The organism is Microlunatus speluncae (genome assembly GCF_009299835.1).
Lineage (GTDB): Bacteria > Actinomycetota > Actinomycetes > Propionibacteriales > Propionibacteriaceae > Microlunatus > Microlunatus speluncae.
On the sequence record NZ_VKCZ01000001.1, the window covers coordinates 283,334 to 341,004 of the forward strand.

At 67.8% G+C, this 57,671-nt stretch carries 52 protein-coding genes (2 of these 52 running past the window's edge); 36 read left to right on the forward strand and 16 right to left on the reverse strand.

The window, feature by feature from the left end; genetic code table 11:
* Positions 1-408, reverse strand: partial view of a DNA recombination protein RmuC gene (locus FNH24_RS01310; RefSeq protein ID WP_170304464.1) — the start only. It extends 1,134 nt beyond the left edge of the window; only the first 408 of its 1,542 coding nucleotides appear in the window; the start codon lies at positions 406-408; its stop codon lies beyond the left edge, outside the window.
* 67 nt (positions 409-475) lie between these two features.
* Positions 476-1,081: a TetR/AcrR family transcriptional regulator gene (locus tag FNH24_RS01315; protein WP_152360319.1), complete on the reverse strand. Its 606-nt coding sequence runs from the start codon at positions 1,079-1,081 to the stop codon at positions 476-478.
* A gap of 70 nt (positions 1,082-1,151) precedes the next feature.
* Here FNH24_RS01315 and FNH24_RS01320 point away from each other — a divergent pair, with 70 nt between their 5' ends.
* Positions 1,152-1,718 carry a GNAT family N-acetyltransferase gene (locus FNH24_RS01320; protein ID WP_152360320.1) on the forward strand — a complete coding sequence of 189 codons (567 nt, stop codon included), beginning with the start codon at positions 1,152-1,154 and terminating at the stop codon, positions 1,716-1,718.
* A 65-nt stretch (positions 1,719-1,783) separates the two neighbouring features.
* Positions 1,784-3,208 (forward strand): amidohydrolase family protein, encoded by a 1,425-nt coding sequence (locus FNH24_RS01325; RefSeq protein ID WP_152360321.1) that lies wholly within the window; start codon positions 1,784-1,786, stop codon positions 3,206-3,208.
* Between the two features lie 60 nt (positions 3,209-3,268).
* On the opposite strand, the gene FNH24_RS01330 is transcribed toward FNH24_RS01325, so the two are convergent.
* On the reverse strand, positions 3,269-4,603 hold the full coding sequence (locus FNH24_RS01330; RefSeq protein WP_152360322.1) for a hypothetical protein: 1,335 nt from the start codon (positions 4,601-4,603) through the stop codon (positions 3,269-3,271).
* A gap of 242 nt (positions 4,604-4,845) precedes the next feature.
* On the opposite strand from FNH24_RS01330, the gene FNH24_RS01335 reads away from it, so the two are divergent.
* The 10 genes from FNH24_RS01335 (at position 4,846) to FNH24_RS01380 (ending at position 16,478) form a co-directional block, all read left to right on the forward strand.
* The gene (locus FNH24_RS01335) at positions 4,846-6,111 is read left to right on the forward strand and encodes a M18 family aminopeptidase (protein WP_152360323.1); all 1,266 of its coding nucleotides are present in this window, start codon (positions 4,846-4,848) and stop codon (positions 6,109-6,111) included.
* 19 nt (positions 6,112-6,130) lie between these two features.
* Entirely contained in the window at positions 6,131-6,847 is a 717-nt protein-coding gene (locus tag FNH24_RS01340; protein WP_161605948.1) for a tetratricopeptide repeat protein, read from the forward strand.
* Positions 6,848-6,932: 85 nt separating this feature from the next.
* Positions 6,933-7,391 carry a DoxX family protein gene (locus tag FNH24_RS01345; protein ID WP_152360325.1) on the forward strand — a complete coding sequence of 153 codons (459 nt, stop codon included), beginning with the start codon at positions 6,933-6,935 and terminating at the stop codon, positions 7,389-7,391.
* A gap of 150 nt (positions 7,392-7,541) precedes the next feature.
* Entirely contained in the window at positions 7,542-8,357 is an 816-nt protein-coding gene (locus FNH24_RS01350; RefSeq protein WP_152360326.1) for a phosphotransferase, read from the forward strand.
* Positions 8,358-8,420: 63 nt separating this feature from the next.
* The gene (gene ychF / locus FNH24_RS01355) at positions 8,421-9,512 is read left to right on the forward strand and encodes a redox-regulated ATPase YchF (RefSeq protein ID WP_152360327.1); all 1,092 of its coding nucleotides are present in this window, start codon (positions 8,421-8,423) and stop codon (positions 9,510-9,512) included.
* 222 nt (positions 9,513-9,734) lie between these two features.
* Entirely contained in the window at positions 9,735-10,925 is a 1,191-nt protein-coding gene (locus FNH24_RS01360) for a hypothetical protein (protein ID WP_152360328.1), read from the forward strand.
* Positions 10,926-11,828: 903 nt separating this feature from the next.
* Positions 11,829-13,565 (forward strand): ATP-dependent nuclease, encoded by a 1,737-nt coding sequence (locus tag FNH24_RS01365; RefSeq protein ID WP_152360329.1) that lies wholly within the window; start codon positions 11,829-11,831, stop codon positions 13,563-13,565.
* 281 nt (positions 13,566-13,846) lie between these two features.
* Positions 13,847-14,674: a helix-turn-helix domain-containing protein gene (locus tag FNH24_RS01370; RefSeq protein ID WP_217427988.1), complete on the forward strand. Its 828-nt coding sequence runs from the start codon at positions 13,847-13,849 to the stop codon at positions 14,672-14,674.
* Between the two features lie 266 nt (positions 14,675-14,940).
* Entirely contained in the window at positions 14,941-15,243 is a 303-nt protein-coding gene (locus tag FNH24_RS01375) for a helix-turn-helix domain-containing protein (protein WP_170304465.1), read from the forward strand.
* Positions 15,240-16,478, forward strand: a complete 1,239-nt coding sequence (locus FNH24_RS01380) for a type II toxin-antitoxin system HipA family toxin (protein ID WP_152360330.1) — start codon at positions 15,240-15,242, stop codon at positions 16,476-16,478. Before FNH24_RS01375 ends, FNH24_RS01380 begins: the two co-directional genes overlap by 4 nt.
* A gap of 292 nt (positions 16,479-16,770) precedes the next feature.
* Here the strand turns inward: FNH24_RS01380 and FNH24_RS01385 are convergent, their stop codons facing one another.
* The 4 genes from FNH24_RS01385 to FNH24_RS01400 form a co-directional block, all read right to left on the reverse strand.
* Positions 16,771-17,871, reverse strand: coding sequence for a Fic family protein (locus FNH24_RS01385; protein ID WP_246186694.1), 1,101 nt, complete (start codon positions 17,869-17,871; stop codon positions 16,771-16,773).
* 302 nt (positions 17,872-18,173) lie between these two features.
* Positions 18,174-18,815, reverse strand: a complete 642-nt coding sequence (locus tag FNH24_RS01390) for a VOC family protein (protein WP_152360331.1) — start codon at positions 18,813-18,815, stop codon at positions 18,174-18,176.
* Positions 18,816-19,065: 250 nt separating this feature from the next.
* Complete coding sequence (locus FNH24_RS01395) at positions 19,066-19,707, reverse strand: GNAT family N-acetyltransferase (RefSeq protein ID WP_152360332.1); 642 nt, start codon at positions 19,705-19,707, stop codon at positions 19,066-19,068.
* A gap of 488 nt (positions 19,708-20,195) precedes the next feature.
* Positions 20,196-20,732: a MarR family winged helix-turn-helix transcriptional regulator gene (locus tag FNH24_RS01400; protein ID WP_161605949.1), complete on the reverse strand. Its 537-nt coding sequence runs from the start codon at positions 20,730-20,732 to the stop codon at positions 20,196-20,198.
* 57 nt (positions 20,733-20,789) lie between these two features.
* Between FNH24_RS01400 and FNH24_RS01405 the strand changes: the two genes are divergently transcribed.
* A complete protein-coding gene (locus FNH24_RS01405) occupies positions 20,790-21,506 on the forward strand; it encodes an SDR family NAD(P)-dependent oxidoreductase (RefSeq protein ID WP_152360334.1) in 717 nt (238 codons plus the stop codon).
* A gap of 24 nt (positions 21,507-21,530) precedes the next feature.
* Here the strand turns inward: FNH24_RS01405 and FNH24_RS01410 are convergent, their stop codons facing one another.
* Positions 21,531-22,295, reverse strand: a complete 765-nt coding sequence (locus tag FNH24_RS01410) for a hypothetical protein (protein ID WP_152360335.1) — start codon at positions 22,293-22,295, stop codon at positions 21,531-21,533.
* Positions 22,296-22,528: 233 nt separating this feature from the next.
* Here FNH24_RS01410 and FNH24_RS01415 point away from each other — a divergent pair, with 233 nt between their 5' ends.
* The 4 genes from FNH24_RS01415 (at position 22,529) to FNH24_RS01430 (ending at position 24,941) form a co-directional block, all read left to right on the forward strand.
* Positions 22,529-22,963 (forward strand): MerR family transcriptional regulator, encoded by a 435-nt coding sequence (locus FNH24_RS01415; RefSeq protein WP_152360336.1) that lies wholly within the window; start codon positions 22,529-22,531, stop codon positions 22,961-22,963.
* Between the two features lie 89 nt (positions 22,964-23,052).
* Entirely contained in the window at positions 23,053-24,030 is a 978-nt protein-coding gene (locus FNH24_RS01420; RefSeq protein WP_152360337.1) for an aldo/keto reductase, read from the forward strand.
* A 24-nt stretch (positions 24,031-24,054) separates the two neighbouring features.
* The gene (locus FNH24_RS01425; RefSeq protein WP_152360338.1) at positions 24,055-24,483 is read left to right on the forward strand and encodes a protein-tyrosine phosphatase family protein; all 429 of its coding nucleotides are present in this window, start codon (positions 24,055-24,057) and stop codon (positions 24,481-24,483) included.
* Positions 24,484-24,506: 23 nt separating this feature from the next.
* The gene (locus FNH24_RS01430) at positions 24,507-24,941 is read left to right on the forward strand and encodes a cytidine deaminase (RefSeq protein WP_152360339.1); all 435 of its coding nucleotides are present in this window, start codon (positions 24,507-24,509) and stop codon (positions 24,939-24,941) included.
* A 57-nt stretch (positions 24,942-24,998) separates the two neighbouring features.
* On the opposite strand, the gene FNH24_RS01435 is transcribed toward FNH24_RS01430, so the two are convergent.
* The 3 genes from FNH24_RS01435 to FNH24_RS01445 are packed head-to-tail and all read right to left on the reverse strand — an operon-like array spanning position 24,999 to position 29,004.
* A complete protein-coding gene (locus FNH24_RS01435) occupies positions 24,999-25,928 on the reverse strand; it encodes a phosphotransferase family protein (protein ID WP_152360340.1) in 930 nt (309 codons plus the stop codon).
* Between the two features lie 34 nt (positions 25,929-25,962).
* Positions 25,963-27,183: an MFS transporter gene (locus FNH24_RS01440; protein ID WP_152360341.1), complete on the reverse strand. Its 1,221-nt coding sequence runs from the start codon at positions 27,181-27,183 to the stop codon at positions 25,963-25,965.
* Between the two features lie 9 nt (positions 27,184-27,192).
* Positions 27,193-29,004 carry a S9 family peptidase gene (locus FNH24_RS01445; RefSeq protein WP_246186695.1) on the reverse strand — a complete coding sequence of 604 codons (1,812 nt, stop codon included), beginning with the start codon at positions 29,002-29,004 and terminating at the stop codon, positions 27,193-27,195.
* 57 nt (positions 29,005-29,061) lie between these two features.
* On the opposite strand from FNH24_RS01445, the gene FNH24_RS01450 reads away from it, so the two are divergent.
* The gene (locus FNH24_RS01450; protein ID WP_152360342.1) at positions 29,062-29,460 is read left to right on the forward strand and encodes a PPOX class F420-dependent oxidoreductase; all 399 of its coding nucleotides are present in this window, start codon (positions 29,062-29,064) and stop codon (positions 29,458-29,460) included.
* Here FNH24_RS01450 and FNH24_RS01455 read toward each other — a convergent pair whose 3' ends face one another.
* The gene (locus FNH24_RS01455) at positions 29,461-30,474 is read right to left on the reverse strand and encodes an ABC transporter substrate-binding protein (protein ID WP_152360343.1); all 1,014 of its coding nucleotides are present in this window, start codon (positions 30,472-30,474) and stop codon (positions 29,461-29,463) included.
* A gap of 82 nt (positions 30,475-30,556) precedes the next feature.
* Here FNH24_RS01455 and FNH24_RS01460 point away from each other — a divergent pair, with 82 nt between their 5' ends.
* The 3 genes from FNH24_RS01460 to FNH24_RS01470 all read left to right on the forward strand — a co-directional run bounded on the left by FNH24_RS01460 (position 30,557) and on the right by FNH24_RS01470 (position 33,247).
* Positions 30,557-30,775 (forward strand): hypothetical protein, encoded by a 219-nt coding sequence (locus FNH24_RS01460; protein WP_152360344.1) that lies wholly within the window; start codon positions 30,557-30,559, stop codon positions 30,773-30,775.
* Positions 30,776-30,836: 61 nt separating this feature from the next.
* On the forward strand, positions 30,837-32,234 hold the full coding sequence (locus tag FNH24_RS01465) for a hemolysin family protein (RefSeq protein ID WP_246186696.1): 1,398 nt from the start codon (positions 30,837-30,839) through the stop codon (positions 32,232-32,234).
* A complete protein-coding gene (locus tag FNH24_RS01470) occupies positions 32,231-33,247 on the forward strand; it encodes a hemolysin family protein (RefSeq protein WP_152360345.1) in 1,017 nt (338 codons plus the stop codon). The genes FNH24_RS01465 and FNH24_RS01470 overlap by 4 nt, the downstream gene beginning before the upstream one ends.
* Positions 33,248-33,355: 108 nt before the next feature.
* Here FNH24_RS01470 and FNH24_RS01475 read toward each other — a convergent pair whose 3' ends face one another.
* Positions 33,356-34,567, reverse strand: a complete 1,212-nt coding sequence (locus tag FNH24_RS01475; RefSeq protein WP_152360346.1) for a GNAT family N-acetyltransferase — start codon at positions 34,565-34,567, stop codon at positions 33,356-33,358.
* A 139-nt stretch (positions 34,568-34,706) separates the two neighbouring features.
* Positions 34,707-35,786: a hypothetical protein gene (locus FNH24_RS01480; RefSeq protein ID WP_152360347.1), complete on the reverse strand. Its 1,080-nt coding sequence runs from the start codon at positions 35,784-35,786 to the stop codon at positions 34,707-34,709.
* 67 nt (positions 35,787-35,853) lie between these two features.
* On the opposite strand from FNH24_RS01480, the gene pepN reads away from it, so the two are divergent.
* The 13 genes from pepN (at position 35,854) to FNH24_RS01545 (ending at position 52,173) form a co-directional block, all read left to right on the forward strand.
* On the forward strand, positions 35,854-38,370 hold the full coding sequence (pepN, locus tag FNH24_RS01485) for an aminopeptidase N (protein ID WP_246186697.1): 2,517 nt from the start codon (positions 35,854-35,856) through the stop codon (positions 38,368-38,370).
* Between the two features lie 168 nt (positions 38,371-38,538).
* Complete coding sequence (locus tag FNH24_RS01490) at positions 38,539-40,176, forward strand: peptide ABC transporter substrate-binding protein (RefSeq protein ID WP_152360348.1); 1,638 nt, start codon at positions 38,539-38,541, stop codon at positions 40,174-40,176.
* An 85-nt stretch (positions 40,177-40,261) separates the two neighbouring features.
* Positions 40,262-41,218 (forward strand): ABC transporter permease, encoded by a 957-nt coding sequence (locus tag FNH24_RS01495; protein ID WP_152360349.1) that lies wholly within the window; start codon positions 40,262-40,264, stop codon positions 41,216-41,218.
* Positions 41,211-42,158, forward strand: coding sequence for an ABC transporter permease (locus tag FNH24_RS01500; RefSeq protein ID WP_152360350.1), 948 nt, complete (start codon positions 41,211-41,213; stop codon positions 42,156-42,158). Before FNH24_RS01495 ends, FNH24_RS01500 begins: the two co-directional genes overlap by 8 nt.
* 47 nt (positions 42,159-42,205) lie before the next feature.
* Positions 42,206-43,363 (forward strand): ABC transporter ATP-binding protein, encoded by a 1,158-nt coding sequence (locus tag FNH24_RS01505; RefSeq protein WP_152360351.1) that lies wholly within the window; start codon positions 42,206-42,208, stop codon positions 43,361-43,363.
* Positions 43,360-44,388 (forward strand): ABC transporter ATP-binding protein, encoded by a 1,029-nt coding sequence (locus FNH24_RS01510; protein WP_152360352.1) that lies wholly within the window; start codon positions 43,360-43,362, stop codon positions 44,386-44,388. Before FNH24_RS01505 ends, FNH24_RS01510 begins: the two co-directional genes overlap by 4 nt.
* A 144-nt stretch (positions 44,389-44,532) precedes the next feature.
* Positions 44,533-45,171, forward strand: a complete 639-nt coding sequence (locus FNH24_RS01515) for a TetR/AcrR family transcriptional regulator (protein WP_246186720.1) — start codon at positions 44,533-44,535, stop codon at positions 45,169-45,171.
* A gap of 55 nt (positions 45,172-45,226) precedes the next feature.
* Positions 45,227-46,201 carry a class A beta-lactamase gene (bla, locus tag FNH24_RS01520; protein ID WP_152360354.1) on the forward strand — a complete coding sequence of 325 codons (975 nt, stop codon included), beginning with the start codon at positions 45,227-45,229 and terminating at the stop codon, positions 46,199-46,201.
* Positions 46,202-46,210: 9 nt separating this feature from the next.
* The gene (locus FNH24_RS01525) at positions 46,211-48,589 is read left to right on the forward strand and encodes a transglycosylase domain-containing protein (protein WP_152360355.1); all 2,379 of its coding nucleotides are present in this window, start codon (positions 46,211-46,213) and stop codon (positions 48,587-48,589) included.
* 44 nt (positions 48,590-48,633) lie between these two features.
* The gene (locus FNH24_RS01530; RefSeq protein ID WP_152360356.1) at positions 48,634-48,948 is read left to right on the forward strand and encodes an AbrB/MazE/SpoVT family DNA-binding domain-containing protein; all 315 of its coding nucleotides are present in this window, start codon (positions 48,634-48,636) and stop codon (positions 48,946-48,948) included.
* Entirely contained in the window at positions 48,945-49,250 is a 306-nt protein-coding gene (locus FNH24_RS01535; RefSeq protein ID WP_152360357.1) for a hypothetical protein, read from the forward strand. Before FNH24_RS01530 ends, FNH24_RS01535 begins: the two co-directional genes overlap by 4 nt.
* A gap of 47 nt (positions 49,251-49,297) precedes the next feature.
* Positions 49,298-50,200: an N-acetyl-1-D-myo-inositol-2-amino-2-deoxy-alpha-D-glucopyranoside deacetylase gene (mshB, locus tag FNH24_RS01540; RefSeq protein WP_175047853.1), complete on the forward strand. Its 903-nt coding sequence runs from the start codon at positions 49,298-49,300 to the stop codon at positions 50,198-50,200.
* Positions 50,201-50,388: 188 nt separating this feature from the next.
* Entirely contained in the window at positions 50,389-52,173 is a 1,785-nt protein-coding gene (locus tag FNH24_RS01545) for a VanW family protein (RefSeq protein ID WP_152360358.1), read from the forward strand.
* 1,665 nt (positions 52,174-53,838) lie between these two features.
* On the opposite strand, the gene FNH24_RS01550 is transcribed toward FNH24_RS01545, so the two are convergent.
* Complete coding sequence (locus tag FNH24_RS01550) at positions 53,839-54,807, reverse strand: GNAT family N-acetyltransferase (RefSeq protein ID WP_152360359.1); 969 nt, start codon at positions 54,805-54,807, stop codon at positions 53,839-53,841.
* 102 nt (positions 54,808-54,909) lie between these two features.
* Here FNH24_RS01550 and fdxA point away from each other — a divergent pair, with 102 nt between their 5' ends.
* Complete coding sequence (gene fdxA, locus FNH24_RS01555) at positions 54,910-55,236, forward strand: ferredoxin (RefSeq protein WP_152360360.1); 327 nt, start codon at positions 54,910-54,912, stop codon at positions 55,234-55,236.
* A gap of 10 nt (positions 55,237-55,246) precedes the next feature.
* Positions 55,247-56,356 (forward strand): succinyldiaminopimelate transaminase, encoded by a 1,110-nt coding sequence (dapC, locus tag FNH24_RS01560; RefSeq protein WP_281350973.1) that lies wholly within the window; start codon positions 55,247-55,249, stop codon positions 56,354-56,356.
* 82 nt (positions 56,357-56,438) lie between these two features.
* On the opposite strand, the gene FNH24_RS01565 is transcribed toward dapC, so the two are convergent.
* Positions 56,439-57,671 carry the 3' portion of an ATP-binding protein gene (locus FNH24_RS01565; protein ID WP_152360361.1) on the reverse strand. Its footprint extends 1,644 nt past the window's final position, so 1,233 of the gene's 2,877 nt are visible here — the last part of the coding sequence; its start codon lies beyond the right edge, outside the window; it ends in the stop codon at positions 56,439-56,441.

Sequence of the window (57,671 nt, forward strand, 5' to 3'; positions counted from 1 at the left end):
GCTCTGCTTCTCGATCGTCTCGCCGGACAGCACCTTGAACTGGTTCAGCATCGCCTCCCGGTCGGCGGCCAGCTCCTTGGCCCGGCCGATCGCGGCATCCCGCTCGGCGACGGCCTTGGCCACCTGGGCGCCGACCTCGGCCGCTTCGGCCTGGGCCGCGGACGCCAGGGCCCGCGCCTCGGCGACGTCCGCCCGGGCCTGGGACAACTCCGAGCGGGACTGGGACGACTCGCTGCGCGCCTCGGCGGCCAGCGTCTGTGCCTGGGACAGCTCGGTCCGGGCCCGGCCGTCCTCCCGGGCCTCGGCCGTTTCCTGCCGGGACCGGATCACGATTCCGGCCACGGCGGCACCGATGCCGAGCCCGATCACCAGACCGGCCAGCATCGCCACGACCGCAGTCACATCCATACCTTCGATCCTGCCTGGCGCGGCAGACAATCCGTCGGAGGCACCGCCGCAGCAGCCGTGATTGGGCTCAGTCGATCGGTTCGAGCGCAGCGCCGGGGGCATCCGGACCCGGCGCGACGAGAGCACGGATCCCGGCGGCCAGGTCCTCGGCGGTCGGGGTCCGGGACGGATCGACCAGGAACTGCACCATCAGCCCTGGATACAACGCCATCAGCAGCGAGCCGACGGTCCGCACCTGGCGTTCGTCCAGGTCGTCCTCGGCCACGCCGAGCACCTCGGCCGCGAGGCCGCGCCGGGCCAACTCGTGGGCCTCGGCCAGCTGCTCCCGCAGCTCGGTGGAGTGGGCGGCGCCGATGTAGGCCTCGATGCTGCTGCTGAGCACCTCGCGGGCCTGCCCGAACGAGGCCAGCAGGCCGCCGAAGAACTCCTCGAACGCCTCGATCGGCGTCGCTCCCGCCGGCCGGGGATGCCGGACCAGCACCTGGTCGGTGAAGTCGCTGACCACGGCCACCATCGCGGCGTTGAGCAGGGCTTCCTTGGAACCGTAGTGATAGCCGATCGAAGCCAGGTTGGTGCCGGACGCCGCGACGATGTCGCGCGCCGTGGTCCGGGCATACCCCTTCTCGGCGAGGCAGCGCTTCGCGCCCTCCAACAGCTGCTCCTTGTGGCCCATCCGGGCAGCCTAACAACGATCTAGACGTCTGTTTTATACAAACGTATAAGACGTATGTATAGTTGCCAGCATGCGACCCGACGACGACCCGATCAACCGGCTGCTGACCGACGCGTTCCTCGACGACCCGCTGATGCGCTGGCTGTTTCCCGATCCGGCCACCCGACCGGCGGCGCTGACCACGGTGCTCCGCCTGTTCCTGCGCAGCGGTCAGGTCCGGACCACCGGCCCGGACGAAGAGCCGCTGGCGGCCGCCGTCTGGTCCACCCCCGCCGAGCACGATCTCCCCGCGCCGGCGGAGCCGGCCCCGGTCCTGGTCCCGCACCTGGCTCGGTTGGCCGACCTTGATCGACTTCTCGGCGAGCGGTATCCGGTGGAAGTCGATCACCGCTATCTGCGGGTGATCGGCGTCCAGCCGGCCGAGCGGGGTCGCGGACACGGCGGAACGTTGTTACGACAGGGGCTGGCCGAATGGGACAGCGCCGGCCTGCCGATCTATCTCGAGGCGTCGTCGTCGCGCAACGCCGCGCTCTACGCCCGGCACGGCTTCCTGGCGTACGGCGAGCCGGCCCGGCTGCCGGACGGGCCCGAGCTGCACCCGATGTGGCGCGACCCGCGGCCGCCGACCGATCACTGACCTTTGCCCTTCGAACTTGATCACCGATCCGCATTCATGATCATCGACCGAAACGGAGTCCAGCCATGACGAACAACCCCGAGCAGACCGCGATCACCCACGTCACCGTCGTCGACGTGATCGACGGGCGGTCCCGGCCCGACCAGACCGTGTTGATCACCGGCGACCGGATCGACCGGATCGGTCCGGCGGCCGAGATCGGAGTACCGGAAGGGTTCCGGGCCGTCGACGGAACCGGCCGGTTCCTGATCCCCGGCCTGGCCGACATGCACGTCCACGACAGCGGCAACGAAGACATCGATCCACTGCTGATGATCGCCAACGGCGTCACCACCGGCCGGGTGATGTGGGGCACGCCGCACCTGCACGAGTGGCGGCGCCGGATCGATTCCGGCGAGCGGCTCGGCCCGCGCTGGATCATCGCCAGCCCGCTGGTCGACGGCGGACCCTCGCTGTGGTCGGACGCCCCGGCCGATCAGGAGTACATCGTCGCCACTACCGAGGCGGAGGGGCGCGCTGCCGTACGCCGGGCGCAGGAGGAGGGCGCGGACTTCGTCAAGGTCTACTCCCGGCTGACGCCCAAAACCCTGCGCGCGATCGCCGACGAGGCGACCAAGCTCGAGCTGCCGTTCGCCGGCCACCTGCCGGACGCCGTGTCGTTCGAGGACGCGACCAACTGGGGCCAGCGCAGCTTCGAGCACCTGCACCGGTTCGGGCCGGAGACATCACGCCATGCCGAGCGGTTGCAGCAGGCGATGGCCGAGGTCGAGCCCGACTGGAACCCGCTCTACAGCTCCTGGTTCCAGCAGGTCGCCCGGATCGAGTGGGAGGCGGCCAACACCCACAGTGCCCATCGCGCGGCGCGGCTGTTCGACCGGGTCGCCGCCGCCGGCGCCGCGGTCTGTCCGACCCTGGTGCTGCACCGCGTGCTGGAGCGGCCCGACACGGTGGATCCGCGTGATCACCGGCTGCAGTACCTGCCGTCCGACATGGCGCAGTTCTACGAGTTCATCGTGGACGGCTTCTATGCCGGCCACCGGACTCCGGAGGAGGGTTTCCAGGCGCGGTTGCTGTTCCAGTGGCGGCTGGAGACCGTCGCTTCGCTGGAAGCGGCCGGGGTACGACTACTGGCCGGCACCGACACGATGACCGGCTACGTGTTCCCGGGCTTCTCGCTGCACGACGAGCTCGGGCTGCTGGTCGCCGCCGGGCTGAGCCCGCTCCGGGCCCTGCAGACCGCGACCATCGAGCCGGCCCGCTACCTCGGTCATGATCACCACCAGGGCAGCGTCACCGAGGGCAAGGTCGCCGATCTGGTGTTGTTGGATGCCGACCCACTGGTCGATGTCCTGCACACCAAGGCCATCCGGGCCGTCGTCGCCCGGGGCCGGCTGTTGGACCGGACCGCGCTGGACGGGCTGCTGGCCGCGGTGCGGGAGACTGCGTCCGCGGCGACGGACGAGACGGCGGCGGCCGCCGTCGCCGGCTGACCATCGGACCGGTTGATCATGGTGGCGACCCGGCGCGGTCGCGACCATGATCAACACCGGTCAGCTGAACTGGGCGGCGACCGCGGCGTGCACGGCGCCGGAGTAGTCGGCGTTGAACTGGTTCACGGCGCCGAAGACCCAGCCACCGGCCCGGCTGAACGTCCACCCGGCCGGGGTTTCGAAGGTGCTGTTGCTCAGGTGGCAGCCGGTCAGGGCGAGGTCGTCGAACGACACGTCGAGCGCGTAGTTGGAGACACCCTTCTTGTCATAGAGCCGCAGGGTCAGGGTGGTCGATCCGTTGACCAGGTAGGGCGTCAGGTTGGCCGGTGAGTTGGTGTACCAGCCGGTGCCGTCGGTCGCCACGTCGCGCTCCCAGACCAGGGTGCCCCCGGCCAGGGCCTGCTTGAAGTGGTAGCCGGCGGTGCCGCCGTTCGGCGCGGTGTCGGTGTTGAACGCGACCATCGAGCAGGTCGTCGATCCGGCGTTGAGCGTGACCGTGGTGCTCGCCGCCGCGTAGCTCCCGGCCGTGGTCGCCGTGTTCGGCTCGACCTCGAAGCGCAGCGCGCCGGTGCCGGTGCGGGCCCGGTTCGTGTCCCCGTTGCCCTGACCGGCCGTGAGCGGCAGGTTGTACTGGACGATGCCGGGGATCTTGCCCTGGCTCATGAACGTCAGCCCGACCTGGGTCACCGCCTTGACGTAGTTCACGTCCGGTGGCACCACCGCGGAGCTGAGCTTGGAGGCGTACGGCATCAGGAAGACCTTGTCGCCGGTGCGGGCGGCGTTGGCCACCACCGTGTTCAGCTGACCGGTGACCGTGGCCGTCCCCATCGTGTTGGTGTACGGCTCGTCCCGGAACGGGAAGATGAAGCCGTCCAGCTTGGGGCCGTAGGTGTCGGCGAAGCTGGTGTTCTTGAGCGCGGACCAATAGACCGTCGCGTAGAGATCAAGACCGGGGCTGATCGCGTTCGCCGCATCCCGCAGCCGCTGCAGGTAGGCGGGGGTGAACTTCCCGACGTTGGCGTTGAAGTCGTCGATCGCCCAGGCGGTCAGATTCGGATACGTCGCTCGTACCGTCGCGATCTCCTGGGCCCAGCGAATGTAGTCGGAGCCGTACGGCGGCGGAGAGCCCTCGGACGGCGGGGTGATGTAGACCCAGACCTTCAGCCCGGCCGCCTGCGCCTTCGGCATGAAGTCGGTCTTGAAGTCTTCCCACTCGTTCGCCCGCCAGACCAGATAGGCGTAGGTGTTGGCGTTCATCGCCTTGACCCGGCTGATCGTGGCGTCGCTGTCGATGCGGCCGGTGGCGGCGTTGGTGACCTCTCCGGCGTAGGTGGCTTTGGTGCCGGCGGCCGGGGCCGCGGTCGCCGGCGTTACCGCAGTGGTCGAGAGCCCCACGGTGACGAGAAGGGCCGCCAGGATCGCGGCAAACGTTGTGCCCAATGGGCGAATAGGGGACATGACCTAGATATAGATGAGTCCGACATTGACGGTCAATGATTAGTGATGAAGTGTAATCAAAGACGTCCATAACTTGGCTTTCGGACACTGTTTCTGGTGAAAACCGGGCGAGGGTGGTCCGGGGTGCGCTATCCCTGGCCCGCGGATCACGGCCGCGGGGCGACGGATAGATTTGTGCCATGTCCGCCGCTGTTGATCATGCTCTCGACCTGGCCGCGTTCGTCGCCGCCTCGCCCAGCTCTTTCCATGCCGCCGCCGAGGGCGCGCGCCGGCTGGAGGCGGCCGGGTTCGCCCGGCAGATCGAGTCCGAGCCGTGGCAGGGCGGGCCCGGTGGCCGCTACCTGATCCGGGACGGGGCGTTGCTGGCCTGGCGAGTGCCGGAGGGGGCCGGGCCGACGACGCCGTACCGGATCCTCGGCTCGCACACGGACTCGCCCAGCTTCAAGCTGAAGCCGAACCCGGACTTCGTCAGCGCCGGCTGGGGGCAGGTCGGGGTCGAGATCTACGGCGGGCCGCTGCTCAACTCCTGGCTGGATCGCGAGCTCGGCCTGGCCGGCCGGTTGGCGCTCACCGACGGTCGCGAGGTGCTGGTCCGGACCGGGCCGATCATGCGGATCCCGCAGTTGGCGATCCACCTCGACCGGGCCGTCAACGACCAGGGTCTGCAGCTGAGCAAGCAGCAGCACACGGCGCCGATCTGGCTGGTCGGCGACGACCATCGGTCGGTCCTTGATCATCTGGCCGGGCTGGCCGGGGTAGCCACGGCCGAGATCGGCGGCTTCGACGTCCTGGCCTACGACACGGCGGCACCGGCCGTCTTCGGCATCGATGATCAGTTCCTGGCCTCCAGCCGGCTGGACAACCTGAGCAGCGTGCACGCGTCGCTGGTCGCCTTGATCAACTCCGGCCCCGGTGACTCGATCAGCGTGCTCGCCGCCTTCGATCACGAGGAGGCGGGCAGCGGATCGCGCTCCGGAGCGGCCGGCCCGATCCTGGCCGACGTGCTGGACCGGATCGCGGGGTCGCTCGGCGCCGATGTCGACGAGCGACACCGGGCTCTGGCCGGTTCGTACTGCCTGTCGGCCGACGCCGGCCATGCCGTGCATCCCAACTACGCGGGCCGGCACGACCCGGTGAATCGGCCGCTGATGAACGGCGGGCCGCTGCTCAAGATCAACGCCAATCTGCGGTACGCCAGCGACGCCCGGGGTGCCGCGATCTGGCACGCCGCGTGCCGGGCCGCCGGCGTCACCGGCCAGGAGTTCGTCTCCAACAACGACCTGCCCTGCGGCACCACGATCGGGCCGCTGACGGCCACCCGGATCGGCATCACCACGGTCGATGTCGGGGTCCCGTTACTGTCCATGCACTCGGCCCGGGAGCTGGCCGGAGTCGAGGACCTGCGCGCTCTGGCCCAAGCGATGCAGGCATTCCTGGCGGGCTGATCGTTTCCATGATTGGCTGGTGACCCGGGGGAGCAGGGAGCGGTTCGGGGAGGCGATCATGAGTCGCGAAGATCAACTGATCGCCCGAGCATCGCGACTCGAGTCCCGGGGCAGCGACTGGTATGCCGACGGTCGCTTCGAGCAGGCGGCTGCCGACTTCGAGCAGGCCGCGGCGATCTATCGCGAGCTGATGGTCGACAGTCCGACCAGGTTCGCGTTGCGGCTGGCCGCGGAGATCAACAACCTCGCGCTGGCCCGGGCCAAGCTCGGCCGCTACGAGGAGGCCGTTTCCGCTTTGACGGAAGCGATCCAGCTGGCCGGACCGTACGACGATCAGCCCGAGGTGCTGCCCTTCCTGGGTGGCGTCACCTCCTCGCTCGCCGGTGCGTTGGCCGAGCTCGGCCAGCAGGCCGAGGCACTGGCGATCAGCGAACGGGCGGTCCTGTTCCGGCGCGCGGTGCTGCCGGCCGGCGAGTTGATCATCGATGCCGACCTGGCCAAGACCCTGCGGCTGTATGCCCAGTTGCGGGCGGCCGCCGGGGTCGAGCTCGACCGCGCCCAGCCGACGATCGGCGAGTCGGTGGCGATCTACCAGGAGCTCGCGGCCGGCGATCCGGCCCAGTACGAGCCGGAGCTGTTTGCGTCCTTCGCGGTCATGGCCACCGTGCTGGACCGGGTCGGCCGGGACGACGAGGCGCAGGCGATCCGCACCTTCCTGGGCGACAAGATCTACTGAATTCCGCCGAGTCGGGAACACTCGCCGCCGGCCGCGAGTTGGACCCAGGTAAGTATTTGCACCTTCAACTACCTGGAGGAACTCTATGGGTTCGCCACTGAACACTCGCCGGGATCTCGGTCTGCTGATCGTCCGGATCGGACTGGGCGTGGTGATGATCGCGCACGGCTGGCAGAAGTACGCCCTGAACACGATCGACGGGACCCGGCAGGGCTTCGCCCAGCTGGGCGTCCCGTTTCCGGAACTCGCCGCACCCGGGGTCACCGCGCTGGAGATCTTCGGTGGCGCGGCGATCATCCTCGGCCTGCTGACGCCGTTGGTCGGGATCGCGTACACGGCGACCATGATCGGCGCCGCCGTGCTGGTGCACGGGCCGAACGGCTTCTTCGCCGGCGGCGGTGGCTATGAGTTCGTCGCCCTGCTCGCCGTGCTCAGCCTCGGCCTCGCGGTCGCCGGCGCGGGCCGGTTCAGTCTTGATCATCTATTGGTCGGCCGCCGCCGCGAACAGGTCGCGACCGCACGCGCCGAGGCCACACCCGCCTGAGCTCGTCGACGGGCCGCCCCTTCGTTCCCTGACCCTGTCGACGAGTCGCCCGTTCGTTCCCTGAGCCTGTCGAAGGGCGGGCCGGATGAAGATCGTTCGCCCGACGGACCAGGCTGAGATCCCGCGCACCGGCATTGGTACGGTGCGACCATGATCGACAACTCGGGCGAGGCCGCGGATCCGGCCGAGCAGCGGCTGGCCGGCGGTGTCTCGGTCGAGGTGATCAGGATCGGCGACACGGTGCGGCGGACACCGTCGCCGGCGAGCCGAACGATCCAGGCTTTCCTGCAGGAGCTGCATGATCGGGGCTGCGATCAGGTGCCGCGGCCACTCGGCTTCGACGAGGCGGGACGCGAGGTCTGGCCGTACATCGAAGGACGCCCCGGCTATCCGCCGATCACCGCCGATCTCGCGTCCGACGCCGCGTTGATCGATGCGGCGAAGACGATCCGCCGGCTGCACGACCTGTCCGTCGGCTTTCACGCGGAGGGCTGGAACGAGGCCTTCGCCGATCCGTCCGGGGTGGCCGAGGTCGTGTGCCACAACGACCTGGCTCCGTTCAACCTGATCTACGACCGGCAGCGGGTCGCCGCGGTGATCGACTGGGACGGTGCCGCGCCGGGCCGCCGGGTCTGGGATCTGGCCTACGCCGTCTGGCGGCTGGTCCCGCTGCACCGGCCCGCCTATGCCGAACCCCTGGGCTGGCCGGCCGGCCGCGACCGGACTCGCCGGCTGGTGCTGTTCGCGGAGGCGTACGGGCTGAGTGAGCCGGACCGGGCCGTCCTGCTGGACGTGCTGCGCGAGCGCCAGGAACTCAACCAGCGCGGCATGGCGGAGTTGGCCGCCCGCGGTCGGATCACGCCGCTGCCGCCGACCGATCCGCGCGCCGAGAGCGGTGATCTGGACTACCTGGCTGAGCACGCCGACCACTGGCAGGGTGCCCTGCTCCAAGATCATCGGGATTGATCCTCCGGCGGTCGCCACGGTCGATGACTGCCCTGGCGGCAACCGACCCTATGCTTAGCCCCCGTGGCACTCACCATCGGCATCGTCGGGCTTCCCAACGCGGGCAAGTCGACCCTGTTCAACGCACTGACCCGTAACAATGTCCTGGCGGCGAACTACCCGTTCGCGACCATCGAGCCCAACGTCGGCGTGGTCGGGGTCCCCGATCCGCGGCTGGCCGTGCTGGCCAAGCTGTTCGACTCGGAGCGGATCGTGCCCGCGACGGTGAGCTTCGTCGACATCGCCGGCATCGTCCGCGGCGCCAGCAAGGGTGAGGGGATGGGCAACGCCTTCCTGGCCCACATACGCGAGGCGGACGCGATCTGCCAGGTGACCCGGACCTTCCGCGACATCGACGTGACCCACGTCGACGGCGAGGTCAACCCGGCCTCCGACATCGAGACGATCACCACCGAGTTGATCTTGGCCGACCTGGCCACCCTGGAGCGGGCACAGCCGCGGCTGGAGAAGGAAGCCCGGCTCAACAAGGAGAAGCAGGCCACCCTGGTCGCCGTCCAGCAGGCCCAGGAGATCCTCAACTCCGGCCAGACGATCTATCGCGCCGGCCTCGACCGGGAGCCGCTGCGGGAACTCTTCCTGCTCACCGCGAAGCCCTTCCTGTTCGTCTTCAACTGCGACACCGACGAGCTGGCCGACGAGGAGCTGAAGTCCCGGCTGCGCGCCGTCGTCGCCCCGGCCGAGGCGATCTTCCTCGACGCCAAGATCGAATCCGAGCTGGTCGAGATGGAGCCCGACGAGGCCACCGACTTCCTGGCCGAGATGGGCATCGACGAGCCCGGCCTCGACAACCTGGCCCGCGTCGGCTTCGACACCCTCGGCCTGCAGACCTACCTCACCGCCGGCCCCAAGGAATCCCGCGCCTGGACCATCCCCAAGGGCGCCTCCGCCCCGCAAGCCGCCGGTGTGATCCACACCGACTTCGAGAAGGGCTTCATCAAGGCCGAAGTCATCTCCTACGACGACCTCGTTGAAGCCGGCTCCATGGTCACCGCCCGAGGCAAGGGCAAGGTCCGGATCGAGGGCAAGGACTACATCATGAGCGACGGCGACGTGGTCGAGTTCCGCAGCGGACTAACCTCTGCAGCCAAGAAGTGATCAGCCCGTCGATTAACTCCCCGAAGTCAGGTCCACTCTCGTCGAGTGCCAGTAGCCTTCGCAGTGCCACGGCTACCGCCGACGATGCCAACCGACTTGCGGCGCACGTGCGCGCTCGTGTCCTGATCGATCGGCAGCTCACCGAGGCAGGCTGGTCGGTTCCTGGCAAGGTAGGCGATAAACCTCTTCGCCACTCAGGGAGGAGGGCGGGATGATCTCGTTGTGACCAACGCACCGAGCCAGGTCTTCTCGATCCGTGACCGCACCGACGCCTCTCCATCACGTCACAACGAGTCGACAGCTGCCTTCCTCGATCGAGTCGCCGGCGGCTTCTGGGATCAGGTGCGGGACCTTGTCGAGGCTTGGGTCGCGAACGTTCCCGATGCGGCTCGTCGCGACATCGTCGGGCGGCTTCGCTCGGACGACGTTCAGCACGCGAGCGCGTTCTGGGAGCTCTATCTCCACGAGACGTTCACCCGAAGCGGGTTCAGCGTCACGGTCCATCCGGTCGTTCCAGGGAGCGCCAGGCAGCCGGACTTCCTCGTGACTCGCGGGGAGGAGGCGTTCTACGTCGAGGCCAAGTGCCTGGTCTCGACGTCGGCCGATGGCGGTGCCTCGGCCCGAAAGCGCGCGCTTTACGACGCCCTCAACTCGATGCACTGCCCGAACTTCTTCCTCCAGATCGATGTAAATCGCATCGGATCGGCGGACCTTCCGACAAAGCGACTCCGTAGGAAGTTGGAGGGTTGGGTCGCCGCTCTGGACCCCGACTCCATCGATGTTGATGGGACCTACTTTGAGTCCGTGCAACCCTTTCCGTGGTCGGAGGCAGGGTGGGAACTCGAGTTTCGACCATTCCCTGTCCGGGCGGATGCACGAGGCCGAGCCGGCCGCCGGCCGCTCGGCATCTTCGGACCTGTCGAGGCGGCATGGATCAATGATGACGAATCGCTGCGCGACGCCCTCAAGGACAAGGGTTCCGCATACGGCGACCTCGATCTTCCGCTCGTGATCGCAATCAACAGCTTCGCCTTCAGCCATGACGACACCGACACCATGAACGCGCTCTACGGGACTGAGCAGTTCACGATCTCGCTTGACGATCGGGATGCGCCGCCTGTCCCAAGCCGAAAGCCGGACGGCTACTGGCTGGCAGGCAGCTGGGCACACCAACACGTCGCTGGTGTCCTGATCGGGCGATCCGTCGCCGAATACCGGCCGACGGCCCTCCCGACATTCTGGATCCACCCTGAACCACACAAGGACGTAGTCCCGCTGCCGGTGTGGCGGGTGGCCGAGCCGGTGATCGATCACATCGAGAATCGCGAGCCCGAGGTGATGATCAGTTCCCTCTTCGGCTTGCCGGAGGTGTGGCCGGTCGGTGAGGCGTTTCCCCGTGAAACCCCGACATGATGCGTCGCTGCAGTCCAGGAACGGGTTGAGGGCGTTCCTGCGCCATGTTCGGGTTCGCGAATGCCGCGCTCGGTTGGTCCCGCTCACTTGCTCAACAAGTGGTCGACGGTGGCTGAGTCGAGTTCCGTAGCGGACCAACATCAGCATCCAAGAAGTAGAGCAGCTTGCCTCCACTGGGCGTCGGCCTACCGCGCGTGGATGACGGCCTCGTTCGGTCAATCAAGGACACGGCGCGGATTTCTGAATCCGAGGCGCATAGGATCTGCCGTTCCTCCACGTCCGAGTCGATATTCCGGTTAAGGTCGCGCCATGACGACAGGCCTGGGCAGGTGCAGGGCGACTGGGGTTGGTGCTAGGCGTGACCATCACAAGACCGTCCTAGTGAGGTCGGCTCGCCCGTTGGGAGCCGTGCTCGTGGCCGTTCTCGTGCTCTCTGGCTGTGGTGGAGGCGTGAGCACCGCGGATGGCCCGCCGGGAGCGATGAGCAATAGTCCGGAGCCAGGAACTGCCTCCACATCTCCGGTCGTGAGTACGCCTACAAGCGAGCCCCCGCGGCTTGAATGCCGCAATCGGCCGGCAGGCGATGAAATCTTTGCCCGTTACAGTTCGCCGGGCGAGGAGGCATCCGCCCAACGTCTCGGTGGAGGCTTTGCCTGGGATGAATCGACGGGCGAATGCGTTACCTCGATGGAGTTCACCTTACGAGCCACTCCAGATGGTTCGTGCACCCAAGTTGGTCGCGTGAGTAGGAATCCAGGTTTCGATCCAGACCAACGTCCAGCTCCGGAACTCAAGGAGGTGGACGAGGAGCGTGGGGACTGTTGATCACGATCACCCGACCATCGAGAATAGAACACGTTTAAGATAGGGCAATGGCAGCATGCTTGGTTTAAGGGGTGGGTCTTGAGACTTGCTGACGTTACTGTGCAGAACTATCGTTCGATTACCACGCAGACAAAATTTCTCGTCGACGATCTTACGACCCTCGTTGGCCCTAACAATGAAGGAAAATCAAATCTGCTCAGGGCGCTAGCTCTCGGCATGGAGGTTATACAACGGTGGAGCATCGCAAGCCCGGATCTTGTTCGCGGTGGGGAACTATCTGGGACCGCCGCTTTGACATTTCTGCGTTCGCGCAGCTTTGGTCGATCCGGGCGGATCGCAATCGGATATAGGTGGAGCGACGACTATCCACTTGCAAAGCAGGAGCGACGTGGAACACATCCCACCTTGCTGCGCCTGCGATTTCGACTCACCGACGACGAGGTTCGAGCGTTCACCGAACTCACTGGGATCGCGAACAATGGTGAACTCCCGATAGAAATCACACTCGGGCGCCTGTCCGTGGCGTTCGGTGTGGTTAAGCCTGGACGCGGAGCGGCGACTCATCGCGCCAAGGCGCGCGAGATTGCAGAATTTATAGCCTCGCGAATCTCCTTGGTGTCTGTTCCTGCGATTCGTACAAGCGATCAGGCGATCGCACTGGTGAATGAGCTCGCGCGAATTCGAACACGATCCCTCCTCAACAGTGAGGAATATCAGGCATTGACGTCGAGGCTGAATGAGCTGCGTCAGGAGGCAGTCGGACAGGTTGCGCGCGACTTGGCGGATTCAATGAAGCGCTACATCCCCACTGTCCAGTCCATTGAATTGCAGAACTCTGACATCGGTCGAACCAATACGATTGAGGATCTCACGGTCCACGACGGCACGGTGACCTCTATCGAGAGCAAAGGTGACGGGATCAAAAGTCTTGTAACGATGGCACTTATTCAGGAGCTTGCTCAGGAGCAGTCACGCGGCAATAGCCTCGTCCTCGCTGTCGACGAGCCGGAAGCGCATCTGCACCCCGCATCTGTACATGAATTGCAGAGCCTCTTCCAGGCTCTTTCTGTCACGCAGCAGGTAATCCTTGCCACTCATAATCCAATCTTCGTCAATCGGGAACGTGTAGAGTCGAACATCCTTGTAAAGACAAACTCGGCGCGCGCTGCTAAGAATGTTTCGGTAATCAGAGCGGCCCTGGGTGTCGAATTGAGTGATAATCTTCAGTCCGCCGACACTATCGTGCTAGTCGAGGGGGTGAGTGACGAGAAGGTGATTCCAGTGTTAATTGCCGAAGTTGACTCACGAATGAGGCATGAAGCGACGTCCCGAAGAATTGTCTTCAGGGCAACCCGTGGAACTGGTCAAATGCGCGCGCAGATCCAGCGCGAAAAGGCGACTGTGTGCCGAATTCTTGTGGTTCTGGATGACGATGAAGGTGGGCGAAGCGAAGCTAGTCGGATTAGAGAAGCCAACATTCTGCCTGACAGCAACATCTTCTTGCTGGGTGGCCGGCAGGTAAAATCCGAGCTGGAGGATCTTCTGCGCCCGGAAGTGTGTATTGAAGGACTTAACAACGAATTTGGTCGATCGTTCGACGTTCAGGACTTCGCAAATCGAAGTCGGAAATGGTCGGCGAACCTCACAGCGGCGGCTAAGAGGATGGGATTGATCGACACAGGAGATGTTTTCGTGGATCGCGCGAAATCTTCCGTCGCCAACGCAGTCAGCCAACATGGGGGGACGCTGATTCGTGAGGAAAGCGTAGTTCATGTCGAAGAACTCAGTCGCCTGATCCTCGGTCGAGCGCAGTAGCGGGACCTTGCTGCGAGGCATGGATGGCTGACCAGGACAGAGTCGAGTTCCGCTTCAACGTCTAGATCCTTTGATGTCGCTCACGTGTAGCCGGTTGTTGACTCAACATGCCGCGTCAATGGCGATCTCTCTGTCGAGCTGTGCCATCCGAAGGTGTGCGCTGGCTGTGCTTTGATCGTTGGCAGACGTGGTCATGTCCGCTGCGTTCCGGCCCTACTGAGCCACCGAGACCGAAGCTTTTAGCACTTGACTACTCAGTGAGTACTCAGTAGCTTCATCTGGTGAACGAGCGACGAGAGCGGCGGGAAGCGATCGAACTAACCCAAACGGACGCTGCAGCCAGCGCAGGAGTCAGCCTCGCGACGTGGCGTCGGTGGGAAGAGGGTCCCGAGTCGGTTAGCGCCAGTACACGTACCGCGTGCGAGGCGGTACTGAGTGCTGAGCATCGCGCTCGTGAGGCCAGGAGTGAACTCGACGCGTTCGAGCGAGCCTGGGCAGACTGCTCCTACCTCACGCCTCGGCAGGCGTACGCCATCGCCGCGGCACTTGACTGGTGGGCTGGCGTGAGCATAGAGGAGTGGCTGAAGGATCCTGTCAGCGAACCACTGCATCAGGTCCCGCCCTTCCATCAACTCGATCTGCTCGTCATGATGCACGTCAACGAGAGTCGAGCTTGGGCCGCCAAGGTGGCTGAGCGCTGCTACGCCGTCTCCGAGGAGATTGCCACGGGGGTTCTCCCCTTCGACCGGCCGGGGGTCTACGTCGACGAACTCCTGGTCGCTCTCGCCCTCCGCGATGCTCAGGAGAGCATGCAGGACCTTCCGGAGATGTACGAGAAGCTCACGGCTCGCTTCGGCAGTGACGACAGCGTCGGAGACGAGGACTGGAATGCGGTCAGCGACAATTTTGACGATCGGTGCCAGTGGGACGAGTGGGAGGTGCCGCTGTATCACGAGCACCCTCTTCTGCCTGCGATCCTGGCTGTGCGCCACCCCTTCACCTGGTTCGACAACGTGCCCGCCACCGGCGCGGGCTATCTCAACCGTCTTGCGGGTATCGAGATCCTCGTGACGGATGACCAGGGCGCCACCGACCATGAGCACGAGTGAGTCTGCAGTCGTCTGCCGGATACCGTCGGCGCACGCCAAGGCAGTCAAGGCGATGCTCGACATTCTTGGGTCTGACGGTAACTCGATGATCGCGTAGCGGGCTACGGGTTTGAGCTGGCACTGTCTTCAGAGTCGTCGGCGAGGGCGCACTAACTGCGGCGAGGTGTTCGGTTCCTCTAGTCGCATGGGCGAGCGGCAATGGCGACTTTCCTGGCCATTAACGGATATAATGGCATAGAGAATTGCCATTATCCTGGAAGGAAACCATGGTGAAGCCACCGGTGCCGGCACGGACTCGTCTTGCGGGCCGGCGGATCGGCGAACACCTGACGGCGTGGCGTAAGTTGCAGAACCTCACGGCTGAGCAGGTTGCGGAACGGGCAGCGGTGTCCAGAGAAACCCTGCGCAGACTCGAACGCGGAGAGGTCACCGTCGGACTGGGCGTCCTGCTGGACGTTGCGCGCGTCCTCGGTACTCTCGATCGCGTCGTCGAGGCGCTCGATCCCTATGAGACCGACCTGGGTCGTGCCAGGGCCGATCAGGCGCTGCCGAAACGGGTCCGACGATGAACGACTCAGCCCTGGTGTCGGTCGATCTCGATGGGCGTTCCGTTGGTGCCGGTGTGGCGTACTTCAGTCGCCGCCGCAACGTACTGTCGACGACATTTCGTTATCACGAGGAGTATCTGGCCCGATCCGATGCCTATGCGATCGACCCGGCGATGCCGTTGACGGAGGGCAATCACGTGGCAGCCGGAGTGCCGGGGGCGTTCTCGGATTGCTCGCCGGATCGCTGGGGGCAGAATCTGATCGCCAAGCAGGTCAGTCTCCGAGCCCTCCAGGAAGGGACGGGCAGCCCGTCGATCAGCCAGGTGGACTATCTGTTGGGTGTCAGCGACCTGACCCGTCAGGGTGCGCTCCGATTTCGTACCCATTCCGATGGTCCCTACCTGGACCCCGACCTCACGGTTCCCAAGTTGGTGGAGCTGCCGAGACTGCTTCGGGCGGCCGATAACGTGGCGCGCGACCCCGACAACATGGCAGCAGTCAAGGACCTGCTGGATGCGGGATCCGGGTCGCTCGGCGGGGCACGCCCCAAGGCGTCGGTGCGAGCGGGTGCAAAGTTGTACATTGCGAAGTTCCCGCACCACAGTGATGACTGGGATGTCATCGGGTGGGAGAAGACGGCGTTGGACCTGGCCCAACGCTCTGGGATCGAGGTGCCCGCACGCAGGCTCGTACCGGTCGAGGGCAACTCGGTGCTCGTCCTGGAGCGGTTCGATCGCGAGGCTGATCGGCGGATCGGTTACATCAGCGCCATGACCTTGGTGCAGGGCCGGGATGGCAGCGCTCAGGACTACGTCGAGGTGGCTGAGACGCTGACCGAGTTCGGATCGCGGATCAAAGCCGATCTGCGCGAGTTGTGGCGACGGGTCGCCTTCTCGATTGCCATCCACAACACAGATGATCATCTGTGCAACCATGGACTACTTCGCGATGGCGCGTCAGGCTGGCGGCTGGCTCCGGTCTTCGACATCAACCCGAACCCCGACGTCGGTGCTGCACGCGTGACAACCATTGGCGGTGCGGCTCGCCGAGACGACGAGCTGGCCGGCCTGATGGCCTACGCCAGGACGTTTCGACTTTCGGATGCCGAGAGTCGCGCCATTCTGCGTGCTGTGCTGGAGGGCACGAAGGGTTGGCGAGAGGTTGCGCTGAGCAACAACGTGCCCGCGACCGAGCTGCCACGGTTCGTGCAGACCTTCGACGGCCTTCGGGAGCCGCTGAAACGGCTGGCAGATTGAGTCCCGCGGGTCTCATGATCATGAGCGCGGGATCTGCGTGACTCGAGATGCCGCCAAACCACATCGGGCGTGGTTCGATCGGACACCGAGAGAAACGAAACCTTCCGAGGATCGGGCTGAGCGTCGATACGGATTCGGTGGAAGGCTCTCAACGACGCGGCGGTCGGATCTGCACCGTTTGCGCCCTGTCGTCACGGGCCCGGGTATCGTCGAGCAGATCGAGTCAGCTGATGTTGAGTGACATCGGAATTTAGTAACGTCTAACAGCGTGAGGTTGCTACCTACTGCACTCTCAGTCCCTCATGGATTCCTGTATCCGACGGTCCAGGTCGTCCAATTCGGCCAACAGGCCGGATGCGGCCCAGATCCTGTCTCGCTTGCGCCCGGTGATCTCGTGGATGAATCCCGCGTGTTCCAGTTCGTACATAGCGCGATAGGTCTGAACGCCGCTCGTCCCTGAGTACTGTTCGGCGTCCGCCTGACTCATCACCGGATTGTCATAGAACGCAGGGATGAGGCGGGCGACCGCGCTGCCTCGGCGAGGCTTCAGTTCGGCGATCCACTCCTGGGGGATCGCCGTGAGTCGAGCCATGGTCGCTCGGGCGCAGGTGGCGGCGGCCCGTGCAGACCGGCTGAACAGGTCGATCAGTGGAGCGGGGTCGCCCAGCCGGTACGTTCCGAGCACGCTGAAGTACTCATCCCGGCGGGCCAGGAGGCCGCTGGCGATGGGCAGCACACTATTGACCGTGACGCCGCGTCGACGCAGCGTTGCGGACACCAGAGCACGTCCGATGCGGCCATTGCCATCGGTGAAGCCGTGGATCGATTCGAACTGAGCATGACCGATGGCCGCCTGAGTCAGGACCGGAATATCGTCGCGATTCAAGTAAGCGATGAGGTCGGTCAGCAGCTCGCCCACCCGGCCGGGTGCCGGAGGCACATAGAAGGCTCCACGCGGGGAATGGTCGCTGCCGCCGATCCAGTTCTGCATGTCTCGCAGCTTTCCGGCAAAGCCGGCCTCGAACGGATCGTCCTTCATGAGCTCGCGGTGTGCGTTCAGGATGTGCTTCAGTGTGAAGGCCCTGCCTGGGCCTACGGTCGTCACGAGCTGGCTCAATGCCGATGAGGCGGCGACCATGCTCGTCGCGGAGGTGTTCGACCGGTTGCCAGCCAGCGCCCGCGCATAGTCCGTGGCCGTCGCCGTGATGCGTTCGATCTTTGACGAGGCCACGGACTCCGTTCGAACCATGAAGCGGCTCAGGGCCGCCGAGTGCCCCCCGGCCTCAGCATCGGCCTGAGCGATGGCCAGCAGGGCGGACTCCGCGAGGAATGTGGTGGGCAACGAGGGGGCGTAGTCGAGTGCCGCTATCAGCGGTGGGATCGCGGCATCCACCGAACGGAGCAATCGGTCCTCGCGGGTGCCGGCGCGCTGCTGCTGTCGCCATGGGAGATTCTCGGTTCCGTGCACGGGCCAAGAAGGGGTCTCCGCTCGGGCACCAGTCATAACTGTGAGTATCGCACGCGTTAGTTACATCTAAGTAGGTCAGATGTAGTTATCGATGCACATACTTGCATGGGGCCAGGGTCTGGACGCAACTGGCTGACATTGATCTCGAACGGAGCGTGGTGGAGGTGAGGTTCAACGTGTGACGTGTCGCCGCTGCTCGAGACGCCTCATCGAAGCTCCGGCGTGGATCACGGTCGAGGCGGCTGAGCCGCTGGTGATCCGAAGAGGATGAGATTGCCGTCCGGGTCGCGGACTACGAACTCGTTGGCTCCCCAAGGCTTCAGCTGCAGCCGCTCCTGAAAGTCGACGCCCGCAGCCTGGAACTCGAGGAAGAGTTCCTTGGCGTTGGTGGTCGCAATGCTGGCCGACAGTAGTTGCTCCCGCTCGCGTACAGCTGCCACGAAAGGTGACTCGTCGACGTGGCGCACGTTGAAGCCGGCATCGTCGCGGCGGACCTCTCCGTAGAACGGCGGCTCGCCGTACGTGAAGACGATGTCGAACCCGAGAAGGGTGCGGTAGAAGGTCAATGCGCGCGCGAAGTCGGTGACGAACACCTGCGCGTTCGATCGCTGGAGCCGGAGCGCGGACGTCTGGGTGACGGGCATCGGTGGGTTCTCCTTCAAGTCGGACCAGGACGTGAACCCGAGCTCGGATGCGACGACCTCCTGTGCCTCGTGCAGAGCGAACTCTGCTGCGAGCACTTCGCGATCGGTCAGGCCGGCAAACCGAGGCAAGGCAAGACGCAGGCGTGCGGCGACCACATATACGCCGGCGCGGTGCTGGCGCACCAGGTGTTTCGCGCGTTTCCTGAGGTTCTCGAGTTCATCCATGATCGATGAACGAGTGGGCATGGCCCTTTCCGGACTCTCCAGGTGCGCCTCGGTCGCGCAGCGCTCACGCTACCGGTTCGACCCAGGGGAGGCAACGGATGCCGACGGTGGATGGGTAACTGGCACAAATCGGGGCCGCAACGACCCGCGGGGACCGAAATCGGAGGGCGGGACCGGGTTGCGCCCCCGATTTGTGACGGTGCGCCGTCAGGACGGATGCCGCGTCTCGCAAACTGCGAGCCGCGCGCGGTCACCCGCCGAAGCAGGGGTGGCAGGCTTCGAATCCGGCGACCGCGGCTCTGGGGTGGGCTGATCGGATCCAGTTCTGCCGGGTGAGTCGAAGGCGGTCCGAAATGAGCACTTCGTCTCCTCGGGCGTCCCTGGAGACGCCATCCGGCTCATAGCCGAGCTTTCGGGACACGCCTTGGGACGAGTAGTTGTCCTGGAAGACCTCCGTCAGGGCAGCCTCAGCCCTGAGGAAGTCGAACGCCAAAGTGAGGAGGCCGATGCGCGCCTCAGTGCCGAATCCCTTGGCCTGATAGGGCAGACCGAGCCAGGACGAGGTGGTGACCTCGCGGACGACGCGGAAGTCACGGGCACGGAGCGAGACCATGCCGATGGGCCGGCCGTCCACGAACACGCCCAGTCCGAGTCCCCACCGATCGGCGGCCCAGTCGGCCAATTGACCCCAGTGCCCACGCACGACGGCGAGCGCCCGATCCCGCGCTGACCCTTCGGTCCACGGCGTCAGGAACGGCCGCTCCGAGGCATGATGTACGCCAGCGCCGGCAACCTCCGCCACCTCCGCCAGTTCCTGCTCGTTGGGAAGGCGCAGCATGAGCCGATCAGTGGTGATCTGCAATCGATACACGGGCCAGATGTCGGAGATCATGCGTCGAGTCTCACCGGCAGGTGGAGTTCAGGGCGACTCATTTCGGTGCGCGCCAGCCCGAGTCTGATCCGGTGCGTCATCCAGGTCGAGGTCCGCTAGACACTAGGACTGAGGTCGGATGATGGCGACTATGGGCGTTCGCCATCAATCCGAACCCGGACGTCGGCTCCGGTCGCGTCACGACCATCGGTGGCGCGGACTGTCGTGATCACGAACTGGCAGGGTTGATGGCCTACGCGAGTTCCTTCCGGCTGTCGGACGCCGAGTGTCGTCGGATTCTGCGTGACGTGCTCGACGGTACGAAGGGCTGGAGAGACGTTGCCTTGAGCAACAACGTCCCCATGAAGGAACTGTCACGATTCGCCGAGGCCCTGGATGGTCTGCGTTCGCAACTGGAGCACTTGGCAGATTGAGCGTGCCTGCTCGGTCGCCGCGATGGCACAAATCACTGTAGCTGTTACGAATGGCCCAACTGCGGCGTGCGGTGGTCAGTTGGTGTCGAACTCCTTGCCGGTCCCGACATGATCAACAGGGGTGTCTCCGGTGAGGTGCAGGCACATGGTGCGGAGCAGTTCCGCGAGCTGACGTCGAGCGGCCGGATCGAGTACGGCGAGCAGGGTGTCGTCGTGGTCGAAGATCGCTGCGGCGACCCCGTCGGCGACGGCTTGCCCGGCGTCGGTCAGGGTGACCAGGACGCTGCGGTCTCCCTGTGGATCGCGGGTGATCCACCCCTTCTGCTCGGCGCGGCTGAGTCGTTGGGAGATCGCGGCCGGGGTGATCCCTTCCAGTTCGGCGAGCTCGCGGGTGGTCAGGGCGTGCGGCGGGTCCTGGCGGCGGAGGGCGCCGAGGAGGTCCATCAGGGCGGGGTCGATGCCCTCGCCGGCCAGCAGGCGGCGGCGCTCGGCGCCGAAGACCCGGGCGAGCTGCCAGACCCGGGTGACGATCGCGACGGAGGACGGGTCCAGGTCCGGGCGAGTGCGCTGCCAGGCGGCGATGATCTTGTCCGCCCGGTCGTGGTTGCTCATGCCAGAACCGTACATTAAGGTCTAAACGAACTGCTGTTAAGGCCTTAAGGAGAGCCCATGCATGTCGTCACCGGAGGCGGGACCGGGATCGGTCGAGCGATCGCGCTGTCGCTGAGCCAGGACGGTCAGCGAGTCCTCATCGCCGGTCGGCGCGCGGCCCCATTGGAAGCCGTTGTCGAGCAGGGAGCCGGCAGGATCGAGGCCGTGGCCTGTGATCTGTCCGTCCCTGCGGGCGCGCGAATCCTGGCCGCGCGCCTGTCCGGCGTCGTCGAGGGGCTGGTGCACTGCGCCGGCGGCAACCCGGCGATCGGCCGGCCCGAGCCGCGAACCCTGGAAGACGAGGCCGCCCTGGCAGCGGACACGCTGGCCGGCAACCTGGTGTCGACGGCGCTGACCGTCACGGCGGTCGAAGATCGGCTGAGCAACGACGCGTCGATCGTGTTGTTCGGCTCGATCGCCGCCGAGCACGGCGTGGGTTACTACGGCCCGGCCAAGGCGGCCGTGGCGTCGTACGCGGTCGGGCTCGCCGCCAGGCTGGGGCCGCGAGGGGTTCGGGTCAACTGCGTCTCGCCCGGCTACATCGCCGAGACCGAGTTCTTCGCGGGGCTGATGACGCCCGAACGCGCCGCCGAGTTGCGCGCCCAGACGGCGATCGACCGCACCGGGGTCCCGGCCGATGCCGTCGGCCTGACCAGATTTCTGCTGTCGAGTCACAGCCGGCACCTCACCGGACAGAACCTCCACCTCAACGGCGGTGCGTTCACCACGCGCTGACCGGAGGTCTTGAGCTGCCGGCGTTCAACTGTCCCCGAGCCGCAGAGTCCGGGTGAACGCCACGCCAGGGCGGATGGCCATGGTCTGCTCGCCGCTCGCTTCGACCACGTTGCCGGCGAGCGGTTCGACCGTGCCATCAGGAGCCCAGTAGAACGAGTCCGGGCTGATGACGCCGCCCGGGTGGTCCAGTTCCTCATCGGCGCAGACGCCGGCAGCGATCTCGGTCACGGCGACGGCGGACTCCATCCAGTCATTCGGGTCGGGAGTCGAATAGAGAAGCAGGTGCCGATTCGGGATGGCGAAGACCACGCCGAACGGTGCCGGCCCGATCAGTGTCGAAGTCAGTGCCGGGAAGTTCGCGGCCTTCGAGGCGATGAAGAACGATTCTCCTTCCAGGGTGCGGACGATGCCGTCGAGATCCTCCCGATGATCAACCGGCACCGCATCGGTGTTTGCCTGGCCCTGTTCGTACAACTCATCCAGGCCGAGTGGCAGACGTGCGAGCGAGTCGACGGTCAAGGTGGATACGGCGGTCCGGGTTTCGAGGCAGAGCACCCTGATGATTCCCGGCAGGAACGGCCGGGCATAGGCAAGGCCTTGCTCATCCTGGTCATCGGCGGCGATGAGGCGGACTCTGAGCTGACGACGTAGGTCGGCGTCGGACAGGTCTTCCAGGTCGGGCTCGGCCAGGAGGGCGAGATGTGATCCGACGTAGGACTCGACCAACTCCGGCCACTCGCGATGGTTGATGGCTCGGGCCTGCTCGATGAGGTTGTGCGGGTAGAACACGATGTCTCGCTCGGGGGCGGTGAGCTCGAACCCCTGCTCGCCGTGATCGACGGCGACGATGACACCTGCCCGGCGGTACGACTTCACGGCTAGCTTGAGGACAGCCCGCTCGACCTTGTCCGGTCGTCGGCCTCGGCCGAAGATCATGTGCGCTTCCTCCGGGTCGATGGTCTGGGGTGAACGTACCAGCGAAGGCTTGACCTGGAGTGCACTCCAGGGTGCAAGGTGAAGGTATGAGTGATCAGGGACCGGACGGGACGTGTGGCGTCGGCGAGCTCACGCTCAAGCCCGGCGAGAGGCTCAGCATCGGGCAGGTGGCCGAGCTGACGGGGCTGAGCCACGACACGCTGCGCTGGTACGAGCGCGGGGGACTGCTGGAGAGCGTGACCCGCGACTCGGGCGGGCGTCGGCAATACAACCAGCGCGATCTGCGCCGATTGTTGTTGCTGATGCGACTGCGGACGACCGGCATGCCGGTGAGTGAGATGCAGCGCTATGCCGGGCTGATGAAGGCCGGACCGTCCGCCGACCGGCAGCGGGCCGAGCTGCTCGAGGCGCATCGCGATCGCGTGCTGAGCCACATTGCTGATCTTGAACGTGATCTGGAGATGATCAATCGCAAGATCGCCTCACACCGACGGGGAGTGGCGCAGGCCGCCGCAGGCTAGCCCGTCCCGCCCCAGATTTTCACCCGCTGGTCCCGGCCCACTCCGGCCGGGACCCGACCTCATCGACCCACGAACGGGGAGACCTTCGCATGCAATACCGCACCATCGGCAACGGCCGGACCGTTAGCGCCCTCTGCCTCGGCGCCATGAACTTCGGCACTGTGACCGACCCGGAGATCGCGATCAAGATCCTTGATCGTTTCGTCGCCGCCGGCGGGACGTTCATCGACACCTCCAACAATTACAGCCAGTGGCACGGGCTCGGCGGCGAGAGTGAGGAGCTCCTCGGTGGCTGGATGCGCGACCGCGGCAACCGCGACGACCTGGTGATCGCCACCAAGTGCGGTGCCCGGACGACCGTGCCCGGCGGCGACCCGATCGAGAACTGGGAGGGCCTCGGCACGGAGGCGGTCAGCTCGGCGGTCAAGGGCAGTCTGGCGCGGCTCGGCGTCGACCGGATCGATCTCTACTACGCGCACATCGACAACCGGGCCACGCCGCTGGAGGAGACGGTCGAGGCGTTCGGGCGGCTCGCCGCCGACGGCGTCGTCGATCTGATCGGGTGCAGCAACACCGCCGCCTGGCGGCTGGAACGGGCTCGGCAGTTGGCCGCGGATCGCGGGCTCGCGCAGTATTCGGTGATCGAGCAGCATCACACGTACCTGTGGCCGAGTCCGCTGGTGCAGGGTCGCGCCCAACGGCTGGGCAGCCCCAACTACACGCATGCCGGCGTCGAGCACTTCGACTATCTCCGGGAGCATCGCGACCTCACGCTGGTGGCGTATTCGCCGTTGCTGGCCGGATCGTACGGGCGCCCGGAGCGACCGTTTCCGGCCGAACGGGGGTACGCGCATCCCTCCGCCTACGTCCGGTTCGAGGTGTTGCGGCAGATCGCGCAGGAGCTGGGCGCCACGCCCAATCAGGTCGCGCTGGCCTGGCAGTTGCAGCACGATCCGGTGATCATTCCGCTGTTCGGGGCGTCGTCGCTGGGACAGCTCGACGAGGCCCTGGAAGCGGTCGAGCTGAGGCTGGACGAGGAGCAGCTGGAGCGGCTCGACAACGCCTGACCGTGGGCCATTAGGTTGGCCGGCATGGAGCAGCTGGTGGGTGCGATCGCGTTGCCCGACGAAACGTTGGTACGGGGCCGCGGCCGACGGCAGGCCGTGCCGGCCGGCCCGGTGCCCGAGTACGGGCTGTGCCTGGGCCGCTTCTCCCCGCGCCGGCAACCGGACTGGCCGGCCGACTGGATCGACTGGCCCGACTTCCGGCTGCCGCGAGACAACGCGGCGGCGGTCGAGTTGATCAAGAAGACGTACGACCTGGCCCGGACCGGGCGGCGAGTCGAAGTCAGCTGTGGCGGCGGCAACGGTCGCACCGGGACGGTGATCGCCTGCCTGGCCGTCCTCGCCGGGCACCCGGCCGAAGACGCGGTTGCCTGGACCCGGGAGCACTACCGGCGGCACGCCGTCGAGACCCGCGGTCAGCGTCGCTGGATCGCCTGGTTCGCCGAGTCGGTTTAAGAGACACGCCCTAAGCTCGGCGGGTGGATGAGAAGGCACTGAACGACACCGTTTCCGCCTGCCGGACCTTGATCGAATCCAGGTTCCCGGACGACCCCGAACGCGGAGCGGCCGCCGTGCTGCTCGGCGACGGAACGATCGTCACCGGGACGAGCCCGGACTTCAACAACCCGAGCACGGCGGTCTGTCATGAGTTGGAGCCCTATTGTGCGGCGTTCCGGCTGGGGCAGAAGATCATCGCCTCGGTCTGTCTGCACCGGACGCCGGAGGGGAAGTTCCTCGTCCTGAGCCCGTGCGGCGTCTGCCGGGAACGGTTGGCTGATCAGGGACCGGACGTCCTGGTGGCCGTCGCCGCCGACCGGGACCCGACCCGCGTCCGGTGGCTGACGCTGGCCGAGTTGCTGCCGCACTACTGGTTGACCGCGTTCGCGGAGGAGGCAGCCACGCCCTGGGTCTGACCCGCGAGCATTGGGGAAATTCCGGCCGGGAGTACCCGGCGGGGAATTCCCCGATCCTCAGCGCGCGGTGAGGTGGCCTCTGATCACCGCGATCGCCCTCGCGAAGAACGGATGATCGGTCGGGCGGGTGAGGAACTCGGCCAGGGCATACAGGTCCAGGGCGAGGCTCAGCTCGCGCCAGTCGTCCGGCAGGTCGGCGTGCGCGGCATAGCCGGCGACGAACCCGTCCGCGTACGGGCCGCCGGTCTCGTCCGGAAAGCGCAGCATGTTGCCGATGTCGACCAGCGGCGAGCCGCTGAACGCGAACTCCCAGTCGAGCACCGCGGTCACCCTCCAGTCGTCGCCGACGCGGGCCGCGAGCAGATTCTTCGGGTTGAAGTCGGAGTGCACCAGCCGGCTCGCTCCGTGCACCGCCGCCAGCCGCGGCTCCCAGTCGGCGGCCAGACCGCGGAGCCCGTCCACCTCTGCTTCGGAGAGCGCCGACTCGACGTTGCCCCTGGCCAGGCAGTTGTCGACGAACGCGGCGAGCCCGGAGGCCGGCTCCATCCCCGGAGGCCCGGGCTCGAGCTCGGGCCCGGTGAAGAATCCTGGCGCCGCGAACGCGACCGAACCGATCCGGGCCAGGACCTCACCGACCGCGATGCCGATCAGCCGGGCCTCGGCCAGTGACGAGCGGGCGAGCAGCTCGCTGCCGAGCGTGCCCGCAACGAACCGGGACAGCACCACCGGGGCCCCGGCCGTCGCGCCTTCGGTGTCCGCGGCGACGATCTCGGGGACCGGGACCACCCCGGCCAGTCGCCGCGCCAGCGCGACCTCGACCGCCGAGGTGTTGCCGCGCAGATAACGCCGCAGCACGTAGCGGTCGTCGCCGCTGCGGACCAGCAGGGTGTCGTTGCTGAACCCGCCCGCCAGCCGTCGCACCTCGTCGATCCGCCGGCCGGGCAGCGCGTCCTCGGTCAGCCAGGCCCGGACCCCGTCGTCGATCATCACCGCATCGTGCCGGCCGGCGACGACATCATGATCATCCCTCCACGACCGCCTCGGCGGCCCGGGCCCGCGCCCGGCTCCACTCCACCACCGTGTGCAAGATCAACGTGGCGGCCAGCACTCCGGCGGCGACGATCAACAGGCCACCGGGCGCTGAGCCGGCGGTCAGCGCGATGCCGCCCAGGCCGCCGCCGAGCGCCGAGCCGAGGGAGATCGCGCTGCCGTTCAGCGCCATCACGATCGCCGCGGACTCGGGAGCCATCGCGGCCAGCCGGGCCTGCTGCGGCACGGCGGCACCACCGTTGCCGACTCCGGCGACGAAGAACCAGATCAGGCCGAGCACCGCGACCGCGGCCAGCGGAGCGAAGGCGAACGTGACCGCGCCGAACACCGCGTTGGCCAGCAGGCCGATCAGGATGATCGTCAGCACCCGGACGGCCCCGAACCGGTCGGCCAACCGCCCGGTGAACGTGTTGCCGACCAGGCTGGCCAGACCGTAGCCGAACATGATCAGGATGATCATCCAGCCCGCGGGATGGGTCGGCCCGAGGATCAGCACGGCGAAGGTGAAGCAGGTGTAGCTGGCGCACAGGATGCCGGTGGTCACCAGCAGTCCGGAGACCAGCCGCACCTGGCGCAGCGGACGCAGTCGCTGGGCCAGCGTGGTCACCGGCAGATCGAGGTGTGGCAGCTTGATCAGGATGCCGATCAGCGCGACGGTGCCGACCACCGCGACCATGATCAACGGGAACCGCCAGCTGGACTGACCGAGCACCAGACCCACCGGCACACCGAGCGCGGTCGCGGTCATCCAGCCGCCGAGCACGAATGACAACGCCTTGCCCCGATGGCGTTCCGGCACCAGATGGATCACGTAACCGCTGATCGCGGCGTTCAGCAGGCTGGCGCCCAGCGCCGCGACGACCCGGCCGCCGAGGGCCATGGCGTAGGTCGGGGCCACCCCGGTGATCACGTTGCCGATCACGAACACGGCCAGCGACAGCCCGATCGTCCGACGCCGCTCCCAGCCACTGGTGGCCGCACCGAGGATCGGGGCGGCCAGGGCAGCGGTGAGCGCGAAGATCGAGACCAGCTGCCCGGCCAGGGCGTCGGTGACCGACAGGTCGACGGCGATGGTGGGCAGCAGCCCGGCCAGCACATAACCGTCGATGCCGGTGGAGAACGTGGCCACGGCGAGCCAGATCAGGGCGTGGTACGGAAGCTTCGACGTCGACGCCGGCGGCGAGGTGGTCACGACGCCGCGTTACGAGGTGCCGAGGACGTCGGTCAGGAAGGCGATCGCGGGCGGGTAGGCGTCCAGCCGGTTGACCCGCTTGGCCAGCCCGTGGCCCTCATCGTGATACACCCGGAGCTCATTGCGGATGCCGCGCTCGTCCAGGGCGGCGCAGATCTGCTCGGCCTCCGACAGTGGCACCCGTGGGTCGTTCGCCCCGTGGATCACGAACAGCGGGCTGACGAGTTGATCAAGGTAGGTGATCGGCGACGCCTTGATCAGGAACTCCCGGTCCCGGTCCAGCCGGCCGTATTCCCGCTCCCGGTAGGCCCGCCGATAGCCCGACGTGTTTTCCAGGAAGGTGACCAGCGAGGAGATGCCGACGATGTCCACCCCGGCGGCCCACAGATCCGGCTGCATCGTCACCCCGGCCAGCACCATGTAGCCGCCGTAGGAGCCGCCCCACAACGCACTCCGGGCCGGATCAAGCTCGAGTTCCGGCAGCCAGGCGTGCAGGGCGGCCAGGTCGGCGACCGAGTCGAGCCGGAGGTCGACGTCGTCCAGGCTGACCCAGCGCTTGCCGTAGCCGTTGGAGCCGCGGACATTCGGCACCAGGACGGTGAAGCCGACCGCCGCCAGAGCCTGGATGACCGGGCTGAACACCTGCATGGCCAGGGCTTCCGGACCGCCGTGGATGTGCAGCACGGAGGCACCGGCCAGCCGAGGGTCGGCCCCGGCCGGCGGGTGGTGGACGAAGCAGGGCACCTGTTCGCCGTCCGGCGTCGGCACCCGGTGCACGCTCGGCGCCGACAGTTCCAGGTCATCGGGAAGTTGGGCCCGGCCGTCGATGATCAGGACGGCTTCGCCGGTCCGGGCGTCGACCCGAAAGATCGAGCCCGGATCGGTCGGCGCCGTGATCAACATCGCGAACGCCGAGGAGTCGTGGGCCCAGACGATCGACGGGATCCCGTTCTCTCGCGTGGTCACGTCGACCCGGTGGCCGCCGTCCGCGTCGTGCACGCTGATCGTGACCGCGCCGTCGACCAGGTGTCCGACGGCCAGCGCCGAGCCGTCCGGTGACACGTCGACCAGCAGATCATGATCATCGGCGGCGACCAGCTCCTGCCAGTCCGCTCCGTCCGTCCCGACCCGGACCACCGCCGCGAACTCCCGATCATGGTTGGAGCTCATGATCACGGCGTCGTCGCCGGCGGCCCAGGCGACCGAGCGGTGCTGGGCGTGCTCGTCCGGATCGGTAATCGGGCCGGATCGGGCCCCGGCCAGGAACACCGCGGTGCTCGCCGGCTGCAGGGTGAGGCTGGTCACCGCGACGCTCTGCTGATCATGGGAGGCGGTCACCATGGCGACGTAACCGCCGTCCTCGTACAGCACCGTCTCGGAGCCGCTGCCGAGGTCCCGGACGATCACGTCCATGTCGACCGAGTTGCGCCGGTTGGTGGAATAGATCACCGACGTCTCGGTGACGTCCTGCAGGACGTGCATGAACTCCGGATCCCGGACCAGCGGCGTCAGCTCGGCCAGGCCGTACGGTGCCCGGTCGGGCTCGATCGTCAGCAACGACAGCTGCATCCGCTCGTCCCCGTCGGTGTCGTGCTCGACGACGACCCGGCGCGGCGACGACCCCGGGACATAGCGCCCGGAGCAGCGCGAGGGCAGCTCGGTCAGCGGTGTGCGGGATCCGTCGGTGCCGAGCTCGACCAGCTGCAGCGAACCGCGCTCGTCGTTGCCGGCCAGGATGCGGCCGTCGGGATCGATGTCGAAGACCTGCCAGGTCTGCAGGTCGAGCAGGGCGGTGATGATCGAATGCGGGTCGCGCGTCACCGGTTAAACGTATCGCCGAGGGCCGCGTCGCCGCAGCCCGGCCCGTACGCTGTCGAGGTGACTGTGACCCTGAACGACAAGGTCCGGGCGCTGGTGGACGGCCGCAACTACGCGGTGCTGGCCACGGTGAATCCGGACGGCTCACCGCAGACCTCGCCGATGTGGATCGATCGGGATGGCGACGACGTGCTCTTCTGCACGGTCGCCGGCCGGCGGAAGGATCGCAACCTGCGCCGCGACCCGCGGGTCAGCATCACGATCTTCGACCTGGCCGACCCGGAGAGCTACGCCGAGATCCGCGGCACCGCGACGATCACCGAGGAGGGCGGCTTCGCGTTCGACGACAAGCTGTCCTGGAAATACGACGGCAAGCCGAAGGACCCCGACCCGGAAGGGTTCGTCCGGGTGATCGTCCGGATCACGCCGACCAAGATCACCGGCTACGCGGCCGGATGATCACTCCGGGTAGGCCGCGGGCCTGGTCGCCGGATCGCCGTCGGTCGCCGCGGCCAGCCGGGGCACCGCGATGTCGAGCAGGAACGGCAGGCTGAGCGGAGAGTTGAAGCCGAGGGCCGCGGCAAAGTCGTTGTCGAAGGCGCCGAGCCCGACATAGCGGCCCTCGCGGACCACCGCCAGCCGCTGCACCACGTCGCGCTTCAGATCGGCGGCGGCGACGCCCTCGCCGAGCAGCACGTCCCGGTCGAGGGTGTCCAGCTTCTCGTAGCTGACCTCGCCGCCGGTGGCGTCCACCGCGAAGCCGAGCTGGGTCAGCCAGCCGGTCCGGTAGTCGTCGGCGCCCATGCTCCAGACGCCGGAGGCGGAAGACCCGAGCAGGAACGCCGCCCGCTTGCCGGCGAACTCCGGATGCGCGGCCTTGGCCGTGTCGAAGGCGGCGGTGGTCCGCTCGATGATCGCCGCCGCCTCGTCGACCCGGCCGAGGGCCTGGCCGGTCTGCCGGGTCTGTTCGTCCCACGGCGTCGCGCCGTCCGGATGATCGGCGGTCTGGGCCAGGGTCGGGGCGATGCCGTTCAGCAGGCCGTACGCCTCCTCGTCGATGTAGGAGTTGATGCCGAGGATCAGGTCCGGCTCGAGCTTGGCCACCTGCTCGAGATCGAGGTCCTGCGCGCCGACGGTCGGCAGTTGCTTGCCGCGTACGTTCTCCGGGGCCCACGGCCGGTCCGGGGCGGGGTAGCCGAGGAACTCCCGGACGCCGACCGGCTCCACGCCCAACGCCAGCGCGAAGTCCTGGTCGTTGAAGCCGACCGTGACCACCCGCTGCGGCTGCTCCGGGATCGTCGTACTGCCGAACTTGTGCTGCAGGGTGACCGGGAATCCGGCGCCCGCCGGAGCAGTGCCGGGCGGTGCCGAGTCCGGTCCCGCGGACGGTCCGGCGCACCCGGCGACGGCGGTGAACAATCCGAGGAGCAGCACGGCGAGGGCGATCCGGGTCGACCGGAGCGGGCGAATCATGTCGCTAAGGCTAACCTAACTAACTTGGCTGGTCGGGCGGAGTCCGGTTGGCTGGGCGTACGACGAGGGAGGGGAGCGGCCGGTGGGACTCGAGGACAACCCATTCGACTTCCGGGTGACCAAGGACGGCCGGGTGTTGATCAGTCGCGGCGGTCGCCAGGTGACCGTCGTGGCCGGACCGGCCGCGGACAAGCTGATCAGCAAGCTCGGCCAGAGCGACGACGAAGATCAACAACTGCTGGCCCGGATCACCGGCAACTACCGCCGCGGCAACGAGAAGCCCGCGAACCGGCGGACCTGAGCGACTGCCGGCGGCCCGGGCCGCGCGGTCGGCGTCCGGGGCCGGATAGACTCGTCCGACCTTGAGTACCGAGTGGATCCTGCTGGCCGTCTCCATCCTGCTGATGCTGGCCTGCGGCGTTTTCGTCGCCGCCGAGTTCGCGTTCGTCACCGTCGATCGGGCCACGGTCGACCGGGCCGCCGACCAGAACCAACGCGGCGCCGCCGGCGTCCAGAAGGCGCTGTCCTCGCTCTCCACCCAGCTCAGCGGCGCCCAACTCGGCATCACCCTGACCAACCTGGCCATCGGCTATCTGGCCGAGCCGGCGCTCGCGACGCTGCTCCGGCCCCCGTTGACCGCGCTCGGCGTGCTCAACGAGATGGCCGTCGGCGCGATCGCCTTGGCCGTGGCGTTGATCGGCAGCACCTTGATCACCATGCTGCTGGGCGAGCTGATCCCGAAGAACCTGGCCTTGGCGCTGCCGTTGCGGATCGCGATCGTGACCCAGTTCTGGATGCGCGGCTTCACCCGGGTGATGGGCTGGCCGATCCGGTGGCTGAACGGTGCGGCCAACGCGATCCTGCGCTTCAACGGGATCGAGCCGCAGGAGGAACTGCGATCGGCCCGGTCGCCGAACGAGCTGCGCTACCTGATCCGCCGGTCCGCCTCCGAGGGCTCCCTGGAAGGGCCGACCGCCGACCTGGTCGATCGCAGCATCGCGTTCGGAGACCGGACCGCGGCCGACGTCCGGGTGGCCCGGGTCCGGGTCCGATTCCTGCAGGCCGGTGAATCGGCGGCGGACCTGATCCGCGCGACCCGGGAGACCGGCTACTCGCGGTTTCCGGTGATCGGCCGGGACACCGACGACGTGCTCGGGCTGGTCCGGCTGCGCCAGGCGCTGATGATCGAGCCCGAACGGCGGGACCGGGTCCGGGTCGGCGAGCTGGTCGAGCCGCTGCCCCGGGTGCCGGACACGATCGAGCTCGACCCGCTGCTGACCGAGCTGCGGACCGCGCCGCACCAGGTCGCGCTGGTCGTCGACGAATACGGCGGCACCGACGGCATCGTCACCCTGGAGGACCTGGTCGAGGAGATCGTCGGCGAGATCGACGACGAACACGACCCGCAGGCGACCGCGGCCAGTCCCAAGCGCGGCGGCAGCTGGACGCTGTCCGGGCTGCTCCGGCCGGACGAGGTGACCGAACAGACCGGGGTCAAGCTGCCCGAGCACGCCGACTACGAGACGATCGCCGGGCTGGTGGTGCACCGGCTGGGCCGGATCGCCGGTCCCGGCGACGCCGTCCGGGTGCGCGGCGAGCGGGCCGAGCGCACCGAGGAGTTCGTACCGGAGCCGGTGCTGGTCGAGTTGCGGGTCGAGCGCGTCGTCCGGCGGCGGATCGACCGGCTCCAGCTGACCGTCGTCGACGACGATCCCGGTGACCCGGAGGACTCGGCCGAGGCGGGGGAGGACCGGCGATGAACCTCTGGGCCGGGCTGGTCCTGACCGTGGCGCTGCTCTTCGGCAACGCCCTGTTCGTCGCGTCCGAATTCGCCCTCGTCTCCGCCCGCCGGTCGAAGATCGAGCCCCTGGCCGAGGGCGGCCGCTGGTCGGCCCGGCTGGCGATCCGGGCGATGGAGCAGGTCAGCCTGGCCATGGCCGGCGCCCAGCTCGGCATCACGCTGTGCACCCTCGGCCTCGGTGCCGTGTCGGAGCCGGTGATCGCGCACGCGATCGAGCCGCTGTTCTCCCTGGTCGGGATCCCCGAGTTCCTGGTGCATCCGATCGCGCTGGTGCTGGCCACCCTGCTGATCGTCTGGTGCCATGTCGTGCTCGGCGAGATGGTGCCGAAGAACGTCGCGCTGGCCGGCCCCGAGCGGGCCGCGCTCGCCCTGGGCCCGTTCATGCTGGTGGTGATCTTCCTGCTCAAGCCGGCCGTCGTCGGGCTGAACGGCATCGCCAACGGCGCGGTCCGGCTGCTCCGGGTGCAGCCCAAGGACGAAGTCAACTCGACCTTCACCCACGAGGAGGTCGCCGGTTTGGTCGACGAATCCCGCCGCGAAGGCCTGCTCGACGCCGACGAATACGGCCTGTTGTCCGGCGCCCTGGAGTTCGAGCAGCACACCGTGCAGCAGGTCCTGCTGTTGCCGAACGACCTGAGGTCAGTGCCGCCGGAAGTGACCCCGGCCGACCTCGAACGGCTCTGCGCCGAGACCGGCTTCTCCCGCTATCCGGTGGTCCGCGACGGCGCCTTCATCGGCTATCTGCACGTCAAGGACATCCTCGGCGCCGACGACCGAGACGCCCCCGTCGCCGAATCCCTGTTCCGCAGCCTGCCCGTCCTCGCCCCGGAGACCCGCCTGCACGACGCCCTGCGCACCATGCAGGACCAGGGCGCCCACCTGGCCCGAGTCGCCGCCCCCGACGAATCCACCCTCGGCCTAGTCGCCCTCGAAGACGTACTCGAGGAACTGGTCGGCACCGTCAGCGGCTGACGTCGCCCTCATTCCGAGCACAAACGCGTCAGTTCCACTCATACGCGGCAATTGCAACTGACGCGGATGAGTGCAACTGACGCGTTTGGGCTCGTCGACCGACCGGGGTCAGAAGTAGTCGCGGATCTGGAGGGCGGGGGCGCCGAAGGCGCCGTCCCAGAGGGAGTCGGTGGCGGGGTCGCCGCCGGTGAGCAGGCCGGCGGCGCGGAGTTCGGCGACGGGGAGGGCGCCGGCGTAGAGGGCAGCCAGGCCGCGGGCGGTGAACTGCCGCTGCTCCGGTTCGGGGCGGATCCGCTCGCAGCGGCCGCGGCCGCCGGCCACTCGGAGGCGGTAGCTGCCGTTACAGGCGTCCAGGAAGTGATCGGCGACCGAGAAGTCGAGGACCGCCTCGAAGCCGTACCGGTAGCCGCGCTTGGTCAGGGCGCCGGCGATGTCGATGACATTGATCATGTACGGGCTGCGCTTGATCACTTGCCAGTCGAGGGCGGGCAGCAGGGATCTGATCACGTCGAAGCCGGCGGTGGTGATCTTGATCGCCGGTGTCACCGAGGCGAAGGAGCCCAGCGTCCGGAGCAGGCCGCGGTAGGCGTCCGGGGTGGTGGCGATCACTTCTTCGAGCTTGATCGAGGAACCCGGCCCGTATTCCCCGCCCCGGTCCCAGAGTGCGTAGCCGGTGATCGTTCCATGATCATCGAGTGCGACCGTGACTCCGGTGAAGTCGTTCAGCAGGCCGTCCCGGTCGGAGGCGAAGGCCGCGCCCTCCCGGGTCAGCGGACCGTGCTGGGTCGCGGCCCAGGCGCCGTAGCAGTCGAAGATCGCCGGTACGTCAGCCGCGACGGCGCGCCGGACCGAGCCACCGGCCGGGGCGTCGACCGCCGCCAGCACCGCGGTCGGCACCTCGACCTCGACCAGGTCACCGACCACCTCGTAGCCGAACCGGCGATAGATCTTCGGCGCGGTCGGAAACAGGCTGGAGATCACCGCGCCCCGCTCGTGCGCCCCGGCCAACAGCGCGCCGAACAGGGGCGAGAGCAGACCCCGGCCGCGATCCTCGGCCGCGGTGGTCACCCCGGCGATGCCGGCGGTGGGCACCCGGCGACCGCCGATCCAGGTCTCGAAGTAGCGGTCCAGCATCCGGGCGCTCAGCCGCTCGGTGCCGGAATCGTCGGTCAGGAAGGCGCCGTACCAGCAGCGCCCCTCGCCGGCGACGGGCGGCGGCGGCTCGGTCGGCGGGGTGCCGGGAGCGCCGAAGGCCTCCCAGCCGAGGCGGCGGGACGCCTCGGCGTCATCGTCGGTCAGCGGTCGCGCGGAGACGGTCACCCGGCGACAGTAATCGGCTCGGGCGGGTCGGTCGACCTGCTTTCACCCGGTTTGATCACTCGGAGAAGCGGGTGGGATCCGGTCGGCCCTTCGACAGGCTCAGGGAACGGAACAAGCAGGCTCAGGGAACGACGAAGGGTCAGGCCTGGCTGAGGCTGGGCCGGACGATGGGTTGGCCGGCGAGCTTCTGCTCGCCGTTGGCGACGCCGATCGCCAGCGCGCGGCCGAAGAGGGCGGGGAAGCGGGACGGCATCATGGACAGCTGCTGCGCGCCGCCGATCGAGATCGAGGTCGCGATCAGCGCGTTCCGGCCGGCCTGGGTGCCGTAGACGGTGACCGGCTCCCGTTCTTCCGAAGACCTGCTGTGCAAGGCTTTCAGCCGGTCGGTGACGTAGGAGATGTCGCCCGGCGCGAACCGGCTGATCAGATTCTGCACCCAGCTGAGCACGGTCCCGCCGGCATGGGTGCGCGGGCCGCCGACCTGATTGGCGGCGAAGCCGATCAGCTCCTGCAGCCAGCTGATCACGCCGGGCTGGGACATGCTGATCACCCGGTACGTGTCCCGGACGCCGGCCGGGCCGGGCGCCTCGAAGACGGCGAACAGGGCATCGCCCATCAGGTTGTTCCGGGTCGTCGTGCTGACGTTCAGGTTGACCTCGCTCAGGCCCTTGATCGAACCGGAGAACACTCCGGCCGAGACCGAGCTCATCGAGGCGGTGCCGCGGCCGGTGGACCGGGCGCTGCCGTACGAGCTGGAGAAGGAGGTGCCGAACATCCGCAACTGGTGCGACATGGTGCCGTTGATCGCGCCCTCGGTCTGGGAGTCGAAGTGCCGCTCGATCTCGACCAGCCGGGCACCGCTGATGGTGGCGTCGCCCTCGACCAGCCGGTACGCCGACTCGGCCGGCTCGTGCCACAACTCCCCGAGCGACTCGTGCAATGCGTCGGCCAACGCCCAGTCCCGCTTGTTGAAGCGCTTGGACCGGACCTCGCCCGCGATCCCGACGATGAGGAAGATCACGCCGAGCAGACCGAGGATGCCGATGAAGAGCTGGAGCGCGATCGCCATCCCGGCCCGTTGGATCGGGTCGCTGCTGTAGAGCACCGTGACCGGGATCGTGATCGCTGCCCAGACGACGAGAAGCACGATCCCCCAGACGAGAAGGCTCCGCTTCCGCATCGACAGCGCCATGGGCGACATGCGCCGGGTTTCCGCCATGGGGATGACAATACTGAAAGTTCTGGGACTCGGTATGGGCGAGGGATCGGCCGGGTAGGTTGCGGCTGTGCGCGCCGAATCGAACGAACCCGAAACGATCAGTCTGCTGCGGACCGAGGCCGAGCAGCGGGCGGCGACGATCTCCGTGTCGGCGATGCGGGTCGAGCTCGACCTCGGCACCGCGGCGGCGGTGCCGGGAGCGGAAGCCGGTGAGGCGTTCGCCTCGACCTCGACGATCGGCTTCCGGGCGACGCCCGGCGCCGCCACCTTCGTCGATTTCAAGGGTCGGCGGCTGGTCTCGGTCACCCTGAACGGCGCCCCGGTGTCGCTCGATCGGTGGCGCGGCGGGCGGATCGAGCTGACCGGCCTGCAGGCGGAGAACACGCTGGTGATCACCGGCGAGATGGCCTATTCCAGCGACGGGGAGGGTCTGCACCGGCATGTCGACCCGGCCGACGGCAACACCTATCTCTATGGGATGTCCTTCCTGGACGCGGCGCCGCGCTGGTTCGCCTGCTTCGACCAGCCGGACCTGAAGTCGCCGTACACGCTGCGGGTGACGGCGCCGGAGCACTGGACGATCCTCGGCAACGGGCCCAGTCGTTCGGTGAGCCCGGGCGTCTGGGAGCTGGTCCAGGACAAGCCGCTGTCGACCTACTTCGTGACCCTGGTCGCGGGTCCGTACGCGTCGGTGTTCCAGGAGCACGCGAGCGACGGTGCGGAGCCGATCAAGCTCGGCTTCCACGTCCGGGCCTCGCTGGGCCGCGAGTTGGAGGCCGAGGCGGCCGACCTGATCGAGGTCACCGGGCAGTGTTTCGACTTCTATCACCGCACGTTCGGCGTCCGTTATCCGTTCGGCGAATACCACCAGTGCTTCGTGCCCGACTTCAACGCCGGTGCGATGGAGAATCCGGGCTGCATCACGATCCGCGATTCGCTGATCTACCGCTCCCGGGCGACCACCGCCGAACGGGCCGGCCGGGCCGGACTGATCGCGCACGAGATGGCGCACCAGTGGTTCGGCGACCTGGTCACCATGACCTGGTGGGACGACTTGTGGCTGAACGAGTCGTTCGCCGAGTACGCCGGGCATCGCTGCTGCACCGAGGCGACCCGGTATCCGTTGTGGATCGAGTTCGGCCTGCGCAAGGACTGGGGCCGGATCGCCGACCAGTCACCGTCGACCCACCCGGTCGCCGGCAACGGCTCCGACGACGCGCAGTCGGCATTGCAGGACTTCGACGGGATCTCCTACGCCAAAGGCGCGGCCGTGCTGCGGCAGCTGGTGGCCTATCTGGGCGACGACGTCTTCCTGGCCGGGCTGAAGGACTACTTCGAACGGCACGCGTACGGCAACGCCTCGTTCGCCGACCTGATCGGGGCCTGGACCCGGGCCGGTGCCGACGGACTGGACGACTGGGCCCGGAGCTGGCTGCGCACCTCGGGTCTGGACACGATCGCCGTCGACGAAGGGTCGGTCCGTCGCGTCGTGCCTGTTGATCATGTCGCCGACCGGACGCACGCGATCGAGGTGGCCGCTCTGGATGCGGCCGGAGCGGTCGCCCAGCGGATCCCGATCCGGCTCGCCGGCGAGCCGGTGCCGGTGGCGATCGAGACCGCGGGCGCGGCGGTGATCATCCCGGACTCGACCGATGAGACCTGGGCCAAGATCAGGTTCGGCGACCGGGCCTGGCCGATGATCATCGACCTGATCGGCAAGATCACCGATCCGTCGATCCGGTTGGTGATCTTCAGCGCTGCCCGCGATTCGGTCCGCGACGCCGAGCTCGACCCGGTCGAGGCGCTGCGATTGATCTTGGACGGGGCGCCGTCCGAGCCCGAGGACATCGTCTGGCAGTCGATGCTGTCGTTCGCCCGGTCGGAGCTGACCGGGCCCTACAGTCCGCCGGCGGACCGGGCGGCGCGGCTGGCCCGGTTGCACGCCGTGGTCCGCTCCGAGCTGACCGCCTCGGCCGCCGGGTCGGACCGGCAACTGCTGGCGTTCCGCTCCGCGGTCCACAGTGCCGCCGATCCCGAGCTGCTCCGGTCCTGGCAGTCGGGCGCCGTCCTGCCGAACGGGGTCGAGCTCGACCCGGACCTCACCTGGTCGCTGGTGTCCCGGCTGAGCGAACTGACCGGTGACGCCGGGCTGATCGACGCGCAGTCGGCCGCCGACCGGTCGGCGTCGGCCGAGCAGCACGCCGCGCGGGCCCGGGCGGCGCTGCCGACCGCGGCGGCCAAGGAGGCGGCCTGGCACCTGCTGATGGAGCCGTCCACGGCCTCGGCCTATCAGGTCTACGCGACGGCGGAGGGCTTCTTCCGGCCGGATCAGACCGAGCTCACCGCCGACTATGTCGAGCGGTTCTTCGCCGAGGTGGGCCGGACGGCCGAATTCCGCTCCGGCTGGGCCCTCAGCCGGGTCCCCGCGCTGGCCTTCCCGTACCTGTCGGCCACCGAGGAGACGCTGGCGCTGGCCGAGCGGACCCTGGCCGAGCAGACCCTCGCCGACCCGATCCGGAGGTCCCTGGTCGACGGCACGGATCGACTCCGGCGGGCGGTGCGGTCGCGCCGGGAATTCGGCTGATATCGATAACAGGACCGCTGGTCACAATCTTGTTGCGCGTCCGACCGGTTCAGCACCACGCCTTGCGGTTTTACGCAACGATGGCCTAGAAATGGTCAAGCCGCGCAGTCAGGAGCGCGGTCGTTTCGCGCCCGTAACCCGGGCGCCCTTTGGAGGAGGAGACGTTTCATGCGAGGACGAACTCGCGTAGCGCTCGCGGCAGCCATCAGTGCCTTGGCGCTCGTTGCGACCGCCTGTGGCACCGGTGGGAACACCCCCACCGATCCGGGTGGAAGCGAACCGGCAGCCGGCGGAGGAGAGATCTCTGTCCGCGGTTGTACGCCCCAGAACCCGCTCGTCGCCGGCAATACGGCCGAGGTGTGCGGTGGCAACATCCTGGACGTGTTCACGGCGAAGCTGATCCATTACGCGCTCAAGGACGCGGCGCCGGAGAACGACATCGCCGAGAGCATCGAGACCGACGACAACATCAACTTCACGGTCAAGCTCAGGCAGGGTTACAAGTTCCACGACGGCACCGAGGTGAAGGCTCACAACTTCGTCGATGCCTGGAACTACACCGCCGCCGGCGCCAACGGCCAGCAGGCCAGCTACTTCTTCGAGCCGTTCGAGGGCTACGCAGACGTCGCTTGCCCGAACGAGGAGTGCTCGCCGAAGCCGAAGTCCGATAAGTTGTCCGGTCTGAAGGTGGTCGACGACTACACCTTCACGATCAAGACCAGCGCAGCGGTCTCCAACCTGGTGGTGCGGCTGGGCTACACGGCCTTCGCCCCGCAGCCGGACTCCTTCTTCGAGGACCCGGACAGCTTCAAGACCAAGCCGATCGGCGCCGGGCCGTATCAGGTGGACTCGGTGGAGGACACCCAGATCGTGCTGAGCAAGTTCGCCGACTACTCCGGTGAGCACGTCGGCAAGCCGGACAAGATCACCTTCCGGATCTACAACGACCCGTCGGCCGCCTACACCGACGTGGTGGCGGGCAACCTGGACGCGACCGACGTCATTCCGCCCGATCAGATGGTCGACGACCTCTTCAAGACGGATCTGCCGGATCAGAACCTGGTCAAGGAACAGGGCGTGATCCAGGCGATCGGCTTCTCGCCGACCGATGAGCAGTTCAAGAACCGTGATCTTCGCCGGGCGATCTCGATGGCGCTCGACCGGGAGTTGATCACCACCCAGATCTACAACGGCAGCCGGATCCCGGCGGACAGCTTCGTCTCACCGGTGGTGAACGGTTACAAGCAGGGCGCCTGTGGCGAGTGGTGCCAGTTCAATGCCCAGAAGGCCAAGGAGCTGTACGACAAGGCCGGCGGCTACAAGGGCACGCTGACCTTCGGTGTCAACCAGGACGGCGGGCACAAGCCGATGGCGGACGCGGTCTGCAACTCGCTGAAGAACGCGTTGGGAGTCGAATGCGCGGTGGAGATCACGCCGGACTTCAAGACCCTGCGTGATCAGCTGAACCGCAAGGAACGCAAGGGCATCTTCCGGCAGGGCTGGCAGATGGACTACCCGAACATCGAGAACTTCCTCACCCCGATCTACGCCAAGGGTGCGTCGTCCAACGATGTCCGCTACGACAACCCGGAGTTCCAGGCCGACCTTGCGAAGGGCAACGCGGCCAAGACGCCGGATGAGGCGAACACCTTCTATCAGGCGGCCGAGGCCAAGCTGATCGACGACCTGCCGGCGTTCCCGACCTGGTTCGACGCGGCCGTGATCGGCTGGTCGTCGAAGGTGACGAACGTGAACACCAACGCGTTCGGCGTCATCGACTACGGACAGATCGAAGTCAAGCAGTGATCCTGCGCCGGGGGCGGCGGCCGGACGGTCGGCCGCCCTCGGCGTAGGCACGTTTCGAATCTGGCCCTAGCGAGGGAGTGCGCGCATGGCAACGTTCATCGTGCGCCGGGTGCTGCAGATGATCCCGGTGTTCCTTGGCACGATCTTCATCTTGTATTTGGCGGTGTTCGGGCTCGGTGACCCGATCTCCGGCCGTTGCGGCGAACGGCCCTGTCAGCCCGGCTACATCGCGAAATTCACCGAGGAATACAACCTGGACCAGCCGCTGCCGATTCAGTACCTGCTCTACGTCGGCAAGCTGCTGCAGGGTGATCTTGGCACCAACTTCTACGGCAACGAGGTCGCCCACGAGTTGGCGATCCGGTATCCGACGACGATCAAGCTGACCGTGATCGCGATCACCTGCGAGGTGATCATCGGCATCACCGCCGGCGTCCTGGCCGGCATCCGCAAGGGCCGGTTCCTGGACAACCTGGTGCTGGTCAGCACCCTGTTCGTGATCTCGATCCCGGTCTTCGTGATCGGCACCGTCTCCCAGCTCGTCTTCGGCATCCGACTGGGGTTCCTGTGGGAGATGATCTTCGGCCCGAAGTCCGGCTTCTTCTCCCCGACGGCGACTGAGGGCACCTGGGCCCAGTTACTCCTGCCGGGCTTCGTGCTCGGCACCCTGTCGGTCGCTTTCGTCTCCCGGCTCACCCGGGCGTCTCTGGTGGAGAATCTGCGCGCGGACTATGTCCGCACCGGGCGGGCCAAGGGCCTGACCCAGCGCCGGGTGATCGGCGTGCACACACTGCGCAACTCGCTGATTCCGGTGGTGACCTTCGTCGGCACCGACATCGGCACTCTGATGGGCGGCGCGGTGGTCACCGAGCGGATCTTCAACATCAACGGCATCGGCGGGTTCATCTTCCGCAGCGTCAACCAGAAGGACGGCGTCTCCGTGGTCGGGGCGGTCGTCGTGCTGGTGCTGGTCTACCTGATCATGAACCTGATCGTCGACATCCTGTACGGCGTCCTGGACCCGAGGATCGGCCATGGCTGAGACGACTGTCACGCCCCAGGTCGATCAGAGCACCGCGGCAGCGGTCGCCCCTTCGGGCGGTCCCGCCAACCGCTCGCTCTGGTCCGACGCCTGGCGAGAGCTGCGCCGGAACCCGATCTTCTGGATCTCCGCGGTGCTGATCGCAATCATCCTGTTGATGGCGATCGTGCCGCAGTTGTTCACCCAGACCGATCCCAACTTCGCCGACCTGCGTCGCGCTCGGGAGTCGCCGTCGTTCGACCGGGCCTGGTTCGGGATGGACCAGCAGGGTTATGACGTCTACGCCCGCACCATCTACGGTGCCCGTTCATCCTTGATCGTCGGCCTGCTGACCACAGTGATGACCGTGATCATCGGCGGCGGCATCGGCACCATCGGCGCCTACGTCGGCGGCTGGGTCGATGCGGTGCTGTCCCGGATCGGCGAGATCTTCTTCGCCATCCCGCTGATCCTGGGCGGTCTGCTCTTCCTCTACCAGTTCCCCAACCGGGCCGGCGATCCGTACCTGCAACTGGTCGGCAAGGTGGTGCTGGTGATGGTGATCATCGCCTGGCCACAGACTGCCCGAGTGATGCGATCCAGCGTGCTGCAGGTGAAGCCGAACGACTACGTGCAGGCCGCGCGGGCGCTCGGCGCCAGCCCGGCCCGGTTGATCATCCAGCACATCCTGCCCAACGCGGCCGCGCCGTTGATCGTGGTCGCCACGATCAACCTCGGCGTGTTCATCGCCACGGAGGGCACGCTGTCGTTCCTCGGCATCGGGCTGCAACCGCCGGCGATCTCCTGGGGGCAGGCGATCGCCGACGCCTCCGGGCTCGGACTGATCCGGACCGCGCCGCACATGCTGCTGTTCCCGAGCCTGTTCCTGTCGATCACCGTGCTGGCGTTCATCATGCTCGGCGACGCCGTCCGCGACGCGCTCGATCCGAAGCTCCGCTGACCCTCCTGGGGAGGTCCGCAGCTCCGCTGCACACATTGGGAGGTTGTATGACCGAGTCCACGACGGACACCAGGCTGGTCCCGTCCGGGACGGCCTGGCAGCCGATCGACGGCACGCTGCTCGAGGTGGAAGACCTGCAGGTGGAGTTCCGCACCCGGGACGGGGTGGCCAAGGCGATCAACGGGGTCTCCTTCGACCTGAAGGAGGGCGAGACCCTCGCGATCCTGGGCGAGTCGGGCTCCGGGAAGTCGGTGACCGCTCAGGCGATCATGGGCATCCTGGACACCCCGCCCGGCTACGTCACCGGGGGTGAGGTGCGCTATTGCGGCACCGACATCCTGACCCTGCCCGAGGAACGGCGCCGGGCCATCCGCGGCGCCGAGATCGCGATGGTCTTCCAGGACGCGCTGTCCGCGCTCAATCCGGTGTTTCCGGTGGGCTGGCAGATCGCCGAGATGTTCCGCAAGCACCGGGGGATGAACCGCTCCGATTCGTTGCAGCAGGCGGTCCGGCTGATGGAGCGGGTGCAGATCCCGGCCGCGCGGCAGCGGGTCAAGGCCTTCCCGCACCAGTTCTCCGGCGGGATGCGGCAGCGGATCATGATCGCGATGTCGATCGCGCTCGACCCGGCGATCTTGATCGCCGACGAGCCGACGACGGCGTTGGACGTGACGGTGCAGGCGCAGATCATGCAGTTGCTGGCCGAGTTGCAGGAAGAACGCCGGATGGGTTTGATCTTGATCACCCATGATCTCGGGGTGGTCGCCGACGTGGCCGACCGGATCTCGGTGATGTATGCCGGCAAGATCGTCGAGTCGGCCGAGGTGTTCGACCTGTACGCGACTCCGCTGCATCCGTACACGAAGGGACTGTTGGAGTCGATCCCGCGGCTTGATCAGAAGGGGCAGGACCTGACCGCGATCGGCGGCCTGCCGCCGAACCTGATGAACATCCCGGACGGGTGCGCCTTCAACCCGCGCTGCCGCTACGCCGCTGACATCTGCCGGTCCGACCCGCCGCCGCTGCTGCGCGAGGTCGGCCGGGACCGGCACAGCGCCTGCCACTTCGCGGAGACCCTGGCCGAGGGAGCAGCACCGCGAGCCCGGTCGGGGGAGCGGCCGCGCGACGGGTCCAGGGTCGATCCCGGATCCGCGTTCGATCCCGGGGCGTCGCCCACCATCCATCGTGGGGAGGAGTTGAGGTGAGCGAGGTCATCCTGCGCGCCGACAACCTGTTCAAGCACTATCCGATCAAGGCCGGCGTGCTGCGCCGGACGGTCGGCTACGTGAAGGCCGTCGACGGGGTCTCCTTCGACCTGCACAAGGGCGAGACGCTCGGCATCGTCGGCGAGTCCGGCTGCGGCAAGTCGACGCTGGCCCGGCTGCTGGTCGGGTTGGAGGAGCCGTTCCGCAGCCATGCCGACAAGCGCGAGGGCTCCGGCCGGTTGTTGTACGGCGACGTGGACGTGACCCGGCTGTCCGGGGCGGCCTGGCGCCGGGCCCGGCGCGACATTCAGATGATCTTCCAGGATCCGTACACCTCGCTGAACCCGCGGAAGACGGTCGGCGACATCGTGGCCGAGCCGTTCCACATCCACCCGGACGTGGTGCCCGCGGCGCAGCGCCGGGCCAAGGTGCAGGAACTGCTCGACCTGGTCGGCCTCAACCCCGAGCACATCAACCGCTATCCGCACCAGTTCTCCGGAGGTCAGCGGCAACGGATCGGGATCGCCCGCGGGCTGGCCCTGAACCCGAAGATCCTGGTCTGCGACGAGCCGGTGTCGGCGCTGGACGTGTCGGTGCAGGCGCAGGTGGTCAACCTGCTGGAGCGGCTGCAGCAGGAGCTCGGGCTGGCCTACATCTTCATCGCGCACGACCTGTCGGTGGTCCGGCACATCTCCGACCGGGTCGGCGTGATGTATCTCGGCACCATGGCCGAGATCGGCGACGAGGACCAGATCTACTCCCGGCCCACCCATCCGTACACCCAGGCCCTGCTCTCGGCGGTGCCGGTGCCCGATCCGACGCTGCGCAACAGCCGGGACCAGATCGTGCTCACCGGTGACGTGCCCAGCCCGGCCAATCCGCCGGCCGGTTGCCGCTTCCACACCCGCTGCTGGCGGGCCCAGGACCGGTGCGAGGTCGAGGTGCCGCAGTTGATCATGCGCCCGGACGGCGCCGGTGATCACGCCTCGGCCTGCCACTTCGCCGAGGTCCGCCAGGTCGTCTGATCATCGCGGCCCGGCCCGACCGCGGTCGAGGCTTCGTGAGGTCCGGTCGCGAAACTTCGCCACAGGTCGAGAAATGGCGCTGCCCGGCTGGTTGTGGGATGCAAACCCCGGCGGGGCTGCTGATGGGATGATCATTCGGTGACTATGGAAACGGTGCCGGTCCGCGAGCGGATGCTGGCCGCGTCGCTGACGGTGCTCGCCGCCGAGGGATCGGCGGCGGTCACGGCTCGCCGACTGGCGGCCGAGGTGGGCGTTTCGACGATGGCCGTCTACACCCACTTCGGCGGGATGGACGGTGTCTGGCACTCCATCGTCGAAACCGGCTGCCGGCAACTCGTCGCGGGCTTCGAAACCGTCGGCGAGTCCCGGGATCCGGTGGCCGATGTCGCCGCCTTCGGCTCCGTCTACGTGCTCCGGGGGCTGACCGAACCCGAGATGTATCGAGCGATGTTCACCGATCCGCGGCTGAGTGAATACACCGACGTGCTGGCCGACGAGGCTCTGGACCGGCTGGTCGAGGCCGTCGGCCGGTGTGCCGGCGGCGGCCGGCTCGACGCCATGGACCGGCGGGCCGTCGAGGGGCTGGCGTACCAGCTGTGGTTGCTCTGGCACGGTGCGGTCAGCCTGGCCCTGGTCGGGATGCTCAAGCCGAAGCAGGTCCGGCAGTCGGTGACCGACGGCATGATCAGCGCCTTCGCCGGTCACGGTGACGACCGGCCCCGGGCCGGCCGGTCGGTGCGGCGCGGACTGCGCGGCCTGGACGCGATCGAGAAGGCCGGATAACAGCGTTATATGCTGGCTGACCGACCGATCCCCGACCCGCTGCGGAGAAACGATCATGAATTCAGCCTCCGGCGATCTTGCTCGCCGCTCCTTCCTCGGCCTGGTTGCGCTGGTCCCCCTGGCCGGCTGCGCGGCCGGCCCGGCCTCACCGGACCCGGGCCCGGGCACCGGCTCCTCGGCCCCGGCGACCACACCGGAAACCCCGGTGGCCAAGGAAACCCCGGCGCCGCCCGGCCCGACGGCCTCGGCTGCTGCCGACGCCGGACTGGCCGCGTTGGAGAAGAAGTTCGACGCCCGGCTCGGCGTGTTCGCCTGGGACACCGGGACCGGCCGGGCGATCACCCACCGGGCCGATGATCGGTTCGCGTTCTGCTCCACCTTCAAGGGTCTCGCCGCCGCTGCTGTTGTCCAGGGCAATCCCTTGTCCCACCTGGAAACCCTGGTCCGGTACGGCGAGGACGAACTGATGAAGAGCTCCATGATCACCAAGAAGCACGTCAAGACGGGGATGACGATCCGGCAGTTGTGCGATGCGGCGGTGCGGTTCAGTGACGGCACCGCCGGCAACCTGCTGCTGCGGGATCTCGGCGGACCGAGGAAGCTGACCGAGTTCGCGCGTAGCCTCGGCGACGAGGTGACCCGGATGGACCGGATCGAGCCGGACATCGTCTCCGCCGAGCCCGGTGATCTTCGAGACACCTCCTCGCCGCGGGCGCTGGGCGGCGACTACCACCAGATCGTGCTCGGCGAGGCACTGGTGCCGGACAAGCGCGCGGTGCTGAGGGATCTGTTGGAGCGCAACACGACCGGAGCGGCACGGATCAAGGCGGTGCTGCCGAAGGGCTGGAAGATCGCGAACAAGACCGGCACCGGCGATTACGGGACGATCAACGACATCGCGATCCTCTGGCCGCCGAAGTCGGCCCCGTTGGTGATCTCGATCATGTCCAGTCGCCCTGACAGAAACGCCGCCTACAATGAGGATCTCGTCGCCGAAGCGGCCGGACATGTCCTCGAAATTTTAAGCTGAGCAGGAGTTATGCCCGTTACCCCCAAGCGTGTGGTCAAGGTCGTCTCAGCGTTCGCGATGTTCGCGGTGGTCAGTGTGCTGGCCGGGGTATTGGTGGCGGGCCTGTTCGTCCCGTTGGCCGGCCTGTCCGGCGCGACCGGGCAGGCGGCGGCCGGCGAGCTGGACAATCTGCCGGCCGAGCTGGACACGCCGCCGCAGGCGGAACGCTCGACCGTGCTGCTCGGCAACGGTGACGTGCTGACGTACTTCTACGACCAGAACCGGATCTACACCAAGCTGGACAAGATCGCGCCGGTGATGGTCCAGGCCCAGCTGGCGATCGAGGATCACCGGTTCTACCAGCACGGTGCGCTGGACCTGACCGGCACGATGCGGGCGTTGCTGCAGAACTCCTCCGGCGGCTCCACTCAGGGCGGCTCGTCGATCAGCCAGCAGTACGTGAAGATGGTGCTGCTGGACGCTTGTGATCTTGATCAGGCCTGCATCGCCGAGGTGCTCGAGTCGAGCGGCCTGGAGGGTTATCAGCGCAAGATCCGTGAGCTGCGGTACGCGATCGCGCTGGAGGAGAAGTTCTCCAAGGACGAGATCCTGGAGCGCTACCTCAACATCGCCTACTTCGGCGACGGCGCCTACGGCGTGGAGGCGGCGGCCCGGCACTACTTCAACACGACGGCGGCCAAGCTGACCCTGCCCCAGGCGGCGATGCTGGCCGGCCTGGTCCGCGATCCGAACCAGGTGAACCCGGTGAAGAATCCCGGGGCCGCCATCGACCGGCGGGACGTGGTGATCAACCGGATGGCCGAGCTCAACCTGATCACTCCGGACCAGGCCAAGCAGGCCAAGGCGACCGGCTTCGACCAGGACAAGGTGCAGCGGACCCGGAACGGCTGCGTCGACTCCCCGTACCCGTTCATCTGCGACTACGTGCGGCGCACCCTGCTGCAGCTGCCGAGCCTGGGCAACACGCCGGAGGAGCGGGAGCACACGCTCAACCGGGGCGGGCTGACGATCGAGACCGCGATCGATCCGAAGACGCAGAAGGTGGCGCAGCGGCAGCTGAGCAAGGTGGTCGGGCCGAAGGACTCGGTGATCGCGACCATGAACATGATCCAGCCGGGCACCGGTTTGATCTTGGCGATGGCACAGAGCCGGCCGGAGATGGGCGATAACACGAAGAAGGGCGAGACCTACTACAACTATTCGGCGACGCCGGAGATGGGCGGCGCGGAAGGGTTCCAGGCCGGGTCGACGTTCAAGGCGTTCACCGCGGCGGCGGCACTGGAGCAGGGGATTCCGTTCAGCAAGAAGTACGACGCCAAGTCGCGGATGGACTTCACCGGGCGCACCTTCGACTCCTGCGAGGGGCGGGTCAAGACCGGGAAGTTCCCGGTCAAGAACTCGACCCAGGCCGAGGGCGTGATGGACATGCGCCGGGCCGCGGAGCAGTCCACCAACACCTACTTCGTGCAGTTGGCACTGGACGTCGGCATGTGCGACATCGTCGAGCTGACCGAGAAGCTCGGCATGGAGAGCAGCACCAAGGAGCTGCCGATCAGCGCCTACGACACGATGCCGTCGTTCACCCTCGGCACCGCCGAGATCGCGCCGATGAAGCTGGCCGAGGCGTACGCGACCTTCGCCGCCCGCGGCGTGCACTGCGACCCGATCGTGCTGGAAAAGGTGACCACCAGCGCCGGCAAACAGCTCAAGGTGCCGGACGGCAACTGCCGCCGGGTGATCCCGACCGAGGTGGCCGACGGGATGAACGAGCTGCTGTCCGGCGTGATCAACAACGGCACCGGCCGGCCGGCCCGGCTCGAGGACGGACGGCCCCAGGCCGGCAAGACCGGCACCACCGACGACAACTACACGGTTTCCTTCGCCGGCTACACGCCCGACGCGGCCGGGGTGGCGATGATCGCGATCGACAACCGGAAGGTGCCGTTCCGCAAGGGCAAGGAGCCGTACCGGAGCAAGGGCGTGCTCGGCTACGAGACCGACACCGGCGTGCGGCTGGAGGGCAGTGGCGGCGGCGACGCCGGCAGCCTGATCTGGAAGCCCACCATGGAGCGCTACCTGAAGGACCTGCCGGAGTCGGACTTCACCAAGCCGCCGCGGGAGATCGAGACCGGGGCACTGGTGGACCTGCCGGCGATCGGCGGGCTGTCCATCGACGACGCGATCGCGAAGCTGGAGGAGGCCGGGTTCACCGTCCGGCGGACCCGCCGGCCCAGCGAGACCGTACCGGAGGGCGAGCTGATCGGCTTCAGCCAGACCGGCGGCCAGGCCCCCGCCTTCTCCACCATCGAGCTGTACGTCTCCTCCGGTCCCGAGCCACCCGAAGTGCCCGAACCGTCAGAAGGTCCGGAAGAGCCGGAACCGCGCTGACACCAGAGATTGTGTTTTCCAGGAATCCTGGAATCATTGTTGACATGGACAAGCACGTTGGTTTTGCCGCGGTGCAGCCGAAGAACGGGACGATCACCATTCCGGCTCAGTTGCGCCGTCGGTTCGGCCTGGACCGCCCTGGCGCGCAGGTCGAGATTATCGACCGTGATGGCGAGATCGTGCTGATCCCTCATGTGGCGGTGCCAGCCGAACAGGCTTGGTTCTGGACCAAGGACTGGCAGGAGCGCGAACGTGAAGCCGACGCGGATCTCGCGGCACGGCGGTCGACCACATTCGACACCTCAGAGGACCTGCTCGCGCATCTGGAGCAGATCGACAGTGACTCTGTCAGCCGGTGACGTACCGCACTGCGGGGGCGTTTGATGGGGACTTCGGCGGGCTGCCGACTGAGCATCGGGATCTGTTTCTGAGCGTCCTCAGGGACCATTTCCTGCCGGCGATCGCGGCCGGTGGCTTCACCGGTACGCCGCCATGGCCGAAGCGGCTGCGGATCCATCAGCTGGCCGGCGGGGTCTACTCGATCACCTGGAGCTTCACCGGACCCGATGGACGCGCAACCTTCCACCTGGAACGTGAGGGTGATGAGACGTTCTTGGTTTGGCGCCGGATCGGAACCCACGACATCTACGACCGTCCCTGACAGGCGCCGCCTGCAGGACTGTCAGTCGCTCCTGTAAAACTAGTGACGTGACTGACCGACGACTGCTGCTGGTGCACGCCCACCCCGACGACGAGACGCTGGGCACCGGCGTGACGATGGCGAAATATGCCGACGAGGGCGCGCAGGTGACCCTGGTGACCTGCACCCTCGGCGAGGAGGGCGAGGTCCTGGTCGACTCGCTCGGCCACCTGGCCGCCGCGCACGAGGACCGGCTCGGTGACCATCGGATCGGTGAGCTGGACAACGCGATGGAGGCCCTCGGCGTCTCCGACTATCTCCGGCTCGGCGGCGACGGCCACTACCGCGACTCCGGGATGCTCTGGGACGAGAACGGGCTGGCAACGGTCCGGGGCGAGTTGCGCGACGGCATCTTCTGGTCCGCCGACCTGCTCGAGGCGGCCGATCTGCTGGTGCCGATCATCCGGGACCGCCGGCCCCAGGTGTTGCTCACCTACGACGAGTTCGGCGGGTACGGGCATCCCGACCACATCCAGGCGCACCGGGTCGCCATGTACGCGTACCAGCTGGCCGCCGTGCCGAGCTATCGCCCGGATCTCGGGGCACCGTGGCAGATCGAGCGGGTGCTCTGGGGGGCGATGAGCGTCACCCGGATGCGGCAGCGGATCGACGAGTTGCGCGCCGCCGGCGACACCGAGACCTGGAAGGACTTCGAGAACGCCAACGAGGGCCGGTCGCTGTTCAGCCCGGACGAGGCGATCGCGGTCGAGATCGACGGCGAGTCGTACGTGGACCGCAAGCACGCCGCGATGAAGGCGCACGCGACCCAGATCAAGCTGGACGACCCGTTCTTCACCCTGGGCGGCACCTTCGGCAGCGACATCTGGGCCCGGGAGCAGTTCCGGCTCGCCGCGGGGAAACCGTTCCCGGGCGAAGGCTGGGCCACCGATCTGTTCGCCGGACTGGAGTAACCTGGCGGTTCGAGAGCCGGGGCGCCGTTCGGTTGCGGCCTGGTCTCGATTCGGGCGTCAGGGCCGTGGATCGACACGGTGCAAGGAATCCTTCCCGTACTATGCTGACCGCCCGTACCGCCCTAATCGGGGGCGCACGAGGCCATTTCCAACTCGCGCGAGGTTAGGTTTCCGTCTTGACTAGCACCATGCCTACCGGCCCGGACGACACCATCGTCGCTGCGCAGCCCGCCAAGAAGAAGCGGGTCCGGCCGGCCGCCATCGTCCTCGGCCTGCTCGGCGCCGTCCTCGTCGCGGCCGCCGCGCTCTACGTGGTCGGCTACTTCATGGCCGGTGACAAGCTGCCGCGGAACGCCTCCATCTCCGGCGTAGCGATCGGCGGGCTGACCAAGGCCGAGGCGACCGAACGGCTGCGGGCCGAGCTGGGCGTGGTCGCCGAGGCGCCGATCCCGGTCGTGATGGGGTCCGAGGAACCGATCGAGGACAAGCTCGACCCGGCCGCCGCCGGCCTGACCGTCGACTACGAGGCCAGCGTTGCCAACGCCGGGGTCGGTCGCAGCTTCGATCCGCGGCTGATCTGGCTGGTGCTGACCGGTGGCGCCGCGATCGACCCGGTGATCGCTGTCGATCAGACGAAGTTGCAGCAGGCGGTCGCCGGCCTCGCCGAGGAGCACCACAGCGAGCCCGCGGACGCCCGGCTCTCCTTCGACGGCACCGAGGTGAAGCTCGAGCCGGGCAGCATCGGGTTGGCCGTGCTCGACACGTCCGCCGGCATGCTCAGCCGGGCCTTCACCGAGGCGAAGGGCCGGATCGACGGCCCGGTGTCCCTCGAGGTCGCCGAGACCCTGCCCGAGATCACCACCAAGGAGGCCGAGCAGGTCGCCGGCGAGTACGCCGAGCCCGCGGTCTCCGGCCCGATCACGCTCAAGGCCGGCGCCGCCGGGTCGTTCACCGTCACGCCGGAGATGCTGGCCGCGTCGCTCACCTTCGCCGCGTCGGACGGCGACCTGGTGCCGGTGCTGGACGCCAAGAAGCTCGCCGCGGAAGCCGCCGAGGAGATCAAGAAGGTCGAGTCGAAGAAGCCGAAGGACGCCACGGTCAAGATCGTCGACGGCAAGCCGAAGATCATTCCCGCGGTCAACGGCACCGAGGTCGGCGACGAGGCGCTGGGCAAGGCCGTCGAGTCGGTGATCACCAAGTCCGGTGAGGCTCGCACGGCCGACATCGAGCTGACCGGCGCCAAGGCGAAGTTCGACACCAAGGACGCCGAGAAGCTGGGGATCAAGGAGGTGACCGGTGCGTTCACCACCTACTACCCGCACGCGTACTACCGCAACGTCAACATCGGCCGGGCCGCTGAGAAGATCAACGGCACCATCCTGAAGCCGGGCGAGATCTTCTCGCTGAACGACATCGTCGGCGAGCGGACCCGGGAGAACGGCTTCACCGAGGGCAGCGTGATCTCCGGCGGCGTCTTCAAGGAGGAGCTCGGCGGCGGGGTCTCGCAGAGTGCCACGACCACGTACAACGCCATGTTCTTCGCCGGCCTGGAAGACATCGAGCACAAGCCGCACGGTCTCTACATCAGCCGCTACCCGCCCGGGCGCGAAGCCACCGTCTCCTGGGGCTCGATCGACCTGAAGTTCCGCAACAACACCGACTACGGGGTGTTGGTGCAGGCCACCGTCGACAAGTCGAAGAACTACGACGAGAAGGGCTCGATCACCGTCAGGATGTGGTCGACCAAGACCTGGGACAAGATCGAATCCTCCAAGCCGAAGAAGTCCAATTTCACGTGGGGCCGGGAAGTCGACAACGACTCCCCGAACTGCCAGCCCTCCTCGCCGGTCCAGGGCTTCGACGTGAACTACTCGCGGCTCTTCTACCAGGACGGCAAGGTCGCCAAGAAGGAAGACTTCTTCTGGCGCTACAACCCGACCAACAAGGTGACCTGTACGGCGCCGGGGCGCTGACCTCTTTCTCTGTTTCTTTGAGTGACTGCCGCGGGGAGGTCTGGGGGTCTGTGCGCGGGCAACCATCCGCACGCGGATGATCATGGTGGCGCTGCCGCGATCCTGCGTCCGCGTGCTCCCGCCAGGCCCGTCCACACCCGCGCACAGACCCCCAGACCTCCCCGCTCTCTTGGTCGAGGGTCAGGCCGGGCTTTGACCGCTTCAGCCGAGCGCTGATCGGGCCTCTTGCTGCTGCCAAACCGAGCGCTTGGAGTGGTCGGCGACAGCCCGAGCTCGATCTGGTCTGGCGTCGGCTCGACTCCAGGTCGCGCCCAACCCGCACGCGACTGCTACCGGCTGCCGCGACTGCTGCAGTGGTCGCGCGGACCGGCAGCGGTCGCGTCGGCCGCTCCGCGCTCCTGGTCGAGGTCGACGTTGCGTCGGTCGAGGCCTGATCCGAGGCTGACGCGACTGTTGTCGGGCGGCGCGAACGCTGCAACGGTCGCGCGGACCGGCAGGGGTCGCGTCGGCGGCTGGCGTCGATGAGCGGCCCGGCTGCGCGCATTCCTTCGACATCGCGCCCTCGGTGGCTCCTAACGCGATCCGATCCGAGCGCGGCCGCGACTGTCGTCGGTGGGCGCGGCTGCTATCGGTGCGTGCGATTGTTGCTGTCGTCGCGTGGGCCGACAGTGGTCGCGCCGGCCGCTCTGCGCCTCCTGGAGGGCACGCTGCTGCATCGGTCTTGACCCGATCCGAGCGCGGACGCGACTGCTATCGGTCGGCGCGATCGCTGCAGTGGTCGCGTGGACCGACAGTGGTCGCGTGGGTGGCTAGCCGCTCAACGGCTCTGCCCTGCTCATCCCCGATCCCGGCTCCGGCAGTGCGTGGACGCGACTGCTATCGGTGGGCGCGATTGTTTCTGTGGTCGCTTGGACCGACAGTGGTCGCGTCGGCCGCTCCGCGATTCCTGGAGGAGTACGCCGCTGCATCGGTCGTGACCCGGTCCGTGCGTGGACGCGACTGTTGTCGGCTGGCGCGATCGCTGCGGTGGTCGCGTGGACCGACAGGGGTCGCGTGGGTGGCTGGTCGCTCAGCGGCTCGGCAGGAGCGCCTACCTCATGCCGATCGCCATTCCGATCCGTGCGTGGACGCGACTGTTGTCGGCTGACGCGATCGCTGCGGTGGTCGCGTGGACCGACAGTGGTCGCGGGGTGAGTGGGTTTCGCTCCGGGACTTCGGCTGGCGATCTTCGACAGCGCTCTGTTCTGTGCGCGAGTTCGCGACGCGATCTGAGCGCGACGCGACTGGTGTTGGTCGGCGCGATCGTTGCAACGGTCGCGCCGACCGGCAGGGTTCGCGTCGGCGGCTGGCGTCGCTGAGCGGCCCGGCTGCGCGCGTACCTTCGACATCGCTTCACGCGGTGGCGCCTAGGCCGACGCGATCTGAGCGCGACGCGACTGGTGTTGGTCGGCGCGAATGCTGCAACGGTCGCGCGGCCCGACAGGGGTCGCGTCGGCGGCGGGCGTCGCTGAGCGGCTCGGCTGCGCCCGTTCCTTCGCCACTGCCGCTGGCGTACGCGCCGGTCGTGATCCCGTGGCGCGGACGCGACTGCTATCGGTCGGCGCGATCGTTGCAGTGGTCGCGTGGATGGATAGCGGTCGCGTCGGTGGGCGGGGCGGGGGAGGGTCAGTGGGTGGTGGGGGTTGGGCGGAGGTAGCGGTAGGTGTGGTGGAGTTGGAAGCCGAGGCGTTGGTAGGCCTGGTGGGCGTCGGTGTTCTCCTGGGCGACCTGGAGGTAGGCGCTGCGGGCGCCCTTGGCGCCGGCCCAGTGGACCAGGCCGATCAGCACCTCCGTGGCCAGGCCCTGCCGGCGGTGGTCGGGGTCGGTCCAGAGGGCGGCGATGCCGAGCCAGTCCTGGCTGATCTGGCCGCGGCCGGAGGCGATCAGTCGATCGCCGTGGGCGATGCCGGCCAGGCCGTACGGCGGGTGGCCGGTCAGCATCGTGCGGAGCAGGTCGGGATCGACGTCGGACGGGCGGTAGGCGTGGTAGGCCTGCCACCAGGCGTCGGTGAGCTGCTCCTCGACCATGACCCGCGGGTCGGCCGGCCGGGTGCCCAGGTCCGAGAGGCGCTGCACCATGACATCGGTCGGCAGGTAGGTGTCGGCCCAGCCGAGCTCGCGGAATCGCCGCTCCGGCGCCGATCCGTCGATCACCTGCACCTGCGGCGCGATGCCGTGCTCGGCGGCGAAGTCGACGACCCGACGTGCCGCCTGGTCGAACGGCACGCCCGGATCGCCCACCGCGAGGCAGGAGTTCGCCCGGCCGGTGAATCCACCGCCGGCCCGCAGCCACCAGGCGCCCAGCCGCTCAGCGTAGGCGATCCAGCCGTGCACCGCCGCCTGTTCCAGCTCCTCGGCCGGGACCCGCAGCGGATCCGGCCCGCGGGAGATCGACGGCACCCGCTTGGCCAAGATCACGGCCGCCCGGTCCACCTCGACGACCCGGTCGTCCCGGGTGCGCACGATGATCAAGTTCTCCTCGGCCGAGACCAGGACGCCGAGCACGTCGGTGGCCGAACCGTCCGGCAGCCGATGGCGGAGCACCAGGCGTTCACCCGGCTCGGGCGTGGGTGTGATCCGTGCGACAGCGTCCACAGAGTGGGGGTCCTTCGCGGCTACGGTGGGAAAGCGAGATACTAGCTCACTGAGGCGGCGTCCTCGGGAGCCGCCGCAGGATCAGAGATTCGAGGAGAGTCCGTGACGTACGTCATTGCGCAGCCCTGTGTCGATCTTAAGGACCTGGCTTGCGTCGAGGAGTGTCCCGTCGATTGCATCTACGAGGGCAAGCGGATGCTCTACATCCACCCCGATGAGTGCGTCGACTGCGGAGCGTGCGAGCCGGTCTGCCCGGTCGAGGCGATCTTCTACGAGGATGACACCCCGGAGGAGTGGAAGGACTACTACCAGGCCAACGTCGACTTCTTCGACGACCTGGGCTCGCCCGGCGGTGCCGCGAAGACCGGCCCGATCGACAAGGACCACGCGCTGATCGCGGCCCTGCCGCCGCAAGAGCACGACGAGTGATCCAGCGCCCGTGACCACCACGCCGGCCACCGGCATCACCGCCCTGCCCGACTTTCCCTGGGACAGCCTGGCCGGGGCCAAGGAACGCGCGGCGGCCCACCCGGACGGCCTGGTCGACCTCTCGGTCGGCACCCCGGTCGACCCGGTCCCGCAGGCAGCGCAGACGGCTCTGGCCGAGGCCGCCAATAGTCCGGGCTACCCGCTGACCTCCGGCACGGCCGACCTGCAGGCCGCGATGGCCGGCTATCTGACCCGCCGCTGGGGCGCCGAGGGGCTCGTCCCGGAGGCGACGATGCCGGTGATCGGCACCAAGGAGTTCGTCGCCTGGCTGCCGACCCTGCTCGGCCTCGGTCCCGGTGACGTCGTGGTGGTGCCGACGATGGCGTACCCGACTTATGCGGTCGGGGCGATGATCGCCGGTTGTACGCCGATCCCGGCCGATGATCTTGACGGCCTGGATGATCAACGGGTCGGCCTGGTCTGGCTCAACTCGCCGTCCAACCCGACCGGCCAGATCCTCGGCCCGGACGAGCTCGCCCGCCGGGTCGCCTGGGCTCGTGATCACGGGGCCGTGGTGGCCTCGGACGAGTGCTACGGCGAGTTCGGCTGGGACACCGAACCGGTCTCGGTGCTCCGTCCCGACGTCTGCCGCGGTTCCCATGATCAACTGTTGGCGGTGCACTCGCTGTCCAAGCGGTCCAACCTGGCCGGCTACCGGGCCGGGTTCATCGGTGGTGATCATGAGCTGGTGACCCGGCTGCTGGCGGTACGCAAGCACGCCGGCATGATCGTGCCACGGCCGGTGCAGCAGGCGATGATCACCTTGCTGGCCGATGATGATCATGTTCAGCAGCAGCGCGGCCGCTACCTGGCCCGGCGCGAGCTGCTCCGCCCGGCCCTGGAGCGGGCCGGCTTCCGGATCGAGCACTCCGAAGGTTCGCTCTACCTCTGGGCCACCCGGGACGAGCCCGGCCGGGCCTCGATCGACTTCCTCGCCGGCCACGGCATCCTGGCCGCCCCCGGCGACTTCTACGGCGCCGCCGCCGACGGCTACGTCCGCGTAGCCCTCACCGCCACCGACGACCGCATCGCCGCCGCCGCCACCCGCCTCACCCAATAACGCCGACCCGTCACATCCGCGGCCCTTTTCGCGGCGTGTCGCAGCCGTTGTGACGGCTCGATCGATTGGGTGGGGGTCCCGATCAGACCAGCGGTGCTCCAGCCTTCGGCTCCGCCGGCCGGGGCTGGGCCGGTCCGGCGCCCAGCGGACCCGGAAGCCCGAGATACCACCGGGTCAGCTCGGTTCGGCTGGTCAGCCCGGTCTTGGCCAGGATCCGCCGCACGTGGCTCTCCACCGTGCGTTCGGACAGCACCAGGCGCGCCGCGATCTCCCGGTTGGACAGGGCCCGGGCGACCAGGCCCAGCACCTCGTGCTCCCGGGTGCTCAGCGGATCGGCCGCCCGTTCACCCGGCTGCAAAGCCGCGAGCAGCGCTTCGGCCACCCGCAACGGCCCCGGCAGATCGAGCCGGCGGGACTGATCGGCGGCGGTCCGCGCGTGCTCGGTGGCACCGGCGTAGTCCCCGACCGCGGTGAGCGCACGGGCCAGGCCGAGGTGTCCGTGCACCAGGAACGGCCGGGCGCCGATCCGTTCGTCGATCCGCAACCCGGCCCGGAAGGAGTCGATCGCGGCCGCCGTGTCGCCCAGGGCCAGAGCCAGGTCGCCGAGCATCCGGGCGATCGCTCCGCTGTAGTAAACGGTGCCCGAGCCCATGATCAACGTCGTGCCGAAGGTGGTCTCGATCAGCTCCCGCAACCGCCGGCAGGTGTCGCTGTCGCCGAAGGCCACGGCCAGGTCCGGCAGATAGGCCAGCGTCGCTGCGGCCATCATCCGGTTCGGGTCGTCCAGCCCGGGCAGGGCCGCTCGATAGAGCGCGGCCGCCTCGTCCCGCCGGCCGACGAGCAGCAACGCCTGCGCCAGACCCGCCTTGCCGACCAGCGGAAACCGGCTCACGTCCGCCAGCAGGTCGGTCCAGCCGGGGCTCAGGTCGGCCGGGTCGCCCCGCACCACGGCCAGCAGCACCGACAATCCGAAGTGGGTGAAGTAGATCGACGGGTCGCCCCAATCGGCGGCGACTTCGGCGGCCTGCCCGGACAGCCGGCGGCTCCGGTCGAAGTCGCCGACCAGCCCGGCCAGCGTCGCCTGCCGGCGCAGCAGATGCCAGCGGACCAGCGGCAGCCCGGTCCGTTCGGCCAGCAGTTGGATCGCGTCGACCTCCCGCTGGGCCAGCGCCATGTCGGCCAGGTGGATCGCGGCGTCGGAGCACCAGATGTGCGCCCACAACCGGGCCAGCGGCCGGCCGGTCCGGGTCGCCAGCTCCAACGCGCGCCGGCTGGTGGCGATCGCCTCGGCGTCTCGGCCCGGCCGCCATTCCAG

What these genes read in the sequence shown, in the direction of transcription:
- FNH24_RS01350 (WP_152360326.1), top strand. Translation starts at nt 7,542, where the DNA reads ATGATCGACAACTCGGGCGAGGCCGCGGATCCGGCCGAGCAGCGGCTG.
- bla (WP_152360354.1), top strand. Translation starts at nt 45,227, where the DNA reads ATGAATTCAGCCTCCGGCGATCTTGCTCGCCGCTCCTTCCTCGGCCTG.
- FNH24_RS01425 (WP_152360338.1), top strand. Translation starts at nt 24,055, where the DNA reads ATGGAGCAGCTGGTGGGTGCGATCGCGTTGCCCGACGAAACGTTGGTA.
- FNH24_RS01320 (WP_152360320.1), top strand. Translation starts at nt 1,152, where the DNA reads ATGCGACCCGACGACGACCCGATCAACCGGCTGCTGACCGACGCGTTC.
- FNH24_RS01500 (WP_152360350.1), top strand. Translation starts at nt 41,211, where the DNA reads ATGGCTGAGACGACTGTCACGCCCCAGGTCGATCAGAGCACCGCGGCA.
- FNH24_RS01470 (WP_152360345.1), top strand. Translation starts at nt 32,231, where the DNA reads ATGAACCTCTGGGCCGGGCTGGTCCTGACCGTGGCGCTGCTCTTCGGC.
- FNH24_RS01380 (WP_152360330.1), top strand. Translation starts at nt 15,240, where the DNA reads ATGAACGACTCAGCCCTGGTGTCGGTCGATCTCGATGGGCGTTCCGTT.
- FNH24_RS01495 (WP_152360349.1), top strand. Translation starts at nt 40,262, where the DNA reads ATGGCAACGTTCATCGTGCGCCGGGTGCTGCAGATGATCCCGGTGTTC.
- FNH24_RS01405 (WP_152360334.1), top strand. Translation starts at nt 20,790, where the DNA reads ATGCATGTCGTCACCGGAGGCGGGACCGGGATCGGTCGAGCGATCGCG.
- FNH24_RS01530 (WP_152360356.1), top strand. Translation starts at nt 48,634, where the DNA reads ATGGACAAGCACGTTGGTTTTGCCGCGGTGCAGCCGAAGAACGGGACG.
- FNH24_RS01435 (WP_152360340.1), bottom strand. Translation starts at nt 25,928, where the DNA reads ATGATCGACGACGGGGTCCGGGCCTGGCTGACCGAGGACGCGCTGCCC.
- FNH24_RS01325 (WP_152360321.1), top strand. Translation starts at nt 1,784, where the DNA reads ATGACGAACAACCCCGAGCAGACCGCGATCACCCACGTCACCGTCGTC.
- FNH24_RS01400 (WP_161605949.1), bottom strand. Translation starts at nt 20,732, where the DNA reads ATGAGCAACCACGACCGGGCGGACAAGATCATCGCCGCCTGGCAGCGC.
- FNH24_RS01505 (WP_152360351.1), top strand. Translation starts at nt 42,206, where the DNA reads ATGACCGAGTCCACGACGGACACCAGGCTGGTCCCGTCCGGGACGGCC.
- FNH24_RS01545 (WP_152360358.1), top strand. Translation starts at nt 50,389, where the DNA reads ATGCCTACCGGCCCGGACGACACCATCGTCGCTGCGCAGCCCGCCAAG.
- FNH24_RS01345 (WP_152360325.1), top strand. Translation starts at nt 6,933, where the DNA reads ATGGGTTCGCCACTGAACACTCGCCGGGATCTCGGTCTGCTGATCGTC.
- FNH24_RS01335 (WP_152360323.1), top strand. Translation starts at nt 4,846, where the DNA reads ATGTCCGCCGCTGTTGATCATGCTCTCGACCTGGCCGCGTTCGTCGCC.
- FNH24_RS01515 (WP_246186720.1), top strand. Translation starts at nt 44,533, where the DNA reads ATGGAAACGGTGCCGGTCCGCGAGCGGATGCTGGCCGCGTCGCTGACG.
- FNH24_RS01490 (WP_152360348.1), top strand. Translation starts at nt 38,539, where the DNA reads ATGCGAGGACGAACTCGCGTAGCGCTCGCGGCAGCCATCAGTGCCTTG.
- FNH24_RS01420 (WP_152360337.1), top strand. Translation starts at nt 23,053, where the DNA reads ATGCAATACCGCACCATCGGCAACGGCCGGACCGTTAGCGCCCTCTGC.
- FNH24_RS01455 (WP_152360343.1), bottom strand. Translation starts at nt 30,474, where the DNA reads ATGATTCGCCCGCTCCGGTCGACCCGGATCGCCCTCGCCGTGCTGCTC.
- FNH24_RS01415 (WP_152360336.1), top strand. Translation starts at nt 22,529, where the DNA reads ATGAGTGATCAGGGACCGGACGGGACGTGTGGCGTCGGCGAGCTCACG.
- FNH24_RS01525 (WP_152360355.1), top strand. Translation starts at nt 46,211, where the DNA reads ATGCCCGTTACCCCCAAGCGTGTGGTCAAGGTCGTCTCAGCGTTCGCG.
- FNH24_RS01315 (WP_152360319.1), bottom strand. Translation starts at nt 1,081, where the DNA reads ATGGGCCACAAGGAGCAGCTGTTGGAGGGCGCGAAGCGCTGCCTCGCC.
- FNH24_RS01390 (WP_152360331.1), bottom strand. Translation starts at nt 18,815, where the DNA reads ATGGATGAACTCGAGAACCTCAGGAAACGCGCGAAACACCTGGTGCGC.
- FNH24_RS01480 (WP_152360347.1), bottom strand. Translation starts at nt 35,786, where the DNA reads ATGGCGGAAACCCGGCGCATGTCGCCCATGGCGCTGTCGATGCGGAAG.
- FNH24_RS01375 (WP_170304465.1), top strand. Translation starts at nt 14,941, where the DNA reads ATGGTGAAGCCACCGGTGCCGGCACGGACTCGTCTTGCGGGCCGGCGG.
- FNH24_RS01395 (WP_152360332.1), bottom strand. Translation starts at nt 19,707, where the DNA reads ATGATCTCCGACATCTGGCCCGTGTATCGATTGCAGATCACCACTGAT.